Below are 56,888 nucleotides of genomic sequence, written 5' to 3'. Positions count from 1 at the left end.
GTGCCGCCGAAGCGCCGGAAGTCCAGCAACCCCTCGGGCGTGCGGTTGAACGTCACGCCCATGCGATCGAGCAGATAGATGACGCCCGGCGCCGCATGGCACATGCCCTTGACGGAGATCTGCTCGGCCAGGAAGTCGCCGCCGCGCAGCGTGTCCTTCACATGGATTTCCGGCGAGTCGCCCTCACCCTTCGTGTTCACCGCGCCGTTGATGCCGCCCTGGGCGCAGACCGAGTGGGAACGCTTCACCGGCACGAGCGACAGGATGTCGACCTGGTGACCGGCCTCGGCCAGCTTGATGGTGGTCATCAGCCCGGCGAGTCCGCCGCCCACCACCGTGAACCGCGCTGCTGCTGCCATGCTGCGTCTCCTTGGTGACCGGAGGGCCAGACGCCTCTGGGGGCAGGGCCAGCGCCGCGACTGTGCGAGCGCGACGCTCGGACCTCCGGTGCGAATACTTCCGGCTAGTTAACTGGTGAATTCAGCGAGCCGCAAAGATTACCGGAGCGGAGGGATAAGACCGCTCCATCTCCGGCATCAGCCTTGCTCGTGGGCTCCCTCGCCCTCTGGGAGAGGGCAGAGGGAGAGGGGACATCTACTAGAGCTTCACTTCGCCGACGGTCTTCTTCACCGACTCGAAGGACTTGTTGAGCTCGGCCTTCTCGGCGTCGTTGAGCTGCACGTCGATGATCTTCTCCACGCCGCCCGCGCCGATCTGCGTGGGGACGCCGAAGAAGTAGCCGTTGATGCCGTACTGCCCCTCGAGCAGGGCGGCGGCCGGCAGCACGCGCTTGCGGTCCAGCAGGTAGCTCTCCGCCATGGCGATGGAGCTGGAGGCGGGAGCGAAGTAGGCGCTGCCCGTCTTGTAGAGGTTCACCAGCTCGGCGCCGCCCTTGCGGGTGCGGTCGATGATGGCGTTCAGCTTGTCCGCGGGGATCAGCTGGGTGAGGGGCACGCCGCCCACGGTGCTGTGGCGAACCAGCGGCACCATGTCGTCGCCGTGGCCGCCGAGCACCAGGGCCTCCACGTCACGGATGGAGCAGTTGAGCGCCTCGGCGATGAAACACTTGAAGCGGCTGGTGTCGAGCACGCCCGCCATGCCGACGACCATGTTCTTGGGAAGTCCGGCGATCTTGTGGAGCGCGAACACCATCGCGTCCAGCGGGTTGGCCACGTTGATGACGAAGGCGTTGGGGCAGTGCTGCTTGATGTTGCCCGCCACGTCCTTCATGATCTTCAGGTTGACCTCGAGCAGGTCCTCGCGGCTCATGCCCGGCTTGCGGGGCACGCCAGCCGTGATGATCACCACGTCCGAGCCCGCCACGTCCTTCCAGTCGGTGGAGCCGGTCACGCGGCAGTCATAACCGTCCACGGCGGACAGCTGGTTGATGTCCAGCGCCTTGCCCTTGACCAGACCCTCGGCCACGGGGATGTCGTAGAGGACGACGTCGCCGAGCTGCTTCTGCACCGCGAGCAGGGCCAGGTTGCCACCGATCTGACCGCCGCCGATGAGACCAATCTTCTTCTTGGTGTGAGCCATGTGGGTTGTCTCCTCGTGACGACTACATGTTCTTGATGATGGCCTGGCCGAACTCGGAGCACTTCACCTCGGTGACGTTGCCCTGGCTCTCCTGGCGCATCAGGCGGGCGAAGTCGTAGGTGACCGTCTTGTTCGCGATGGCCTTGTCCATGCCCTGGATGATCAGGTCGGCGGCCTCGTTCCAGCCCATGTGGCGCAGCATCATCTCGCCGGAGAGGATGACCGAGCCCGGGTTCACCTTGTCCAGGTCCGCGTACTTGGGCGCGGTGCCGTGGGTGGCCTCGAAGACGGCGTGGCCGGTGACGTAGTTGATGTTGCCGCCCGGCGCGATGCCGATGCCGCCCACCTGCGCGGCCAGCGCGTCCGACAGGTAGTCACCGTTGAGGTTCAGCGTGGCGATCACGTCGAACTCGTCCGGACGCGTCAGCACCTGCTGCAGGGTGATGTCCGCGATGGAGTCCTTGATGATGATCTTCCCGGCGGAGACCGCGGCCTTCTGCTCGGCGTTGGCGGCGTCCTCGCTCTTGGCGGCCTTGGTGGCCTCCCACTGATCCCAGGTGTAGACCTTGTCACCGAACTCGCGCACCGCCAGGTCGTAGCCCCACTTGCGGAAGGCGCCCTCGGTGAACTTCATGATGTTGCCCTTGTGCACGATCGTCACGCTCTTGCGCTTGTGCGTGATGGCGTACTCGATCGCGGCGCGCACCAGGCGCTCCGTGCCTTCCTGCGACACGGGCTTCACGCCGATACCCACTCCCTGCGGGAAGCGGATCTTGCCGGCGTCCTTCGGGAACTCCTTCTTCAGGAACTCGAGGAACTTCGCGGCCTGGGGGCTGCCGGCCTCGAACTCGATACCGGCGTAGATGTCCTCGGTGTTCTCCCGGAAGATGGTCATGTCGACCTTCTCGGGGGTCTTCACCGGGCTGGGCACGCCCTTGAAGTAACGGACGGGGCGCAGGCAGACGTACAGGTCGAGCATCTGGCGCAGCGCGACGTTCAGCGAGCGGATGCCACCGCCCACCGGCGTCGTCAGCGGGCCCTTGATGCCCACCAGGTACTCGCGGAACGCGGTGACCGTCTCGTCGGGCAGCCAGTTGTTGACCGTCTTGAAGGCCTTCTCGCCGGCCAGAACCTCGAACCAGGAGATCTTCTTCTTGCCCTTGTAGGCCTTCTCCACCGCCGCATCGAAGACGGCCTGCGAGGCGCGCCAGATGTCGCGGCCAGTGCCGTCACCCTCGATGTAGGGGACGATGGGGTGATCCGGCACCGTCAGCTTGCCGTTCTGCAGGGTGATCTTCTCGCCGCTCGGAGGGGCCATGAACGAAGCTCCTGACACTTGGGAAGGGTGTGACCTTGTGGGCGGCGGATGCTTTGCAACACTGGCCCCCCGCGTCAAGGATGTTCGGTTGCCCTCCGTACGGCCTGACTTATCGGATCCAATCCCCGACAGCGCTGCGTCTGGATTGTCCTGGATTGGTGGCTCCGTTTCCGGCCCTACCTCCGAGGACACTCCACCCCGTCAGCGACGCTCCACGTCCCACCAGCCGAAGTGCATCGTCCGCTGCTCCAGCAGCTGCACCCAGCCGGGCCCGTGCGCGTAGGTCCGCGGCAGGAGGTTCGCGGCCTCGAGCGCCCTCACCGTCTCCGCGAAGGACCAGAAGTACAACGTGACTTCCTGATCCTCCGTCTGGACCTGGCGCCGTGACTCCTCGTGCCCCTCCAGTCCCAGGCGGCGCTCGAGCACCGTGAAGAGCAGGCGCCCTCCTGGCTTCAGTGCCTCGGAGATGTGGCCCAGTGTTCTCTCCAGGTCGTCGCAGAAGTCGAGGCACCCCACCGCCAGCGCCACGTCGAAGCGGCCGAGATCTCCGGGCACCGGATTCCGGTAGCTGTGCACCCGGTACTCGCCCGACGGCCGGCCCTCGCGCGCCCGCTCGATCATCTCGGGTGAGAGATCCAACCCCACGACCTCTACGGTCGGCTCCAGTTGCCGTGTCAGTTGTCCCGGACCGCATCCCACATCGAGCACCCGCCGGCCCGGCGCCACCGTCTCCCCGAGGAATCGCTCCACCCTCCCCTCGTACCGCTGCAACGCGGGGAAGAACGTCTCGTAGACACCGGCGATCTCCCCGTAGACCCGCCGGACTCCCTGCTCCTGTTCGTCGGTGGTTGGCATCTCGCGCGAGCGTAGACCCTCACCCCGGCCCTCTCCCAGAGGGAGAGGGAGTCGCCTGGATTTCGTGGACCACGGTGTCGTGACGGATACTCCCGGCCGTTCATGCGCTTCCTCTCCCTCGCCGGTCCGCTCGTCCTCCTCGCCCTCGGCATGGCGTGGCTCGTTCCCGCCATCCTCCTCACCGGTGGTGGTCCCCAGGGCGTCCCCTGGTGGCGGCATGCCGTGCTCCTCTCGCTCGTCCTGGCCGTGGGCCTCGCCTGGCGCCTGGGCTCCCGGGAGATCGCGCTCGGGACGCTCGCCGTGCTCTGCACCGCCGTGTTCGTCTGGACGCGCACCGTGCGGCCCTCGCTCACCCGCGAGTGGGCTCCGGATCTCGTCCGCACCGCCCGCGCCGAGGTGCGGGGCTCCCGCGTCACCCTCCACGACATCCGCGACTTCCGCTACCGCAGCACCACCGACTGGGACCCCTCCTGGTACTCCGCCACCTACGACACCCGGGACCTCGTCCGCGCCTGGTTCATCGTCGAGCCCTTCTCCGGCTTCGAGGGCGCCGCCCACACCATGGTCAGCTTCGAGTTCTCCGGCGATCGCTTCGTCTCCTTCTCCGTGGAGATCCGCCGCGAGCGCGGGGAGACGTACTCGGTCCTCGGCGGCCTGTTCCGCCAGTACGAGCTCGTCTACGTCGTCGGCGACGAGCGCGACCTCATCCAGCTGCGCAGCAACCACCGCCGCGATGACGTCTACCTCTACCCCGTCCGCGCCTCCCAGGAGCGCACCGTCGCCTTCTTCCTCGACATGGTGCAGCGCATGCGCGACCTCGAGGCGCGGCCCGAGTTCTACAACTCGTTCACCAACAACTGCACCACCAACCTCGTGCGGCACCTCGAGAAGGTCAGCGAGACCAACGTCCCCTACGATCACCGCACCCTGCTGCCCGCCTACTCCGACTCGCTCGCCCTCGCCCTGGGGTTGATCGACTCCGACGTGGGCCTCGCCGAAACGCGCGAGCGCCATCTCATCAACACGCTCGCCCTCGCGGCCCAGGATCGTGACGACTTCTCGCTCCGCATCCGCGGGCGGGCTCCGGCCGCGACTCCCGCCGCCGCGGCCTCGGGCCCCTGATTCGACTCACATCGGGCTCACCGCGCGCATGTCAGCACCGCACCCGGAGTGGTCATGTTACGCTCGGCGGCCGGGCGACATGAAACCCATCCACCTGACGGGAGAGCGAGCATGAAGCGCTTCATCTTCGCCAATATGCAGGGCCTCGCGGAGGAGCGGCTCTCGGCGCGGCTGGTCATGGTGGCCCAACTCCTCATCGAAATGGATGTGGACGTCGCCCTGCTCTGCGAGGTCATGCGCTCCAGCCAGAGGCTGGGGGAAGTGGACATTCCCGAGAAACAGCGCACCAGCCGGCGCAAGCCCGAGAACCAGCTGCTCTTCGACAAGCAGGTGGCTCAGTCGTTCTCCCAGAACGAAGCGCTCGGCCAGCTCCAGTTCACATACACGCCCTCCTACCGCGAGGAGCGCTATGAAAAGCACGAGGAGGGCAAGCAGAAGGGCTATGGCACCCTGAGCAAGGGTTTCATCGAGACCGAGCTGCTCGACGAGGCCTTCAAGGCCCTGTCGACACGGGCGCCGCTCCGCTGGATCACCCGGGAGGGCATGCACGTGTACATGCTGCATGCCATCTCGAACCACTCCGCCGCCAAGAAGCAGCTCCTCTCGGAGCTCATCCCCGCGCTGCTCAAGCTGCACCCCGACACGCCGTGGATGATCGTGGGCGACCTCAACTGCCCACCCCACAAGCTGCTCAAGTGCGACGAGTCGCTCATCACTGGCAAGGGAGGACAGGTGCTGTCTCTCGAGGGGGTGGGCATGGCGGGTGCGTTCGCCTGCATCCCCGACGGGCCCACGCGCTGGTCGAGCGGGAACCTGCTCGACTACGTGATTTCGAATGTCCCCTGCCGCGTGTTCCGTCTTCCGGAGGAGAAGGCACAGGTCCGCACCGAGCAGCAATCCATCTCCGTGCTCGATGAGTCGGGCTTCGACCATCGCCCCATCCTGGTGGAGTACCCCGAGCTGGACCGCAAGCGCGATTCCAAGCCGTCATCCTCGATCCAGGGTCTTGGCAAGCCCCTGTTCGCGCTACCCACCTACCCCGCGCGCTTCCGGCGGATTCCCATCACCGGCGATGGGAACTGTCTGTTCCGTTCCATCGCCCACCTGACGGGCCGCAACTACGTGGAGCTGCGGGCGCTCGCCGTCCAGCACCTGCTGAACAACTGGGAGCAGTATCAGGGCTTCGTCGAGCACCCGGAGTACGTGGCCGACATGGCGGGCAATGGCGTGTGGGCGGGACACCTGGCGCTGGTGGCCCTCGCCAACCAGCTCGATATCCAGATCATCGTCTACCGCTTCGACGGCACCATCGTGCGCATCAACGAGGGAGGCACCGGCGGTCCTCATCACGTCTATTACACGGGTGCTCACTACGATGCGCTCGTCGAGGCGGGACGGGGGCGCCCCCCTCCCCCCCGCTTCGGCAGGAGCCAGCGCCCCGTCTCCTTGGAGCTCTTCCTCGTCGGGACCGTCACCAAGCGCATCCGGACGCTCATGCGACGCAAGCCCCATGAGAAGGAGCTGTCCATCGTGATGCGGTACGTCATGGACAAGCTGAACATGCTACCGGGAGCCGACAGGGCCCTGGAACGCAAGACGCCTGGCGACGAGCTGAAGGCCACTCGCATGCTGAACTACCTGGTGGACCACGCCTTCAAGAAACACCCGGTGTGGTTCGACTGAGGGGAGAACCCGCGTCAGTGCGCTTCGGCTCCGAGCGTCAGCAGCTCCGACACCGTCACGAAGCGGTAGCCCTGGGCCTTCAGCTTCTCGACGACGATGTCCACCGCCTGAATCGTTCCCGGCTTCTCCCTCCCCCCATCGTGGAACAGGATGATGGAGCCCGGCCGCACCGACTCCATGACCCGGGACGTCAGCAGCCCCACGTCCTGCGTCTCGTCGTCCCTCGACACCGCGTCGAAGGTGATGTGCTTGCGCCCGCTCCGGGACAGCAGCCACGGCAGCACCACCAGCTTCTTGCCGTGCGGCGCCCGGAAGAGGATCTCCCCCTGGACGCCCAGCCCCCGCAGCAGCGCGTCCGTCTTGTCGATCTCCTCCTGCACGTAGGACGGTGACTTGAGCACCAGCCGGTGGTGCGAATACGAGTGGTTGCCCACCTGGTGCCCCTCGGCGAGCACCCGCGCCGCCAGCTCCGGGTTGCGCTCGATGCTCCTCCCCACCATGAAGAAGCTGGCCTTCACCCCGTGCCGCTTCAGGATGTCGAGAATCCGATCCGTCTGGCCCGGCTTCGGCCCGTCATCGAACGTCAGCGCCACCACCTTCTCGGTCGTCTCCACCCGGGGGTAGAGCTCGCCGAACAGCTGGAAGGTCCACGACCTCGAGAGCTGCCACAGGCCCACCACGAGCCCCAGCACCACCAGCGGCGTCCCCACGGCCCATCGAATCCATCGCTTCCGGTTCATGCGCGTCCACCCTGCACGGGCCGGGCCCGGGCTTCCCCACCGGGCTGACGGCCGAGGTGTGGCTCTCCAGGCACACCCCACGCGGGTGGGAGGACGCGGCGAGAGCCATCCCGCCCGCATGTCCGCTCGCCGTGTGGCCCTGCGAGCCACTCCATGCCCTGCCCATCCACGAGCGCACGGGCCTACCTGGCAGGTCTGGGCGACACTGTCGGAATGTTGAATACTCGGGGAGTCATGCATCAAGCTGTTTCCCCGAATACCTCCAGTTCGATGGGTTCCCAGCTCCTCGCCGACTACCTGCGCGAGGACGCCGCGGCGCGCGAGGCCGATGTCGCGCGCTTCATCAGCGCCGCCGCGGTGTGCTTCGTGATCGCCACCCTCCTGCTCGGACCCGCCCTCGGCTGGCCCCGAGCCCTCGCCGTGGCCTGCATGGCGGCGGCCTACGGTGTCTATTACGGCGTCCTCTCCCAGGTGCTCCAGCGCGGGTGGTTCCATCCCGCCATCTGCTGGCTCAACGTCAGCCTGGAGATCTCCGTGGGCGTCTTCGAGTTCCTGCTCGACCTGCACTTCGAGAACGCCGAGCAGGCCCTCACCAACCCCACCTCGCTCCTGTGGGGCGCCTTCATCGTCCTCGCGTCCATGCGCTCCAACCGGAAGCTGGCCATCTTCGCCGGAGCCCTCGCCGCCACCGCGTCGCTGCTCCTGTACTGGCTGCTGGCCTGGCCGCGGTTGCAGGCCCCCGTGCCCCTGATGCTGTCCCCGCCGCTCATCACCCTGCGCGCCCTGTACCTGTTGCTCACCGGCTGCGTCGCGGCGCTCGTGGCCAGTCACCTGCTGCGCAAGGCCGAGGAGGCACTCCGGGCCGTGCGCGCGCGGGAGCTGCTCGGGAGGTACTTCCTCCACGAGCGGCTCGGCGTGGGCGGCATGGCCGAGGTCTTCCGCGCCACCTACAGCCCCGAGGGCGGCTTCCAGAAGCGGGTGGCGCTCAAACGCATCCTCCCGAGCCATGCCGGGGATCCCCACTTCGTCACCCTCTTCCGGCGCGAGGCCGAGCTGGGCTCGCTGCTGCACCACCCCAACATCGTCCAGGTGCTCGACGTGGGCCGCTTCGGCGACACCTGCTTCATGGCCATGGAGTTCATCGAGGGCGTGTCGTTGCGCGAGCTGCTCCGGTCCCGCGGCCCGCTCCCCCTGGCCGTGGTGACGTACCTGGGCGCCGAGCTCGCCGCCGGGCTCGACTACGTCCACCACCGCATCGCGAGCGATGGCACGCCGCTCAACCTCGTGCACCGGGACATCAACCCGCCCAACATCCTCCTGTCGCGCATCGGCGAGGTGAAGCTGGGGGACTTCGGCATCGCCCGCGCCGCCCACCACGTCTCGCTCACGCTGGCGGGCCGGGTCGTCGGCAAGCCCGGGTACATGGCCCCGGAGCAGGCCCGCGCCGAGCCCTTCGACGCCCGCGCGGATCTGTTCGCGCTCGGCCTCACCCTGTACGAGGCCCTCACCGGCCTCCGAGTCATCCCCTGCGAGGCCCGCCAGGATCCCCGCTGGGGCTTCACCTCGCGCACCTTCCCCCCACCGTCCACCTTCCGCCCGGAGGTGCCTCCGCTCCTGGATGCCATCATCCTGGAGCTGCTCCAGTGGGAACCGCACGCGCGGACCCCGGGGGCCCTGCGGCTACGGGAACAGTTGTGCTCGCTGCTCGACGAGGCCGCGCCCTACCCCCGCGGCCAGGCCCTGCTCGCCCGCGCCGTCCACGAGGCGCTCGCCAACAGGCCCACGGAACCCGCCGTCACGCAGACGCCCCGGGAATCCGGGCCACAGGGGGTCCAGCTGCGCCCCTCCGGGCCGGTGCGGCCCTCGAGGAGCCTCCCCCAGACACGGCTGGACTTCCGGCCCTCCCGCCCGATCCCCGCCGTCGCGGAGCGCACGCGCAGCTGAGGGACCGGGCCGTCCGCGCTCACTCGAACTCGAGCGCGCGCTGGAAGTCCGCCGGGTTGGTGGCCGCGCTCTGCGCCGTCTCCAGGGTGATCTCCCCCTGCTTGTAGAGGTAGCTCAGGTGCTGATCGAAGGACTGCATGCCGAACATGTCCCGGCCCTTCTCGATCACGTCCTTGAGCTCGTTGGCCCGGTCCTCGCGGATGTACTGCTCCACGGACTTGGTCTGGACCATGATCTCCAGCGCCACGGTGCGCCCCTTGCCGTCCGCCTTCGGCAGCAGCCGCTGCGAGATGGTGGCCTTGAGGCTGTCCGCCAGGCGCATGCGCACCATCGACTGCTCCTCGGCCGGGAACACCGAGATGAGCCGGTTGATGGTCCTCGAGGCGTCCGTGGTGTGCACCGTCGACAGCACCAGGTGCCCCGTCTCCGAGGCCTTGAGCGCGATGTCGATCGTCTCCGTGTCGCGCATCTCGCCCACGAGGATGACGTCCGGATCCTGGCGCAGCGCCGCGCGCAGGGCGATGGCGAAGTTCTCCGTGTCCGGGCCGATCTCCCGCTGCGAGATGGAGGACTTGATGTTCTTGTAGATGAACTCGACCGGGTCCTCGATGGTGAGGATGTGCAGGTTCTCGGTGCGGTTGATCTGATCGATCATCGCCGCGAGCGTGGAGCTCTTGCCCGAGCCCGTGGCCCCCGTCACCAGCACGAGGCCGCGATCGTTGGCGGCGATCGTCTTGAGCACCTGCGGCAGTCCCAGCCCGTCGATGGTGGGGATCTCATCCGGGATGATGCGCAGGATGCACGCCAGCGTGCCCCGCTGCCGGTAGATGTTCACCCGGAAACGCGCCACCCCGGGCAGCCCGTAGGAGGTGTCGTACTCCTGCAGGCTGTCCACCTGGGTCTTCGTCAGCGGATCACTGATGATGTGGAGCGCGACCTGTTTGGTGTGGTCCGGATGGAGCTTCTCCATCTTCAGCGGTCGCAGCACTCCATTGACCCGGTAGATGGGAGGATCGCCCGGCCGGAAGTGAATGTCCGAGGCGCCATTCTGCACGCCGACCGTGAGCAGCTTGTTGAGCGTTGCCTGATCCACAGGGAAATGACCTCTCTCGTCGGCCGGGGATTCTAGGCAAGCACTCCGGCTCCGCCAAGAAGATGACGGGGATTCCCCCACACTTCCGCCCTCTTTCCTTCCGCCCTGATTTTCACCGTGCCGTCACACCTGGCGCATCTGGCACGCGTTAGGAAATCCGAGTAGGAACATTGCCCCGTTCCCGGGCTCCGTTCAGGCGAGGTTCCCCCTGTTCCAGGTCAAGATCGATCAGTCGAACGCGCTCGTGGAGATCACTCTGGAAGGGTCCATCCGCGCGGAGGAGATGCAGCAGTTCGTCGAGCAGGCCGTGAGCGCCGTGAAATCGCTCGCCGGGGACGGACGGACCGTCAAGGCCCTGGGCGACCTGCGCCAGCTGCGAACCACCTCTCCCGAAGCCGCGGAGGTGCTGCGCCAGGGCCAGGCGGACGCGATGAAGGCCGGCATGCGGCGGATCGCCGAGGTCGTCGGCAGCGAGATCACCGCGCTCCAGCTCAACCGCATCGCGCGCGGCAGCGGCATGGACCGCATCCTCCGCCGCTTCCATGACGAGGCCGAGGCCCGCTCCTGGCTCCTCGCGCCCGACGACGCGCTCGACGCCGCGTGACTCAGGCCCCCCGGGCCCGCTCGCGCAGCACCGTCCGCTCGATTTTGCCCATGGCGTTGCGCGGCAACGCCTCGACTCCCAGGAAACGCGCCGGCACCTTGAAGCCCGCCAGCGACTCGCGGCACCACGCTCCCAGTTCCTCCGGGAGGGGGGCTCCGTTGCGTGTCGCCACGAACGCCACCGGCACCTCGCCCCAGCGCTCGTCCGGGACCCCCACCACCGCCGCCTCCTGTACCACCGGGTGCGCCGCCAGCACCGCCTCCAGCTCCGCCGGGTAGATGTTCTCCCCTCCCCGGACGATCAGATCCGTCCGCCGCGACAGCACCGTCAGCCGGCCCCGCTCGTCCAGCATCCCCACGTCCTTCGTCCGCAGCCAGCCGTCCCGGAGCGCCTCGCTCGTGGCCTCGGGCCGGTTCAGGTAGCCCGCCATCACCGTGGGGCCTCGGACCTCGATGTCCCCTTCCCGCCGTGGCCCCAGGGGCTCGCCTCCGGGCCCCATGATGCGCACCTCCAGGCCCGGCAGGGGCCGGCCCGCCGTGCGTCCGTCGGCCTCGTCCGGATGCTCCGTCGTCACCTGCGCACAGGCCTCCGTCAGCCCGTAGGTCTGGAGCGCCAGGATTCCCGCAGCCCTCGCGCGGGCCAGCAGCGGCGCGGGTACAGGGCCTCCGCCGATCAGGGCACACCGGAACGTGGTGGGGACCCGGCGATCCTTTCGTGCCTCCAGCACTCGCTCCAGCGTGGTCGCCACGAAGCTCGCGTGCGTGACGCCTTCCTCGTCGATGGCCCGGTTGGTGTCCTCCACCTCGAAGCGCTCCCTCAGCACCAGGCAGCCTCCGTCGTACGCCGTGCGCGTGAGCATCCCCAGGCCCCCCACGTGGAAGAGAGGCAGTGTCCCCAGCCAGTGTGGCGCCGGGTGGGCGCCCAGGTTCGCCTCGGACGCCCGCGCCGAGGCCCGGAAGTTCCCCTCCGTCAGCACCGCCCCCTTCGGCCGGCCCGTCGTCCCCGAGGTGAAGAGGATGACCCGCGGGGTTTGTGTCTCCAGGGGCGCACAGTCGGGGACGGGGATTCGCACCGTGTCCGTGAAGGACTCGAGGGGCTCCGCTCCCGGGAGGCGATCCGCGAGTCCCGTGAGCGCCAGGGTGAGCTTCGGTGCCACGTCCTCGGACAGGGGCTGGAGCTCCGCCCGCGTGAGCCTCGCGTTGAGGGGCGCCAGGACCGCTCCCATGCGTCCGAGTGCGAAGAAGAGTTGGGCCACCGCCGCGTGGTTCGTCGCGAGCAGTGCCACCCGGTCTCCTGCCCGCACGCCTCTCGACTGGAGCGCGGCCACCCAGCGGCCGATCTCGGCGTCGAGCTCCCGGTAGGTCCACCGGTGGTTCGCGAAGGTGAGCGCCAGGGCCTCCGGCCTCGTCCCGGCGCCGGTTCGGATGGGACACGTCCACTGCATCAGTTCACTCCCAGGCCCGGCCTCCGCGGGAGCTGGATTCGGCCCCGCACTGGACGGAATGGATGATTCCCGGGCTCGTCCTTGAAGAGGTGCCCCACCCCGAGCCCCGATGCGTAGCTCCCCGACGGCAATGCCGCCGCCAGATGCGCCGCTCCCGCTCTCGCGATGACACCGTCGAGTGAGCTCGTGACGTAGGAGGCCATGCCTCGGCTCGCCGCCTCGCGCGCCAGTTTCAGGGTCGGTAGCAGCCCTCCCAGCACCATCGGCTTGAGCACCAGGATCTTCACCGTCCCGGGGTGGTTCAGGATGTGCTGTGTGGCCTCGGGCAGGGACAGTGATTCGTCCGCTGCCAGTGGGCAGGGCGTGTGCGCGGCGAGGCGAGACAGGGCCTCGGTGTTCTCGGGCGCCACGGGTTGCTCGCACAGTTCGAGATCGTAGTGGCTCAGAGCCTCGAGCGCCTCTCTCGCCTCTGGCTCCGTCCAGGCCCCGTTCGCGTCCACTCGCAGGCGGATGGTGGTGCCGACCGCGCTCCGCACTGCGGACAGTCTTGCGATGTCCTCTCTCAGCGGGCGTCCCGCGACCTTGAGCTTCAGTGTCTCGTAGCCCTCCGAAACCGCTCTTTTTGCTTCTTCCGCTAGCGCCTCCGGTGATGTGGATCCGAGGAGCGCGTTGACTTGGAGAGATGCTCTCGCGTCAGTCGAGAGCAGTTGGCTCAGGGGCACGTTCCGGCGCTGGGCCTCGAGATCCAGGAGCGCTTGTTCCACGGCGTGTCTCGCCGCGGGTGTCCGAGTGGGAAATGGAAATCCCTCACCCCAGCCCTCTCCCAGAGGGAGAGGGAGCAGACACGGATCCAGCCTGGGGTCCGTGGCACCCTCACCCCGTCCCTCTCCCGGGGGGAGAGGGGTGGTTTCTCGCAGAGGGGTGCTTGGGGTGGGTTTATGCAACGTCTCCAGGAGAGAGTTCAGCGCTCGCTCGCAGTCGTCCGGCGACTCCGTGCCGAACTCCTCCAGCGGCATCGCCTCCCCCTGCCCGACCCGCCCTTCCTCGTCCTCCAATCGCACCACGAATCCCTCTCGCGCCGCGTAGGTGCCCCTCGCCGTCTTCAGCGGGTTCACCATCTCCAGGCGCAGCGCGTGGAGGGCCGTCTTCGTGATGCGCATCGCCCTACCTCAGGTACAGCCCCACCGAGAACAGCAACCCGAACACCAGTTGAAGCTTCGCCGTCCCGCCCAGCGCCGGGTTCAATGCCGCTCCCTGCGCCCCCAGCACCAGCTTCAGCGGCGGCACCGCCACCGGCACGCTCAGCAGCGCCAACAGCACCCACGGACTCGCCAGCCCCAGGCCCCACATCGCCAGCGGGGTCGCGAACGCCGCCGCCAGCAGCACCACGTACTCCGCCTTCCCCGCCGTCGTGCCGAAACGCACCACCAGCGTCCTCTTCCCCGCCTTCACGTCCGTCGTCGCGTCCCGCAGGTTGTTCACCACCAGCAGCGCCGTGCCGATCGCCCCCACCGGAATCGCCGCCCACCACGCCGCCGGGCCCACCGTCAGCGCCTGCACGTAGTACGTCCCCGGCACCGCCACCATCCCGAAGAAGATGAAGACGAACACGTCTCCCAGCCCGTGGTACGCCAGCGGAAACGGGCCTCCCGTGTACGCGTACCCCGCCGTCACCGACGCCAGCCCGATCGCCACGATCGGCCAACCGCCCACCATCACCAGGTACACCCCCACCGCCACCGCCAGCCCGAAGCACGTCAGCGCGCTCGCCAGCACCACCCCGGGAGCAATCAGCCCGCTCTGCGTCACCCGCCGCGGCCCCAGCCGCTCCTCCGTGTCCGCCCCCTTCTTGAAGTCGTAGTAGTCGTTCGTCAGGTTCGTGCCGATCTGGATCAGCATCGCCCCCACCAACGCCGCCAACGCCGGCAGCCACCGGCCCACTCCCAGCCCGTACGCCAGCGCCGTCCCCACCATCACCGGCACCAACGCCGCCGTCAGCGTCTTCGGCCTCGCGGCCATCAACCACGTCTTCAGGGTGGGGCGCGGCGCCTCCACCGCGGGTGCTATCGCGTTCATGGAATGAATGGCTTTCGGCAGCTAGCCGTTGCCACCGGCCGCGCTCTTGTCGGGCACGGTGTCGGGCACGGCGTTCTCGAACTCGGGTGACTCGTACCAGGGCGTCTGCAGGAAGGAGAGCACCTCGCGCGCGTACTCCTCCGGCACTTCCAGATGCGGCGCGTGGGTGCAGTCCTCGAACGTGCGCCTCCACACCACCGGCAGATCCACCGCCATCCTCCGGGCGATCTGCGTGAACTTCTCGTCCTGCGCCCCCGTCAACAGCAGCGTGGGCAGCCGCTGGCGATGCAGCTCCGGCCAGTAGTCCGGCTGCACCGCCAGGCCCAGGCACTCCAGCGCCCCCACCAGCCCCTCCACCGTGCACTGGTTGCGCCGCGCCCGAAGCTCCGCCTGCTGCTCCGCCGGCAGCTTGCGCACCCCCGCGAACAGCGGCAGCGACTCCCAGTACTCCATGAAGGACGGCACGCCCTTCTGCCGCAGCATCGCCGCCAGCTGCGCGTCACTCACGCGCCGCTCCGTCCGCTGCACGCGCCGGTGCAACCCCGGCGAGCCGCTCTCCATGATGAGCCGCCCGAAGCGATCGGGATGGCTCAGCACCGCCGCCAGCGCGAAGCGCGCACCCTGCGAGTAGCCCAGCAGGTTCGCCTTCGGCTCCCCCACCTCGTCCAGCACCCGGATCACCGCCTCGATCGTCTCCAGGAAGCCGTCGCGTCCCGTCCTCGTGGGCAGCGGCGTCTCCCCGTGTCCCGGCAGATCCACCGCGATGGCGCGCACCTTGCTGCTCATCAACGGGCGCAGGTGATCGAACGCCGACCGGTTCCCCGTGAAGCCATGCAGGAGGAGGAGCGGGTACGGACCCTCTCCCCACGTCTCGTACGCCATCTTCAGAGCCATGGGCCTTCTCCCAGTGCGGCCGCCATCCTCGCGAACAGCTGCCGGTGCAGATCCACGTTCCTCGCCCGCTCCGCCACCTTCACTTCAATGAGGTGGACCCCGCCCTTGAGCCCTTCGGCCACGGCCGACCGCAACGACGCGGGCGAATCCGGACGCCGGAAGCGGGCCTGGTAGAGCGCCGCCGCGTGTGACAGGTCCACCCCGTGCGGTGTGCCCCACAGCGGCTCGTAGTGCGACTTCGCTCCCTCGGCCTGGGCGATGGGCAGGAAGGAGAAGATGCCTCCCCCGTCGTTGTTCACCACCACCACCGTCAGGGGCACCCCGCCGCGGCGCGCCGTCAGCAGCCCGCCCACGTCGTGCAGGAAGGCCAGATCTCCCGTCAGCAGCACCGTGGGCCGCCCCGACGCCGCCGCCACCCCGAGCGCACTCGAGATGATGCCGTCGATGCCATTGGCGCCCCGGTTGGCCAGCACCCGCAGCCCCCGGCCCATGGACGGCGCGAAGGCGTCCACGTCACGAATGGGCATGCTGCTGGACACGAAGAGGTTCGCCCCGTCCGGCATTGCCGCCACCACGTCGTGCGCGATGCGCATCTCCGTCAGCGACGGATCCTCCGAGAACGCCGACTCCAGCGCCGCCCGCGTCCACTGCTCGGCCCACAGGAAGCTCCGCGCCCAGGGGCCCAGGCCTCGCGAGAGCCCCTGTCCCAGCGCCTCGCACGCCGCCACCGCCGAGCCCTCCACCACCCGCGACGCGCGATGCACCGGATCGAAGAGCCCCCCCTCGTCGCTGAAGACCACGATCTCCGCGCCCGAGTTGTCGATCCACGCCTGCGGCCCCTTGGGCGTCAGGCCCCCTCCGAAGCGCAGCACCAGCTCCGGCCGGTGCGCCCGGGCGAAGGGCTCGTGCCGCAGCATCGCGTCGTAGAGCGACACCGTGGCCGGGCCGCCGCCATAACGCGCCTGGGAGGCGGCCTCGGCCAGCACCGGGTAGCCGGTGGCCTCGGCCAGCGAGGCGATCGCCTCCGCGAAACCGTCGTTCTCGTCCCGGGGTCCGCAGACGATGACACCCCGCTCGGTGGCGGCGATGCGTGCGCGAATCTCCTCCAGGACCTTCGCATCCGGCTGGCGCGCCGGCGGGACGATGCGCGTCAGCGGCGCTCCCGGCCTGCCCTCCCGCGCCAACGAGGAGAGGTGCCTGGCATCGAAGGTGCCCGGCGTGGGCGCGAGCGGCTCGCGGAACGGCACGTTGAGATGCACCGCGCCCCGGGGCGCCCGCGAGGCCACTGCCACGGCCCGGGCCGCGGTGGCACGCAGGTGCACCAGCGCCGCATCGTCCGCCTCCGGCATGCCCACGTCCGCGAAGAATCGCGCGAAGTCCCCGAAGAACCGCGCCTGCGGCACCGTCTGCGGCGCGCCCCACCCCTGAAACTCGAGGGGCCGGTCCGCCGTCAGCACCACCAGCGGCACCTGCGACATGAACGCTTCGATCACCGCCGGGTAGAAGTGCGCGCCCGCCGTTCCGCTCGTGGCCACCAGCACCACCGGCATCCTCGACTGCTTGGCCAGGCCCAGCGCGAAGAAACCAGCGCTGCGCTCGTCGATGACGGACCAGGTACGCATCCCGTCCATCCGGGCACATGCCAGCGCCAGGGGCGAGGAGCGCGAACCCGGGCACACCACCGCGTGCCTCACGCCTCCCCGAACCAACTCCTCCACCAATGCCCGCGCCCACAGTTGATTCAGGGTGGCGTCAGACATGTCCTCCTCCGAGCGCACGCAACATGGCCAGGCTCTTCATCTCCGTTTCGCGCCATTCCGCCTCGGCGCTTGAGCCCGCCACGATACCAGCACCCACGAAGAGTCGAGCCTGGGATCCCTTGATGCGTGCCGAACGCAGCGCCACCATCTGGTGCGCCCGCCCGGGTCCTACCCATCCGACCGGTCCCGCGTACCAGCCCCGATCCAATGCCTCGTGCTCCACCAGGAACTCCAGTGCGCGTTCCCGGGGGGTTCCTCCCACCGCCGGTGTGGGGTGCAGCGCCGCCACCAGCTCGGCCACCCCCACTCCCTCGCGCAGCTCGGCGCGGATGCCCGTTCGTAGGTGCACCACGTTCTTCAACGTGAGCAGCGCCGGCTCCGCGTCCGCGTCCAGTTGCTCGGTCAGCGGCTTGAGCGCCCGGAGGATGTAGCGCACCACCGCCTCGTGCTCGCGGCAATCCTTGTCGCTTCCGCCCAGCGTCCCGGCCAACGCGGGCGCCGCCGAGCCGGCCAGGGCCTCCGTCTCCAGATGACGCCCCTCCACCCGGCACAGCGTCTCCGGCGTGGCTCCCACGAAGGCCGCTCCGTCCGGCGCCCGGAAGAGGAAGGTGGCACAGCGCGGGTTCTGCTCGCGCAGCCGGGCCAGCACCTCCACGCGATCAAAGGAGGACTCGCCCTCCACCTCCACCGCCCGGGCCAGCACCACCTTCTGGAGCCCCCCGGCGTTGATCGTCTCCACCGCGCGCTCCACCCGCCCCTCGAAGTCCGGCCGCGACGAGACCAGCCGCAGCGCCTGCACGCCGTTGCGGGACTGCCGGGTCCCCGCGGGGAAATTCGCGCCCACCCGCGCCAGCAGCGAGCGCACCACGTCCTCGGCTCCGGGGCCCTCGGGCGCGAAGGCCGCCACCATCAGGCCCGGGCCCTCGCGCCACACCATCACCTCCGGCAGCGTCCACCGCCCGAAGCCGAACGCCCCCCACCCCGTGTCCCCGCCCGCCGTCGAGAAGCGCATGCCGCCGAGCCAGGGCCCCGGCAGCGCCGAGGGCGCCTCGCCCAACCACCGCACCGAGTCCAGCGCCGACAACTCCTTCAGTACCGCCTGGGCCCGCGCCCCACTGTCGGCCTCCACCGCGGCCGCCTCGCCCCACCCGGCCATCGCCTCGCCCGCCAGCGGGCGCTCCCAATAGACGGACGGCTCTCCCAGCACTTCCGCCCCCGCGAGCGGATCCACCGCGGCCAGGGACAATGTCCCCGCCACCCAGTGGCCTCCGTCAGCGCGTCCGAGCGTCGTCATCTGCGGTCCTCTTCGAGATCGCGCCACCAGCCGAGGCAGCAACCTCTTGTTGTTCTGTACGGCGGTTTGGCTATACAAGCATCACGGGGTTCAAAACAACGTGAACTCCACAGACATCGGGAGTCGGCCGTGAGCGGCAAGCCAGGTGAGGACGGCGGAGGACCGCCAAGAGAAGGTACGCCTCGGGTGGCCCGGGCCTGGAAGCCCCAGGGCACGCGCGTGCGTGTGGGACAGGTGGAGGTGGGTGGCCCTGGTTTCGTGGTGATGGCGGGCCCGTGCGCCGTGGAGGGCATGGAGCAGACGGAGCTCACCGCCTCCTCCGTGGCCGCCGCCGGTGCCCACGTCCTCCGGGGTGGGGTATTCAAGCCTCGCACCAGCCCCTACTCCTTCCAGGGCATGGGAGAGCCCGGCCTGCGCGTGCTGGCCGAGGCGGCGCGCAAGGTGGGGCTGCCCATCGTCAGCGAGGTGATGGAGTCCACGCAGATTCCGCTGATGGAGGACTATGTGGACGTCCTCCAGGTGGGCGCGCGCAACATGCAGAACTTCCCGCTGCTGCGAGCGCTGGGGAAGACGCGCAAGCCGGTGCTGCTCAAGCGTGGCCTCGCGGCCACGTTCCAGGAGTGGCTGCTGGCGGCCGAGTACGTGCTCGACGGTGGCAACGATCAGGTCATCCTCTGCGAGCGCGGCATCCGCACCTTCGAGACGGCCACGCGCAACACGTTGGATCTGGCGGCGGTGGCGTTGGCGAAGCAGCGGACGCACCTGCCGGTCATCGTGGATCCATCGCACGCCACGGGCGAGCCGGAGCTCATCCAGCCCATGGCGCTGGCGGCGGCGGCGGCCGGGGCGGACGGGCTGATCATCGAGGTGCATCCCCGGCCCGAGCAGGCCCTGTGTGACGGGCAGCAGGCGCTCACACCGGAGCGATTCCAACAACTGATGCGGCGGCTGCCGGGTGTGCTGGCCGCCGTGGATCGTCACCTGTGGATGCCGGAGCTCCCGGCCCAGGTCGCGGGGGCTCGATGAGCGCCGAAGTCCAGCGGATGTTCTTCTCCATCGCCACGCGGTACGACGTGACGAACGAGGTCCTCTCCTTTGGCATCCACCGGCTGTGGCGGCGCACGGCCGTGCGGCTCAGTGGCGCGCGGGAGGGCAGTGCCGTCCTCGACTGCGCCACCGGCACCGGAGATCTGGCGCTGTCCTTCAAGCGCCAGGTGGGCGCCTCGGGCCGGGTGGTGGGCACCGACTTCTGCAAGGAGATGCTGGACCACGCTCCGGCCAAGGCCGCCCGCGAGGGGCTCCCGGTGGAGTTCCAGGTGGCCGATGCCATGGCGCTGCCCTTCGCGGACGCCAGCTTCGACGTGGCCTCCATCGCCTTCGGCATCCGCAACGTGGATGACCCGGTGAAGTGCCTGAAGGAGATGGCCCGGGTGGTGCGCCCCGGCGGCCGCGTGGTGGTGCTCGAGTTCGGCCAGCCCACGGGCCTCTTCGGTGGCCTGTTCCGCCTCTACAGCAAGGTGATCATGCCCACCATCGGTGGCCTGCTCACCGGCAACCGGGCGGCCTACGAGTACCTTCCTCGAACCTCCGCCGCTTTCCCGGCTGGTGAGAAGTTCCTCTCACTGATGGAGCAATCCGACTCCTACAAAGAAAGGGTGGCCCATTCGATGATGTTCGGGACATCTTACGTCTATGTCGGGACCGTCCGCTGAGCAGCACCAACTCGTCCAGCGCATCCTCGGAGCCGTGGATCCACGGCTCTCGCCAGCGCTGAGGGAAGAGCTCGCCCGGCCTGGTCCCCGGCTCCTGCCCACGCCAGGGCAGACGGTGGCCATCGCCGGGCATCGCTCCGCGGGCAAGACGCGCCTGCTCCCGCTGGTGAGCGCCCTGCTGGACAAGCAGGGAGTGGATCTGGATGTCGAGCTCGAGCGCCGCTCGGGCCGGAGCCTCCGCGATTGGGTGGCGCAGGACACCAACGGCTTCCGCGAGGCGGAGCGCGGCCTGTTCCTGCAGCTGCCTCGCGGCTCCGTCGTCGCCTTGGGCGGTGGCTTCCTCTCGCATCACCCGGAAGCGCTCCAGTCCTGCTACACCCTGCTCGTGCCCATCTCCTTCGAGACGTACCGCGAACGGCTCCTCGCCGACAAAACGCGCCCCCGGCTGCGTCCCGGTATGTCACTGGAGGAGGAGCTGCACTCCATCTACCACCAACGCCAGGTGCTCCACGCCGCCGTCCCCACGGTGGGCCTCGCCGATTTCCTGCGCGCCTTCGCTTCCTCCGGGAGCCCGTCATGACGGCCCGTCGCGTCGTCACCCTCCCCCCGAGCCTCCGCGGCCCCGACGCCCTGAGCTTCGCCACCGAGGCCCGGAGCCGGGGCGCCGATGTGCTGGAGGTGCGCACGGATCTCCATCCCGCCGACGCGGTGGATGCCGCGGCACTCGCGGGCGTGATGGAGCTGCTCGTGTCCGAGCGCGGCACGGCGCTGCCTCCCGCGTGGGTGGCCGCCGCCCGCTGGGTGGATCGGGATGTCGTTCATGCCGGGGATCTGGCCGCTCCGGCCGGGAAGCTGCTGGCCTCGCACCACGCCGAGCGGCCCCTGTCCACCGAGGAGGCCCTTCGTCTGTGGGACGTGGCGCTTCCGGGTGGCTCCCTGGTGAAGCACATCGAGCCGCTCGGGGTGGAGTCTCGTGAGCGGATCTCCGTGCTGCTGGAGACCCAGGCCCGGCTGAAGGCTCGTTTCGGTGATGGGCGGGTCACCGTTCTCGCGATGGGGCCCACGGCGCTTCCCGTGCGCGCCGTGCTCGCCCGGCGCAATGTGCTCGATTACGTCGCCGTGGGCGGTGATTGGAAGGCCGCTCCGGGACAGAGGTTGCTCGCGGATGCAACCCGGGAAGCGCGGCACCCTCACCCCGTCCCTCTCCCGGAGGGCGAGGGGAAATTGAGCAGGTTGGCGATCCTGGGGACCTCGATCGTCCACTCGCGCTCGCCTCGCATCCACCGTCAGCCCTTCGATCGCATCGACATCCCCGAGGACGCTCCCGTCGAGGCCCTCGTCGACGCCCTCCTCCCCCACTACCGCGGCTTCGCCGTCACCAGCCCCTTCAAGATCCGCCTCGCCCGGCACACCGGCTCGCCGCTCGACGCCATCAACACCCTCGTCCGCCGCCGCGACCGCTGGGAATCCTTCAACACCGACACCGCCGGCGCCCGCTCCGTCCTCGAGCGGCTCGGAGCCCGGGACGTGTTCGTCCTCGGTGACGGAGGGGCCAGCGCCGCCATCCGCGTCGTGGGCACCGAAATGGGCTGTCAGCTCCGCTTCCTGCGCCGCGCGGAAATCGCTGGCCCCCTCTCCGGCCCTGGCATCTGGACCTGGCCGGATCGCATCACCCCACCCGACACCCTGCGCTTCGAGGGCGCGCGCGTCGCCGTCATCGCCTATGGGGCGCCGGCACGTCGCATCGCCACGGAAATCACCCGCCGCGGAGGGACTCCGCTGCTCCTCGGCGCGGCCTGGTTCATCGCCCAGGCCCGACAGCAGCGAGCCCTCTGGGAGACCGCTTCATGAACACGATTGGTACCCTCTTCCGCCTCACCACCTTCGGCGAGAGCCACGGCCCCGCGCTCGGCTCCATCATCGATGGTTGTCCGGCGGGCATTCCCCTCGAGCCCGCGCTCATCCAGGCAGCGCTCGACCGCCGCCGTCCCGGCCAGTCCGCGCTCGTCACCGCGCGCGCCGAGCCGGATCAGGTGGAGATCCTCTCCGGTGTCTTCGAGGGCAAGACGCTCGGCACGCCCATCGCGGCCATCGTGCGCAACACGAACCAGCGCTCCGGGGACTACGACAAGCTCAAGAGCGAGGACCGCCCCGGCCACGCCGATGCCGTCTGGCGCGAGCGCTTCAAGCACCGCGACCACCGCGGCGGTGGGCGCACCAGCGGCCGGGAGACGCTCTGCCGTGTCATCGGTGGCGTCGTGGCCGAGGCCTACCTCGCCCAGGCCTTCCCCGAGCTGCGCACCGTCGCCTGGGTATCGCAGGTGGGTAACCTGACGTCCGCCATTCCCGCGCCCGGCCTCACCCGCGCCATGGTGGATGAACACCCGACCCGCTGCCCGGATCCGGTGGCTCGCGAGGAGATGTCCAAGCGCATCCTCGCCGCCAAGGAGGCCGGAGACAGCCTCGGTGGGTGCATCGACATCCGCGTCGAAGGCGTCCCCGTGGGTCTCGGCGAGCCCATCTTCGGCAAGATGAAGTCCCTGCTCGCGCACGCGCTGGGCAGCGTGGGCGCCGTCACCGGCGTCGTCTGGGGCCCGCCGGATCTGCTCTCGCGCATCGAACAGCCCGGCAAGGTCTTCCACTCGCAGAAGGACACCTACGGCGGCATCCAGGGTGGCCTGGCCAATGGCGAGCCCGTGGCCGTGCGCGTCTACTTCAAACCTCCCGCCACGCTCGCGGAGCACGCGAAGTCCGGGCGTCATGATCCCTGCATCATGCCGCGCGCCGTCCCCGTGCTGGAGTCCATGGTCTCGCTCGTGCTGGCGGACCTCATCCTTCAACTCAACGCCCGGCCCCACTCCGAATGATCCAGCTTTCTCCTGGAGCCTACCGCCACGCCACCGACCGGTGGGGCTCCTTCAAGCGTCTGTGCGCCACCCTTCCCGAGGGCAGCTTCGCCGTCGTGGATCGCCGGGTGGCCCGTCTGCACCCCACCCTCATTCCCGCCCTCAAGGCACGCAAGCCCCACACCATCGTGCAGCTCGCCGGCGGTGAGAGCGCGAAGACCTTCGAGGCCCTGGAGCAGTTGATGGCCGCGGGCCTGTCGATGCCGCGCTCGGGCACGCTGATCGCCATCGGTGGAGGCACCATCGGTGACGTGTCCACGGTGGCCGCGCACCTGCTGAAGCGGGGCGTGCGGCTGGTGCAGGTGCCCACCACGCTGCTGGCGGCGGTGGACAGCAGCCTCGGCGGCAAGGGCGCGGTGGACATGACCGTGCGCGGCCGTGTGGTGAAGAACCCGGTGGGCGTCTTCCACTACGCCGACGAGGCGTGGCTGTGCCCCGAGCTCTACGAGAGCCTCTCGGACACGCAGATCCGCGAGGGCTCGCTCGAGGCCTGGAAGATGGTGGCGAGCCTCGACGAGGAGCTCTTCCGCGCGTACACGCGCCGGGCCCCCTCGCTGGAGCGGATGGTGAAGGACGCGCGGCGCCTCAAGGAGTCCGTCTGCGCGCAGGATCCGTACGAGCACGAGGGCCTGCGCCGGGTGCTCAACTTCGGCCACACCTTCGGCCACGTGCTGGAGAGCGTCTCGCACTTCGAGCTGTCGCACGGGGACGCGGTGGGCCTGGGCATGCTGTGCGCGCTGGACGTGGGGCGCGCCATGGGCATCACCCCCGAGGACGTGGCCTGGAGGGTGGAGGACGCGCTGCACCAGGGGCCGGGAGTGCTCGGCCGGGAGCGGACGGCGGACCTGCTCGAGGGCGCGGCGATCAAGGACGTGATGGCCCTGCTGGCCGCGGACAAGAAGACCGGAAGCGCGGGGGAGTTGCGGATGGTGCTGCTCACCGACGTGGGCCGCGCCGAGGTGCGTGACGTCTCCGCGGACGTGTGGCGCGCACTGTGGCCGGCCTGGAGCCGAGGAGTTCGCCCATGAGTCAGATTCACGTCGATTCGAGCCAGCTCACCCCGTCGGTCCTCACGCCGCCCATCTCCAAGTCGGACGCGCAGCGGGCGCTGGTGCTGGCGCACCTCACGGGCACGTGGCCCCTGCCCGTGCTCCAGGAGGAGCCCGAGCACTTCCTGGCCGCGGACGTGCGCGTGCTGACCCGGGGCATCAACACCCTGCGCCAGCCGCCCGGCACCGTGCGCGACGTGGATTGCGCGGACGGTGGAGCCCCCTTCCGCATCTTCGTCACGCAGGCCGCGGTGACGCCGGGCACGCACGTGCGCATCACGGGCACGCCCCGGCTCGGCGAGCGGCCCCATGGCCCCCTCTTCGAGTCCCTGCGCGAGGCGCTCGGCCCCTCGGGGCTGGTGCTGAAGGAGGGCAACCCCTGGCCGGTGGAGATCAAGGCGCCCGACCGCACGGGAGAGCCCGTCTTCCGTGTGCCGGGAGCGCAGAGCAGCCAGTACGCCTCCAGCCTGCTGCTGGGCTGCGCGGCCCTGTACCTGCGCGAGCGCCGCCCGTGGCGGGTGGAGATCATCGGCCCGCTGACGAGCGCGGGCTACCTGGAGCTCACCGTCTCCTGGCTGCGCCGCTTCGGCTTCACGGTGCGGGAGCAGGAGGGCCGCTTCGAGGTGACGGACTACCGGGCCCCCGAGCGCACCCCGGCGATGCCGGGTGACTGGTCCTCCCTGGGTTACCTGCTGCTCATCTCCTGGCGCACGGGAGGGAGCGTGGAGCGGGCGGACCTCGACAGCGCGCACCCGGACCAGGCGCTGGTGCGGCTGGTGGAGCGCGCGGGGCTGAAGGCGGTTCCCGGAACGGGCCCCAACACCCTGCGGATGACGGGGACGGCCCGGGACGGTCTGGTGGCGTCGGGGACGGAGTGCCCGGACCTGCTGCCCACCCTGGCCGCGCTGGCGTTGGTGCTGCCTCGCCCCTCCACCCTCACGGATGTGGGAGTGCTGCGCCTCAAGGAAAGCGACCGGCTGGAGGGAATACGCACCCTGGTGTCCGCTTTTGGAGGCTCCACCCACCTGGAGGGCGAGACCCTGACAATCCACCCTCCTACCTCCCATCCGCAACGCTTCTCCATGGACAGCCGGGGGGATCACCGCCTGGCCATGGTCGCGGCTACGCTCTCTGTTCTATCCGGTGTGCCCCTCTCCCTCACCGGACCCGAATGCGTGGAGAAGAGTTTTCCGGGCTTCTGGCGGCAGCTGGAGCGCACAGGGGTTCGTCTCACGTCTTGAAACGGGCGCGGCCCGGGGAGAACGCGGCCTCCCCGGGTGCGGTTCTTTTTTGTTGAAAGCGCTCCGCCGCATGTGAAAAGTCCCGCTCATGTCAAAGGACACGCTGACCATCACGGACAACCGGACCGGGAAGACGTACGAGGTCCCGATCGAGAACGGCTGCATTCGGACCAACGCCCTGCGGCAGATCAAGGTCTCGGAGGAAGACTTCGGCCTGATGGGTTACGACCCGGCGTTCCTGAACACGGCCAACTGCAAGAGCGCCGTCACCTTCATCGACGGTGACAAGGGCATCCTCGAGTACCGGGGCTACCCCATCGAGCAGCTCGCGGAGAAGTCGTCGTTCATCGAGGTGGCCTACCTCCTGCTCAACGGCGAGCTCCCGACGCCCAAGCAGCTCGAGGAGTTCAACTACCTCGTCACGCACCACACGTACGTGCACGAGAACATCAAGTCCTTCATGGACGGGTTCCGCTACGACGCGCACCCCATGTCCATGCTGTCCTCCACGGTGGCGGCGCTCTCGGGCTTCTACCCGGACGCGAAGAACACCAAGGACGAGCGCAGCCGCCGCATCCAGATGACGCGGCTCATCGCGAAGATGCCCACCATCGCGGCGTTCTCCTACCGCCACAGCATGGGCCTGCCGTACGTCTACCCGGACAACGATCTGTCCTATGTGGGCAACTTCCTGGCGATGATCCGGAAGATCGGCACCACGACGTACAAGGTTCACCCGACGCTGGAGAAGGCGCTGGACGTGCTCTTCATCCTGCACGCCGACCACGAGCAGAACTGTTCGACGACGTCGGTGCGCACGGTGGGCTCCTCCGAGGTGGATCCGTACTCGGCGGTGTCGGCTGGTATCTCGGCGCTCTACGGCCCGCTGCACGGCGGCGCGAACGAGGCCGTGCTGCGCATGCTGCGCGAGATCGGCCACGTGTCGAAGGTGCCGGACTTCATCAAGGCGGTGAAGGGCGGCGAGGGTGAGAAGAAGCTGATGGGCTTCGGTCACCGCGTGTACAAGTCGTACGATCCGCGCGCGAAGGTCATCAAGCGGGTGGCGGACGAGGTCTTCGAGATCACCGGCAAGAACCCGCTGCTGGAGATCGCGTTGGAGCTGGAGAAGATCGCGCTGCAGGACGAGTACTTCGTGAAGCGCAAGCTGTACCCGAACGTGGACTTCTACTCGGGCCTCATCTACGAGGCGATGGGCTTCCCGGTGGAGATGTTCCCGGTGCTGTTCGCCATTCCGCGCACGGTGGGTTGGGTGACCCAGTGGGAGGAGATGGTGAAGGATCCGGAGCAGAAGATCGCGCGTCCGCGTCAGGTCTACACGGGCTCCAAGCGCCGCGACTACGTGGCGATGAAGGACCGCAAGTAGTCACAGTGCCAGTCTGACCAGACAACCCCTCTCCCCTCGGGAGAGGGCCGGGGTGAGGGTGCCAGGGACCACGGGTTCCGATCACCCTCTCCCTCTGGGAGAGGGCCGGGGTGAGGGTCAATGGACCCGCGCCTTGGCCCTCTTGGCGTTTCAGGCCCCCTACCCCGCCCGGGCGGAAACGGAGGGCTCGCCGGAGTACAGGGACTCGATGAGGTCCTTGTACCGGGCCTCGATGACCTGACGGCGCATCTTCATGCTGGGGGTCAATTCGCCGTTGGAGACGGAGAAGTCCTCGGCGAGGACGGCGAAGCGCTTGATGGTCTCGAAGCGGGCCAGGCGGGGGTTCACCTCGCGCTCGATGGCCTCGTGCAGGTGCTGGCGCAGGCGGGGATCTGCGGCGAGGGCGGAGAGATCCTCGGGCCAGCCGTTCTGTCGAGCGAGGGCCCGGGCGCGCTCGGGGTCCAGGGTGAGCAGGGCCACGAGGTAATTGCGGCGCTCGCCGAGGACGAGCGCATGGCCCACGGGAGCCACGGCCTTGAGGAGCAGCTCGATGGGCGCTGGAGCGGTCTTCTTGCCGCCGGAGGTGACGAGGATCTCCCTCTTCCGGCCGGTGATGTGGAGGAACCCCTCGGAGTCGAGGTGGCCCACGTCGCCCGAGTGCAGCCAACCGTCCTTGAGCAGCTCGGCGGTGGCGCCGGGGTCCTTGTAGTAGCCCTGACACACACCGCCGCCGCGCACGAGGATCTCCCCGTCATCGGCGATCAGGACCTCCACGCCCAGCAGGGGCCGCCCGAGCGTGCCCAGGCGCGTGGCGTCGGGGGTATTGAGGGTGGTGGGCCCGCTGACCTCGGACTGGCCGTAAACCTCGCGGATGATGATGTCGAGCGAGGCGAAGAACTCGAGCACGTCGCGGCCGATGGGGGCGGCGCCACTGCAGAAGAAGTGGGTGCGGTCGAAGCCCAGCTTCGAGAGCAGGGCCGGGAAGACGGTGCGCTGGGCGAGCTGGTACTGGCTCTCCAGGAACAGCGGCACGCGCTCGTGGCGCAGGACGAGCGCGTTGCGCTGGACGGCCACCCCGCGGGCCCAGCCCACGACTCCCTGCCGGGCGGTGGGCAGCTCGCGGAGGGCCTCCTCCAGCCGGCCCTTGAGCTTCTCCCAGACGCGGGGCACGCCGAAGAAGACGGTGGGCCGGGCGTCGCGCAGATCCTCCGGCACCTTCTCCAGGGAGCGCGCGAAGTACACCTCCGCGCCGACGAGGAGGGGGGCATGGATGCTGAGCATCTGCTCGGCGATGTGGGCCAGGGGCAGGTACGACAGGAGCACCTCGTCGTCCCCGGCCATGCGGGTGGCGCGCATGAGCTGCGTGGCCGTCCAGACGAGGTTCTGGTGGCTGATCATGACGCCCTTGGGGTTGCCCGTGGTCCCCGAGGTGTAGATGAGGGTGGCGAGCCCCCCGGGCTGGAGGGCGTTGACGGCGTCCCAATAGGGCCCCTCGTCGATGCCGGTGCCGCGCGCCAGCACCTCGGCGTAGCTCAGCACCCCCTTGGGGAGCGGGGCCTCGGGGGGATCCAGGACGATGATGTGGCGCAGCCGGGGCACCCGCTCACGCACGGCGAGGGCGATGGCCAGGTGTTGCTCGTTCTCCACCACCAGGTGGCCCGCCTCGCAGTGGTCCACGAGGTACTGGATCTGCTCGGGGCTGCTGGTGGTGTAGACGCCCACGGGGACGCCCCCCAGGGCCATGGCGGCCATATCCGCCACCAACCACTCCTCGCGGTTGAAGGACAGGAGGGGCAAGGTGTTTCCCCGCTGGAAGCCCAGCGAGCGCAACCCCAGGGCGAAGCGCTTCACCCGGGTGGCATATTCGTGCCACGAGGTGGGCACATACGTGCGTCCCTTGCGCGTCCACAGTGCCGGACGGTGCTGCCGCCGGCTGGCCTGATCCTGGAGCGCATGCACCATCGTCCTGGGAGTGTCCATTGGGATTCCGAGGCTACTGAAACCGGGTGACGGCTCTCCACGGGCGTTGACAGGTCACCAGAGCCCTATGTATTCCGCGCCACGCACATGACGATCGATCTGACTTGCCAGAAGTGCGAGGGCACCTTCGAGCTGGATGTTCAGGATCTCATTGATGGCACGGAGAAGCTCGCCTGCCCTCATTGCAGTCAGAAGGCCCCCACCAACATCCAGGAGGACTTCGTCTCGGCGCTCACCGAGATGCGGACCCAGGTGGCCGCGCTGGGCAAGCGCTTCGCCGTCTCGCTCGCGCTGGAAACCGAGGATCTGGAGGACGAACTCGACGAGGACGAGGAGTCTGACGAGGACGAGGAGTCCGACGACGAGGAGCTCGACTTCGACGAGGACGAGGACGTCGAGGACGAAGAGGACTACGACGAGGACGAGGACGAGCGCTGACGCTCGCCCGTCTACCCCGCCCTATCGTTTTTCGCGGGGAGCGGTTGGTGTGAGGCTGGGGAGCAGGCGGGCACGAATCGGAGCCCTCCCGCCCCTGACGCACATGCACACGTTTGCAGGGTGAAAACGTCCATCCCTGCAGCTTTCGTCCTGGCTCCGCTGTCCGCTGCGCTGCTCGCCCTGGGTGTGCTGTTCCTCCCCGGCTTTGGCGCTCCACCCGCGCACGCGACCGCAGCGCCGAAGGACAGCGAGGCCTGCGTTCCCAAGCAGGGAGGAAACCCCGCCGCCTGTAAGGAGTTGGTGCGCCTCCAGGTGCGGGACGTGATTCCACTCGTCGAGGCACAGACGCACGCGGTGGTGCTCACCACGGAGGACGGGGCGCTGGTGTTGCCCATCTTCGTGGACGAGTCGGCCGCGGTGGCCATCGCCTTCCGGCTGGCCCACCTGAGGCCGCCACAGCCGCTCTCGCAGGATCTGCTCGGCTCGGTGGTGACGGAGCTGGGCGCCAAGGTGACCGAGGTGCGCATCGACGATCTGCGCGATGACATCTACACGGGCCGCGTCTTCCTCGAGCAGGGCAAGCGCAAGGTGACGCTGGACGCGAGGCCCTCGGACTCCATCGCCATGGCGCTGGATGGAGAGGCCCGCATCATGGTGACGCGCAAGGTGCTGGACGAGGCCGGCATCAGCCGCGAGGAGATCGACGCACTGCGCGAAGGCGGCCCGGGCGTGGGCGGGAGCGGAGACCCCAACATGATGGACGAGCCGCTCGACATGGAGCCCATGGATCCGCACCAGGGCCTGCCGCCGCCGGGCTTGGCTCCGAAGCTGGCGCCCAAGACGGACGAGATCAGCCTCTAGCGAGCACGTCAGTGGAACCCCGCAAAGGCGAAAGCCCGGCCCCCCCTCCAGGGACGCCGGGCTTTCTCGCGACGTAGGCACGAAGCCGTGAAACCAATGACTGCTCCCGCCGACGCCGTCGCTGTCGCCCGCGTTGGCGCCAAGTATTCTCAAGGACGCAAAGCTGTCAAGGCGGCGCCGGGCGCCTAGGATGTGCGCCCATGCGCAAGGCGAAGATCATCTGCACGCTGGGACCGTCCTCCGACTCGGCCGAGGTCATCGAGGAGCTCATCCGCTCCGGGATGAACGTGGCGCGGCTCAACTTCTCGCACGGCTCGCACGACCAGCACCGCCGCCGGGTGAATCTGATCCGCCGGGCCTCCAAGAAGCTGGGGCTGCCGGTGGCGATCCTCCAGGACATCCAGGGCCCGAAGATCCGCCTGGGCAAGTTCGAGGGCGGGTGCCTGGAGGTGAAGACGGGCCAGACGGTGGTGGTGACGACGCGGGAGCTGCTGGGGCACGAGAACATCATCCCCACGCCCATCCGCTCGCTGCCCAGGGACGTGGAGCCGGGGCACCCCATCCTGCTGGATGACGGGCGGGTGCGGCTGAGGGTGAAGAAGGTGCAGGGCAAGGACGTCACCTGCACGGTGGAACTGGGCGGGATGCTGAAGGACCACAAGGGCCTGAACCTGCCGGGGGCGCACGTGTCGGTGCCCACGATCACCGAGAAGGACGCGGAGGATCTGGCGTTCGGGCAGGAGGTGGGCGTGGACTACGTGGCGCTCTCCTTCGTGCGTACGGCGAACGACATCAAGGAAGCGCGCAAGCTGGTGGCGAAGCTCAACACGCCGCTGATCGCGAAGATCGAGAAGCCGCAGGCGGTGGCGAACCTGGAGGCGATCGCGCGCGAGGCGGACGGCATCATGGTGGCGCGAGGCGATCTGGGCGTGGAGATGCCGCTGGAGAAGCTGCCGGCGATCCAGAAGCGGATGGTGGCCACGGTGAACCGGATGGGAGGCCTGGTCATCGTCGCCACGGAGATGCTGGAGAGCATGGTGAACAACGCGAGGCCCACGCGCGCCGAGGTGTCGGACGTGGCCAACGCGATCCTGGACGGAGCGGACGCGGTGATGCTCTCGGGGGAGACGGCGGCGGGCAAGTACCCGGTGCAGGCGGTGGCCACCATGGCGCGGATCGTCGAGGAGACGGAGTCCGGGGTGGTGAGGAACATGGAGCATCCGCCCTTCCCGGACGCGAAGGACGACATCTCCACGGGTGTGGCGGCGGCGGCGGTGGCGGCGGCCGAGCAGATGAAGATCGGCACCATCGTGGCGTACACGGAGCGGGGCCTGACGGCGCGGCTCATCTCGGAGTTCCGGCCGACGGCGCAGATCATCGCGCTGACGCCGAACCCGGAGACGGTGAACCGGATGGCGCTCTACTGGGGAGTGAAGGCGCTGCAGGTGGGCCGGTTGCAGTCGACGGACGCGATGCTGCGTCAGGTGCGGCGGCTCTGCCGCGACGAGGGTCTCTGCAAGGTGGGCACGCCGGTGGTGATCGTGGCGGGCGTGCCACTCAACGAGCCGGGGCGCACCAACATGATGTCGGTGCACCGGATCTGATCCATCTCAAACTGACACATTTCCCCTCTCCCCCCGGGAGAGGGACGGGGTGAGGGTATCGGGGGCCCCAGGTTGAACCCGTGAGCCCCACTGTGACCACTAGCTCGCGGAAGCGAGCCAGGGCGTGGTCTGCGAGAAGTCGTAGATGCGCTCGATGGCGATCTGCTTGTAGCGCTCGACCTTCACAGCGCGCCGGGCGCACTCCCAGACGAGCTCCGAGGGAGGACGATCCGGCTCCTTCTTCTTGCGGCGCTTGACCTCGGCCTTGATGGCCTTCAGGGCGACGCGAGGGTGGAAGCAGAAGGCCGAGGAGAACAGCAGGTGCCCGGCGAAGGGGATGAGCCGGGCCTCCAGCACATCGCCCGTCTCGAGCCCCGCCACGGTGCGGCGCTCGGTGACGTCGAAGTCCTTGCCGGAGAACAGCTCACGCAGACGCACGAGGCCCTTGCCCAGCTTGCGCACCTCGAAGAGGCCGTGGACGGTCTCCGTGAAGCAGCGGAAGGCGTTGGCCTCCTCGGGCGAGGCGCCCTGCAGCCGCAGCTGGTACAGCTCCGCGGCGGGCGTCAGCTTGGAGATCGGCGAGACCCGGTCGAACAGATAGAAGTCCAGGAAGGACGCCATCCGCAGCTCGAAGATCTTGTCGTCCTCGAAGACCTCGCCGGTGAGGCGGAGGTACTCCGCCTTGGCCTCCAGCAGGTCGGGCTTGCGTGACTCCTGGCTCCCAAAGGCGATGAGCTGGTCGAGATAGGGCTGATACGACAGCGGCGAAAGGGGGGAGTCCATGGGGCAGCGAGATCCTACTCTCCGGCCATGAGCTTCGCGAAACGTGAGAACAGGTACCGGGCGTCATGGGGCCCGGGCGAAGCTTCCGGGTGGTACTGCACGCTGAAGGCGCGGGCGTCGGGGATGCTCAGGCCCTCCACGGTGCCGTCGTTGAGGTTGATGTGGCTCACCACCGCCTTGCCCTTCACGCTCGCATCATCCACCGCGAAGCCGTGGTTCTGCGAGGTGATCTCCACCTTGCCGGTGGTCAGGTCCTTGACTGGCTGGTTGGCGCCCCGGTGGCCGAACTTCATCTTGTACGTCCGCCCGCCCAGGGCGAGCGCCAGGATCTGGTGACCCAGGCAGATGCCGAAGACGGGCACCTTGCCGAGCAGTCCGGCCACGACCTTGTCGGCGCCCTTCACGGCGGCGGGGTCTCCGGGGCCGTTGGCGAGGAAGATGCCGTGGGGCTTCTCGGCGAGCACGGCCTCGGCGGTGGTGCCGGCGGGAACCACCTTCACGCGGCAGCCCACATCCACCAGGAAGTGGAGCATGGAGCGCTTGAGGCCGTAGTCATAGGCCACCACGTCGAAGCGCAGCTCCGGAGCGGCGCGCGGGGCCTCGCCGAGCAGGTTCGGGCTGGGGGTGGTGAAGAGGTAGGACTCCTGGGTGGACACGCCGGTGGCGAGATCCAACCCCTCCATGCCGCGAGCCTTGCGGGCCCGCTCCACGAGCGCGGCCGGCGAGTGGTCCTCGGTGGAGATGACGCCCATCTGCGCGCCGTGCGTGCGCACGTGCCGCACCAGGCGCCGGGTGTCGATGCCCTCGATACCGACGATGCCGTGGCGCTTCAGGTAGACGTCGAGCGTCTCCGCGGAGCGCCAGTTGGAGGCCTGCTCGGAGGAGTTGCGCACGATCATGCCCACGGCGTGCGGCTTCACGGACTCCTGGTCCCCGGGGTTGGCGCCCACGTTGCCCATCTCGGGGTACGCCATGGTGACGATCTGCCCGACGTACGAGGGATCCGTGAGGATCTCCTGGTAGCCGGTCATCGACGTGTTGAACACCACCTCGCCCACCGTCTCGCCGGAGGCGCCGAGCGCGCGACCCTCGAAGGTGGTGCCATCCGCCAATGCCAGCACTGCCCGCTTCATCACCTGGACTCCTTGATGTGACCGTCCTCGAAGACGAGCCGCCCGGAGACCCACGTCTGGGCGACCCGGCCCGTCAAACGCCGGCCGTGAAAGGGGGTGTTCCGGCTGCGGGAGAAGAACCGCGCCGAATCCACCGTCCACTCCGCTTCCGGCTCTACCACCGTGATGTCCGCCGGGGCACCGGCGGCCAGATGGCCGCCCGGCAGCCCGAACGCCCTCGCCGGACCGTCCGTCAGCAGGGCCACCGCCCGCTGGAGGCTCATCACGCCCTCGCGCACCAGGGAGAGCGTCAGGCCGAGGGCCGTCTCCAGCCCCACCACGCCATTCCACGCCTTGTCGAACTCCACCTGCTTCTCCAACACGCCGTGGGGCGCGTGGTCCGTGGCGATGGCGTCGATGGTGCCGTCCACGAGCCCCTCGCGCACGGCCTCGATGTCGCGGCGGGTGCGCAGGGGCGGATTCATGCGGGCGTGGGTGTCGTAGGAGCCCACGGCCTCGTCATCCAGGATGAAGTGGTGCGGGGTGGCCTCGGCGGTGACATTGAGGCCACGGCGCTTGGCCTCGCGGATGAGGCGCACGCTGCCCTCGCAGGAGACATGGGCGACGTGCAGCCGCCCCTTCGTCTCCTCCAGGAGCACCATGTCGCGCGCCACCATGGCCACCTCGGCCGAGGGCGGGATGCCAGCGAGGCCCAGGCGCGTGGAGGTGCGGCCCTCGTTCATCACGCCCTTGCCCGAGAGCGTCAGATCCTCCTCGTGCACCATGACGGGGAGGTTGAAGAGCTGGGCGTACTGGAGGGCGCGGCGCATGAGGCCGGCGTTCATCACCGGGCGGCCGTCGTCGGTGATGCAGACGCAGCCGGCGCCGACGAGCGCCCCCATCTCCGCCATCTCCTCGCCCTGGAGGCCCTTGGTGATGGCGCCCGCCAGGTACACGTGGCACAGCCGCGCCTCGCGGGCCTTGGACTTCACGTACTCGCTGACGAGCACGCTGTCGTTGACGGGCTTGGTGTTGGGCATGGCCACCACCGCGGTGAAGCCGCCCGCCACCGCCGCCATGCAGCCGGTGAGGACCGTCTCCTTCCCCTCCTCGCCCGGCTCGCGCAGGTGCACGTGCAGGTCGATGAAGCCCGGCAGCACCAGCTTGCCCGTGGCGTCCACCACCCGCGCGTCCTGCACCTTCAGGGGCGCCTCGGACACCTCGGCGATGGTGCCGTCCCGCACCAGCACGTCACGCACACCGTCCACGCCGTTGCGCGGATCCACCACCCGCCCGCGGCTCAGCAGGATCGTCGAGCTCACCGGCACACCTCCTCGAGGATGGCGCGGCGCACGGCCACACCATGCGCCACCTGCTCCAGGATGACGCTACGGGAACCATCGGCCACGGCGGGGGCGATCTCCACGCCCCGGTTCATGGGGCCGGGGTGCATCACGAGCGCCTCCGGCTTGAGCCGCTCGGCGCGGGCGGCGTTGAGCCCGTACAGGCGGGAGAACTCACGCGTCGAGGGGAAGAAGTTCTCCCCCTGCCGCTCCGACTGCACGCGCAGACACATGACGGCATCGGCGCGGGGCAGCACGGCGTCCAGGTTCGTGGTGAGCTCGGCGCCGAAGGACTCCAGGCCGGGCGGCAGCAGCGTGGGCGGGCCGCACAGCACCACCTTCGCGCCCAGCGTGGTGAGGCAGTGCAGGTTGGAGCGGGCCACGCGGCTGTGGAGGATGTCGCCGACGATGAGCACCGTGCGTCCATCCAGGCTGCCCCAGCGGCGGCGCAGGGTGAAGGCATCCAGCAGGGCCTGCGAGGGATGCTCGTGTGTACCGTCCCCCGCGTTGACGACGGCGCAGCGCACGTGGCGCGCCACCAGGTGCGGGGCCCCCGAGGAGCGGTGCCGGATGATGAGCGCCACCGGGCCCGTGGCCTCGATGTTGCGGACCGTGTCCAGCAGCGTCTCACCCTTGGAGATGGAGGAGCCCGCCGTCGTCCAGTTGAGCACCTCGGCGCCGAGCGCGTGCGCCGCCATCTCGAAGGAGGTGCGGGTGCGCGTGGAGTCCTCGAAGAAGAGGTTGGCGATCACCCTGCCCCGCAGCACATGCGAGGCATCCGGCCCACCGTGCAGGTGTGCCTCGGCCCGTCCGAGCAGCGCCTCGATGTCCGCGCGCCGCAGGCCCTCGATTCCCAACAGGTGTCTCATGGGGTCCCCTGGGCACTACTTGCCGGGAATGCCTTCCTTCACGACATGGAAGCGGATGACGCGGACGTTGTTGGTGGGCTTGAGCTGCACCCGCCGCTCGTAGTCCACCTCGATGCGGACGTTCGGCGAGACCGTGCTGCGCTCGATGGTGATGTTCTCGTCCGTCAGGCCGAGCCCGGGCACGAGGACGTCCTGGTCGAACTTGTCCGTATCCCAGTGGGTGCCCACCTGGCTGGTGCGCTCGATGATCACCCTGCGCAACGTCTCGTCGTCCGCGGTCGGGGACCGGTTGAAGGCCACCGCGACGGCTTCCTTCACGTCGAAGTTGTCCGCGTACACGGGGATGAGCATCACGCCCAGATAGAGGCCCCCCACGACGAGGATGAGGAGCACCAGGCCGCCAAAGCTGATCTTCCCAGAGGGATGACGCATGAGGCCCCCGCGTAGCAGCGGCACGCGCGGGGCGTCAAGCATCGCGGCGGGTTTCAGCGGACCGGCTCGAACAGCCGGTCGGTGCGCAGTCCAGTCCCCTCGAAGAAGTTGCTGAACCAGCCACCGAACCCCAGCGCCATCCAGACGACCATGGCCTTGCCCTTGATGTGACCGTACGGGACGAACTCCACGCCCCCGCCGGCACCCAGGCCATAGCGGCTGTCCAGGCTGTTCTCCCGGTTGTCACCCATGACGAAGACGTGGCCCGGGGGAACGACGTAGGGCCCCTCGTACTCCATGCGGGCCTTGCTCCCCGGCTGCAACACGGAGTGGACCTTGCCGTCCAGGCTCTCGTGGTACAGCCGCAGGTGCTCCGGGTACCAGGGCGTGTTGTCCTGCCGGTTGTAGACGACCTGGTCCTCGTTCACCAAGGTGCGCGACTGGGGCGCGCCGTTGATGAAGACCTCGCCGTTGATGAGCTCCACCTTGTCCCCGGGGATGCCCACCACGCGCTTGATGAAGTCCAGCTCCAGCTGCACCGGGTTGTTGAAGACGATGACGTCTCCCCGCTCCGGCGCGCGGACGATCTGGAAGGGCACGTAGTTGGTGAAGGGCAGCCGCACCCCGTAGATGAACTTGTTGATGAAGACCTGATCGCCGATCTCCAGCGTGGGCAGCATGGAGCCGGAGGGGATGCGGTACGGCTCGATGATGAAGACGCGGATGATGACCGCGATGGCCAGCGCCTTGGCGAAGCCCGAGACGAAGTCCCCGAGGTCCTGCTTGCGCCACACCGCCAGCAACTGGGTGGCCAGCGTGTCGAGCGCCTTCGTCTCCTTCTCCAGCCCCTCGGCGTCCCCGGCCAGCGAGGCGGCCTCCACCTGCATGGCCTGCTCGGCCAGCCGCGTGGACGCCTCGGCGGGGATCTTCCCCGGCACCTTCTTGTGGATGCGCTCGATCTCCCCGATGAGCTCACGCGCCTCGTGCCGCAGGTGGCGCAGCCGGCTCTGCTTGGGCAGCGCGAAGCGCAGCACCATCAGCCCGAGGAAGTAGAGCAGCATCAACCCCGCAAGGCCCTGCATGAGCGGCTGGGCCCAGCCGGCCGAGGGGGGCACGAACTCGATGAGGATGATGTAGGGGATGAGCGCCAGGCCGAGGATGACCAGGGGCGCCCACAGGCTGGTGAGCAGCTCGCGCCACAGCAGCGCGCGGCTGGCCTTGATCTGCTCGGGCGTCCTGCGGGCGGCCATGGAGGCCTCGAGTCCCGCGGGAGCTTCGGTCGCGCTGCTGGTGGACATGGACTATTCCTCCGTCTTCAGCACCGCGAGGAAGGCCTCCTGCGGGATCTCCACCGAGCCCACCTGCTTCATGCGCTTCTTGCCCTCCTTCTGCTTCTCGAGGAGCTTGCGCTTGCGGCTGATGTCGCCGCCGTAGCACTTGGCGAGCACGTTCTTGCGGATGGCGGAGATCGTCTCACGCGAGATGATCTTCGCGCCAATGGCGCCCTGGATGGCCACCTCGTACATCTGCTTCGGGATGACCTCCTTGAGCTTCTGGCACACCTCGCGGCCGCGCTGGTAGGCGCGCTCCTTGTGGACGATGACGCTGAGCGCGTCCACTGGATCCCCGTTGATGAGGATGTCCAGGCGCACCAGGTCCGCCTCCACGTAGCCGGCCAGCTCGTAGTCCAGGCTGGCGTAGCCGCGGGTGACGCTCTTGAGCTTGTCGAAGAAGTCGAAGACGACCTCGGCCAGGGGCATCTCGTACGTCACCTGCACGCGCGTGCCGCTGGAGCCCAGGTACTTCATGTCCTTCTGCACGCCGCGCCGGTCCTGGCACAGCTTGAGCACCGCGCCCAGGTAGTCGTTGGGCACGTGGATGTGGCAGGTGAGGACGGGCTCCTCGAACTTGGCGATCTTCTGCACCGGCGGCAGCTTGGCCGGGTTGTCCACGTGCAGCACCGCGCCCTGCGAGTCGGTGATCCGGTACACCACCGACGGCGCCGTGGTGATGAGCGACAGGTTGTACTCGCGCTCCAGGCGCTCCTGGACGATCTCCATGTGCAACAGGCCCAGGTAGCCGCAGCGGAAACCGAAACCAAGCGCGGTGGAGGACTCGGGCTCGTAGGTGAAGGCCGCGTCGTTGAGCTTGAGCTTGGCGAGCGCGTCGCGCAGGCCCTCGTACTGCTCGGAGTCCACCGGGAAGATGCCGGAGAACACCATGGGCTTCACTTCCTTGAAGCCCGGGAAGGGCGCGTCCGTGGGACGCAGCTCCTCCGTCACGGTGTCACCCACCTTGGCGTCCTGGAGCTCCTTCACGTTGGCCACCAGCACGCCCACCTCTCCGGCGATGAGCTGCGGCACCGGACGGGAGAACGGGCTGAAGACACCCAGCTCCTGCACCTCGAAGGCCTTGTTGTTGCTCCACAGCTTGATCTTCTGCTTGAGCTTGAGCGTGCCCTCGAGCACGCGCACCAGCGTCACGACGCCACGGTAGTTGTCGTACCAGCTGTCGAAGATGAGGGCCCGGAGCGGAGCGGCGGGATCTCCCGAGGGGGGCGGCACGCTCTTCACCACCGCCTCCAGGATCTCCTTGATGCCGATGCCCTCCTTGGCGGAGGCCGGCACGGCGCTGGAGCCGTCGATGCCGATCACGTCCTCGATCTCCGTGCGCGTGCGATCCACGTCGGCGCTCGGCAGATCGATCTTGTTGATGACCGGGATGATCTCCAGGTTGTGATCCAGCGCCATGTAGACGTTGGCGAGCGTCTGGGCCTCGACGCCCTGGGTGGCGTCCACCACCAGGAGGGCGCCCTCGCACGCGGCGAGCGAGCGGCTCACCTCGTAGGCGAAGTCCACGTGTCCCGGGGTGTCGATGAGGTTGAGGACGTACTTCTGGCCGTCGTTGGCGGTGTAGTTCATCCGCACGGACTGGGCCTTGATGGTGATCCCGCGCTCGCGCTCCAGCTCCATGTTGTCGAGGAACTGGTCCTGCGCCTCGCGCTTGGTCACCGTTCCGGTGGCACCGAGCAGACGATCGGCCAGGGTGGACTTCCCGTGGTCGATGTGGGCGATGATCGAGAAATTGCGGATGTGAGCGTTGTCGGCCGGCATGGTAGGGGGGCCTCGGGCTACGTCGAAGCCGGCTTGAGTAACACCGAACCCCACCAAAATCCATGCGCGTGCGCGCCCGGCGTGCAACCCAAACGACGCCGGGCCGCCTCCCCTCCCCGCCGGGAGGACGGGAGGGCTAGCGGGAGGTGTGCTCGCGGAAGAACGACACCGTGCGGCGAAGCCCCTCGGGGAGCTCCACCGAGGGCTGCCAGCCGAGCACCCGGCGTGCCAGGGTGTTGTCCACGCAGGAGCGCAGTTGCTCGCCCGGCTTGCCGGGAGCATGGAGGGCGGGCTTGTCCACCCCCGCCGGCTGGGCCAGCAGGGTGTAGAGCCGGTTGATGTCCGTCTCCACGCCGGTGCCGATGTTGATGGCGCCCGAGTAGTCCTTCTCCACCGCCAGCACGTTGGCCCGCGCCACGTCCTCCACGTAGACGAAGTCGCGCGTCTGCTTGCCCTCGCCGTAGATGGTGCACTCGCGGCCGCCGAGCAGGCGCTGGCAGAAGATGGCCACCACGCCGGCCTCGCCGTGCGGGTTCTGCCGGGGGCCGTACACATTGGCGTACCGCAGGGCCACGTAGTTCATCCCGTACTGGGCCTTGTAGTAGCCGAGATACAGCTCACCCGAGGCCTTGGAGACACCATAGGGCGACACCGGCCGCGTGGCGTGGGTCTCGGGCGCGGGGAAGACGTCCTGCTCGCCGTAGATGGCCCCGCCGGTCGAGCTGAACACCACCTTCTGGACACCCGCGACGCGCGAGGCCTCCAGGAGGTTGAGGAAACCGAGGATGTTGGCCTCCGCGTCGAAGCGCGGGTCCTCCACACTGCGGCGCACATCCATCTGAGCGGCCAGGTGGCACATCACCTGGGGGCGCTCGGCGCGGATGAGCTGCGCGGCCTCCGGAGCCCGGATGTCCATGACCTCCAGACGCACCCGGGGGTCCAGGTTCTCCTTCCGTCCACTCGACAGATTGTCGAGGGCGATGACCTCATGCCCCGCGCGCACGAAGGCGTCGCACACATGCGAGCCAATGAATCCCGCCCCACCAGTCACCAGGACTTTCAACGTGCCGCTCCCGCCACCCCCAGGTGGCCACCAAAGAGAGAAAGTTTGGCGCGAAAGTTAGGGGGTAGAGCCCTTCCCGGCAACCGATCGGAACCAGGCAATCGTCTCCCGCAAACCCTCCTCCAGAGGTACTCGCGGCTCCCACCCGAGCAGTTGCCGGGCCCGGCTGATGTCCGGGCGGCGCTGCTTGGGGTCGTCCTTGGGCAGCGGCTTGTGGACGATGCGCCCTCCCCCACCCGCCGCGGCGCGCACCGCCTCGGCGAACTCGAGCATGGTCATCTCGCGGGGATTGCCGATGTTGACGGGCTCGATGACGTCCGAGAGGGACAGCCGGATCAGGCCGTCCACCAGGTCTCGCACGTAGCAGAAGGAGCGCGTCTGGGTGCCCTCGCCGAAGACGGTGAAGTCCTCGCCGCGCAGCGCCTGGCCCACGAAGGCGGGCACCACACGCCCGTCGTTGAGGCGCATCCTCGGCCCGTAGGTGTTGAAGATGCGGACGATGCGCGTCTGCACGCCATACGAGCGGGCGTACACCATGGTGAGCGCCTCGGCGTAGCGCTTGGCCTCGTCGTAGCAGGCGCGCGGGCCAATGGGATTCACGTTGCCCCAGTAGTCCTCGCGCTGCGGGTGCACGTGCGGATCTCCGTACACCTCCGAGGTGGAGGCCTGGAGGAACACGGCGCCCTTGGCCTGGGCCAGCTTGAGCCCGTTCTCCGTCCCCAGCGAGCCCACCCGCATCGTCTCCAGCGGCAGCTTCGCGTAGTCGATGGGCGAGGCCGGTGAGGCCATGTTGAAGACGTAGTGAACCGGCCCGTCCACCGAGAATCCCTCGGTGATGTCCTGCTTCACCACCTCGAAGCCCGCGCGGCCCCGCAGGTGCGCCACGTTGGCCTCGGCACCGGTGATGTAGTTGTCCACGGACACCACACCGGACGCGCCATCGTCCAGCAACCGCTCACACAGGTGCGAGCCCACGAAGCCCGATCCCCCGAGCACCACCACCCTCTGGCCCTTCATGCTCTTGCTCATGATCCCGCTCTGGTGTGGAGCTCAGCTCAGCTCGTCGAAGGACGCCTGCCCCGGCAACTGCGCCTTGTATTTCTCCAGCACGAGATCGATCCCCTGCCGGATGTACTCGGCCACGGGAACCTTGGTCTTCTGGTTCAGCGCCTTGAGCAGATCGTTCTGCTCCGGCGTGATGTAGATGGTGGTGCTGATCTTCTTTCGGGCCATGGCGATATGTGAAAATATATGGACTTACATGTCCCTTGAAGCGCTGTTTTCGAGCCGTGTCGTACAGCCCTCGAAGCTCGGATGGGTGGCGGGGCTCGCGCTGGTGGGTCTTTGTGGGTGCGCATCCGACCAATCCGTGAAGAAGCCGGAGGAGGCGCAGGCGAAGGAGGAGGTGGCGCCCCAGCCCATCCGCCCGGAACCGGCCGCCAACGAGAAGGTGACGGAGAAGGACACCAACGGCGATCAGAAGCCGGACGTGTGGATCTTCACGGTGGACGGGCGGATGGTCCGTAAGGAACTGGACATCAACTGGGATGACCGGGTGGACCTCACCACGTACTACGACGCCCGCGAGGAGCGGGAGCGCGAGGCGATGGACCTCGACTTCGACGGGAAGGTGGACTCCGTCTACTTCTACGAGAAGGGCATCAACGTCCGGCGGGAGCGCGACCTGAACGGGGACGGCAAGCCGGACGTGTGGATCTTCTACGAGAAGGGGCGGCTGGCCCGGAAGGAGCGGGACTCCAACGGGGACGGCCGCGTGGACTACTGGGAGTATTGGGAGAACAACCAGGTCGATCGCATCGGCGAGGACCTGGATGGCGACGGCAACGTGGACAAGTGGAGCCGCGGCACTCCCGCCGAGTAGCCCACCGGCGCAATCAAAGGCCGGAGGTGGCGCGGTAGACGACGCCCTCGCCCTCGAGCGTGTAGGCCCCCTCGGCCGCGCTCACGAACACCGAGGCCCCCCGGGGCAGCGCGAGCGTCTCGCCCCCGGAGGACAGCCGGGCGGAGCCCTCGGTGCACAGGAGGATCTCCGGCCCACGCCGCTCCGGCCGGGCGGACACCCCGGGGCGGAGCTGGAAGCGCGAGAGGCGGAACTCGTCCGTGGGCGTGGGGTAGACGGACTCCACCCCGTCCGTGGTGGCCGCCGGGACCAGGCCGATGGGGCCGCACCGGAAGTCCAGCACGCGGAGCAGCTCCGGGACGTCCACGTGCTTGGGCGTGCACCCGCCGCGCAACACGTTGTCCGAGTTGGCCATGATCTCCACGCCCACGCCACGCAGGTACGCGTGGAGGTTGCCCGCGGACAGGTAGATGGCCTCGCCCGGCCGCAACCGCACGAGGTTGAGCATCAACGCGCCGATGACGCCGGGATCGCCCGGGTAGAGCTCGCCGAGCCGCAGGGCCCACTGCAGCTCCGCCGCGAAGTGGCCCCCCTTCCCTTCGCGCGCCGAGCAGGCGGCGACCACCGCGTCCACCAGGGGCCCCCGCGACTCGCGAGGCAGCGTCATCAGCGCCTCGAACATGCACGCCACGCCCTTCGCATCCGGCGACGCACGCAGCGGGGCGAGCAGCGGCTCGAGGGCGGCCACGCCGAGCGAATCGAAGAGGGCGAGCGTCTCGTCCGCGCTCCGGAAGCCACACAGCGCATCGAAGGGCGTCAGCGCGCAGATGAGCTCGGGCTTGTGGTTGGCGTCCTTGTAGTTGCGGTGCGAGGCGCTCACGGGCACGCCGAGCGCGTTCTCACGGGCGTACCCTTCGCGGGCCTGGGCGAGACTCGGGTGCGTTTGCAAGGACAGCGGGGTTTCCGCCGCGAGCACCTTGAACAGGAAGGGCAGCTCGGCGCCGAAGCGGCGCGTCACCTGCTCACCGAGCTCCCGCTCCGGCGAGGCCCGGATGACCTCCAGCAGCGAGCCCCCGCCCGCCGGCCGCTTCACGCGCGACGGGGCACCGGGGTGGGCTCCCATCCACAGCTCCGCCTGGCAGGCGGCGGAGGGCGAGGGTTGCCCGAGCAACTCGGCGATAGCGGTCCGCGAGCCCCAGGCGTACGGCTGGATGACGTTGTCGAGGAGGTCCATTCAGCGGCGCCCATAGCACTCCGGGCGCCGGCCCGCCATGCACCGGCGGTCTAGTTCGCGGCCACGAAGGCCTGGATCTGCGTCTCGCGCTTGAAGTCCGACAGGTAGCGGGAGGCGGCATCCTTCGAGGGGAAGCTGCCCATGCGGACGCGGTACCAGGTGCCCTTGTTGGGGACCTCGGCGGTGACGATGTACGGGGCGTAGCCACGGTCCCGGAGCTTCGTCGCGAAGCGCTCGGCCTCCGGACGATTCTGGAAGGCGGAGATCTGCAGGGTGAAGGCACCGCCAGGGGCGGCCTCGGTGGGCCGCTGGGTGGCGCGGGCGATGGCGTCCTTCAGACCGCCGCCCTGGGCCGGAGCCGTGGTGCGGGTAGGCACGGGAGCGGCCTCCACCTTGCCCGGCACGGGAGCGGGCTTGCTCTCGGCCACCTGGGCCGCTGCGGGCTTGGACTCCGGCTTCGGCTCGGCGGGCTTGGACTCCGGCTTCGGCTTCGGCTCGGTGGCCTGGGCCGTGGCGGGAGGCGCGTAGTCGTCATCCGTGGGCGACGAGGCGGGCTCCTCCGCGGGGACCTCGGCGATCTGGGGCTCGGCGGCCTGGGGCTCCGGCTTCGGCTCGGCGGGCTTGGGCTTGGGGGCCGGCGGAGGGATGGCGACCGTGACGGTGCCGGGCTTGGAGGCATCGGAGCCACTCTTCCGGGTGAGCTCGTCCTGGAAGGTGAGCGGCTGCTCGGCCTCGCGGGCCTGCTGGAGGGCCTGGGCGTTGGCGTCGAGCGCGGAGAGGAGATCCGGCGCGGCGGCGGTCTGGGCATTGCCGGCGAGCTTCTTACCGACCACGACGCCGAGGACGAACACGGCGCCCATCACGATGATGCCCGCGATCAACAGGCTGACGATCTGCCGGTTGTCGAGCGTAACATCGAACTTCTCTTTCATCCGGTGGGCATCGCGCATGACGTGACATTCCTCGCGTGTACGGCGCCCCGGCGCGGCCACACGAGTGTCGCGGCCTGTAGCGTCGAGGTGTGCCGGAAGGTACGCCCCGCCTACAGGCCGGTCAAATTCAGTGCGCGCACAGCGTCACGCCCTGCCTGTTGCGGCGAGGCTCAAACAATCCACCCACCGCCCAGTACGTGCTCTCCGTCATAAACGACGGCTGCCTGCCCGGGTGTCACGGCGCGGGCCGGCGAGTCGAGGTGGATGGACACGAGCCCATGCTGAGAGACGCGCACGTGGCCGGGAGCACCGGGGTGACGGTGGCGGATGCGGACCATCACGGACTTCTCGGGAGGCGGCGGCCCATCCACCCAGTGGGGCTGGAGGAGACCGAAGGAGTCACGAGCGGTCTCGTCGGCGGGGCCCACGACGACGCGGCGGGACTCGGGCTCGATGCGCTGGACGTAGCGGGCCTCGCCGCCTCCGAGGTTGAGGCCGCGGCGCTGACCGACGGTGAAGCGGTGCACACCGGCGTGGGTGCCGAGCACATGGCCCTCGGTGTCGACGATTTCCCCGGAGGGCTGGGGGCCGGCGACCTTCTCGACGAAGCCGGCGTAGTCGCCATCGGGCACGAAGCAGATCTCCATGCTCTCGGGCTTGTGGCTGGTGGGGAGGGCATGGCGCTCGGCGACGGCGCGGACCTCGGACTTGGTCATGCCGCCGACGGGGAAGAGGACGTCGGTGAGCTCCTGCTGACCGAGGGTGAAGAGGAAGTAGCTCTGATCCTTGGCGGCGTCGACGGCGCGGCGGAGGACGAACCTGCCGTCCTGCTGCTCGACGCGGGCGTAGTGGCCGGTGGCGAGCCGGGCGCCGAGGGCGCGGGCGCGCTTGAGGAGGAAGTTGAACTTCACATCGCGGTTGCAGGCGACGCAGGGGATGGGCGTCTTGCCGCCGAGGTAGGACTGGACGAAGGGGCTGACGACGCGGTCCTTGAAGAGGTCCTCGGCGTTGGCGACGTAGAAGGGGATGCCGAGCGTCTGGGCGACGGCGCGGGCATCGTCGATGTCATCGGGGCTGCAGCAACTGCCGCACTGGGCCTTGCCCTCATAGGACCAGACCCGGAGGGTGATACCGATGACCTCATGGCCCTGCTCCTTGAGCAGGGCGGCGGCGGCGGAGGAGTCCACCCCACCACTCATGGCAACGACGACTCGCATGACGTCCCTATCTACACGCCGGCCAGCCCGGGTGCGACCCAACTGAAGCAAGAGAACAACCGACGAGAACAACCGACGAGAACAACCGACGAGAACAACCGACGAGAACAACCGACGTCAGAGAACAACAACCCGGACAAATCCCCTCGCCCCCCGGGAGAGGGACGGGGTGAGGGTGCCGAGCCCCCCAGGTTGCCCACTGTGTCTGCCCCCTCTCCCTCTGGGAGAGGGCTGGGGTGAGGGTCTACTCCCCTGCCCCACGAACGACCTCAGGACCCACGGGCCTGCCGCCAGGCCAACAACATCTCCTTCAACCTCTCCGAGTCATTGAGGGAAGGCTCATCGAGAACCCGCTCGAGCAGAAACCGGGTGGCCTCGCCAACGATGGGAGAAGGCCCGACGCCCAGGGTGGCCATGATGGCGCCCCCATTGAGTGCGAGGTCCTTTGCGGACAGCGGAGGCTTCGAGGCGGCAATCCCATGCAGCCGGCCAATCAGGGCATCCATTTCGGGAAGCCGGGCCGGATCCCGGGCCTGGATCCGGGCCCGGGCCACGGAGGTGAGCGCCTCGACATTGGCGAGCCCCACCTTCGCCAGGAGCCGGCGGAGCGCGGGATCCGGATCCCCGGCATGCCGCTCGAGCGCGGCGTGCGAGATCAACAGCTTCACCCGCTCGATGGTCTTGGTGGGGAACTTGAGCCGGACGCCGATCTCCTCGGCCTGCTGAGGGGTGACGAGGTCGGCCAGCAGAGCGGCGAGACGGATCTCCACATCGACGGGCTCGGCGGCGGCGGCGGTGCGAGCAAGTCGAGCGGCCTCGGCATCGGCGCGGGCAAGCTCGGGCAGGAACACGTCGAGCAACCCGGTGGTGGCGAGCAACTCGAGCCCGAAGGCCTCGCGCTTGGAGAGGAGCAGCTTGACGAACTCCTCGCGGACGCGCTCGTGGGCGACCTTGCGGAAGACGGGGAGCGTTTCGGGGATGGCGGCCTGGGTGCGGGGGTCGAGCGTGAAGTCGAGCACGGCGGCGAAGCGCACGGCGCGCATGGGACGCAACCCATCCTCGGAGAAACGCTCGACGGCCGAGCCCACGCAGCGCACGACACGGGCCTTCAGGTCCTGCTGTCCGCCGAAGGGATCGGCGAGCTCATGCGTGAGGGGATTCCACGCCATGGCGTTGATGGTGAAGTCGCGGCGGGAGAGGTCCTTGACGATGTCCTGCTCGAAGGTGACGGCGGAGGGGCGGCGGCCGTCGTGGTAGTCGCCCTCGCTGCGGAAGGTGGTGACCTCGACGTGGGTGCCGCCCTGGACGACGGTGACGGTGCCGTGCTGGATGCCGGTGGGGATGACCTTGCGGAAGGCGCGCTGGACCTCCTCGGGGAGCGCGCTGGTGGCGACGTCGAAGTCCTTGGGGTGGACGCCGCGGAGCGTGTCACGGACACAGCCGCCGACGAGGAACACGGCATGGCCCAGCTCATGGAGGCGGGCGATGACGTCCAGGACGGGGCGCGGGACGTCGGCTTCGAGGAGAGGGGCAGGCGTCGTCATCGAGGCACACGGTTTATCACGCGTGCCCGCCCGCGTCCGAGGCAGTGTGGGTTCCGCATCCGAGCAGCTGGAAGCGCGTGCTCGGGGGCGCTGACGCATCACTGTGAAGCGCCGCTCAAGAGCCTATTCGTCCCCTGGCACGTAGTCTTCCGAGGGACCCGGGACGTACTTCTATTCGTGAACGGGGCACAACGGATCCGGACCCCCGGAGAAAGCCCCATCACGAAAGGTTCACCCTCGGCCGCGTGCAGCTCTGGGGCGGCAACGTCGAGGAGATTCGTCCGGGCGACGTGGTGTCGATTCCGCCCGGCCAGAAGCACTGGCACGGCGCATCCCCGACCACCGCGATGACCCACCTGGCCATCCAGGAGGGGCTCGACGGCAAGGTCGTCGAGTGGATGGAGAAGGTCACCGACGCGCAATACGGCACGCAACCCGGAAAGGAGAACGCACCATGAGCACCACCAGACCTCCCACCGCCGCACAGAAGTCCATCGGCGACTTCGCGCCGAATCACATCGCGTGTCTGGCCAGCTCCCTGGCCACGTCCACGAAGAGGCGCAGCGCCGGCGAGCGCTGCGCACGGCTGGGGTAGTAGAGGAAGAAGCCGGGCACCGTGGGCGCGTAGGCCTCGAGCACCCGCTTCAACCGCCCGGTACGTAGCTGCTCCGCCACCATGGGCTCCAAGGCGTACGCCAACCCCAGGCCCTGCTCCGCGAGGGCCACGCTCATCTGGTTGTCGTTGGTGATGACGCCTCCACGCACTGGCACGCGCCAGTTCCTGCTGCCCCGCTCCAGCTCCCAGGCATAGAGCACCCCGGTGCTCCCCATGCGGAAGGTGATGCACTCGTGGCGCAGGAGGTCCTCGGGCCGCTGGGGCGTCCCGTGGCGCTCGAGGTAATCCGGCGTGCCCACCACCACGAAGCGGAAGGCGTCGGTGAGCCGCACCTGCACCATGTCGCGCTCGATGGCCTCGCTCAGCCGCACTCCCGCGTCGTAGCCCTCCGCCACGATGTCCACGAAGCGCTCCTCAATGACGGCCTCCACCTCCACCCGTGGGTGACGCTCGCGGAAGGTGGGCACCACCGGCGTGATGACGTAGGGCACCGCCGCCCTCGGCACCGACAGCCGCACCCGGCCCACCGCCTCTCCCGGCCGGGCGGACACCTCGGTGAGGGTAGCGAGCGCCTGTCCCAGGGCGGGACCCGCGCCCTCCACGAGCCGCCTGCCAGCCTCCGTCAGCGACACGCTGCGCGTCGTGCGGGTGAGCAGCACCACGCGCAGTTGCTTCTCGAGCTGGCGCACCGCCTGACTCACCGCGGGAGTGGAGACGCCGAGCTCGCGCGCCGCCCCGCTGAAGCTGCGCAGGCGGGCCACGACGAGGAATACCTGGAGCTGCGGGAGGAGAGCCGTATTCATCGCGGGAGTCCCTTCTGGTGCCGGGCCATCGGCGCGAATGCGCCGACGCTACCGAGGATCTCGGGCCTCACTGTTAAGCACCGCTTAAGAGCCTATTGGCTCCATGGCGCGTAGTCATCCGCGGACCCGGGGCGTACTTCTATTCGTGAACGGGGCGCAGCAGCCCCGACCCCACGGACCCCTGGAGAAACATGATCGGCGGAATCCGTCAGACCCAGGAGATGCTGAACTTCTGCGCCCGGCACCGCATCGGCGCCGACATCGAGGTCATCCCGGCCAGCAAGATCAACGACGCCTACGAGCGCGTGCTCTCCTCCGACGTCCGGTACCGGTTCGTGATCGATGCCGCGACCCTGAAGTAGCAACGACTTCGAGGCCGCTCCAGAGCTACTTCCAGGCCCGCTCGCTCACATCACGGAGCGCAGCAGCTTCCCGAGCCGTGCCACGCCGTCCTCGATGACGGCGGGCGCGCAATACGAGAAGCACAGGCGCATGCAGTTGTCCCCGGCACCGGGGCGCAGCGAGAACGCGCCTCCGGGCATGAACGCCACCCGCTGCTCGTCCGCGGCGCGCCGCAGCAGCTGCGTGGCGTTCAGGTGCCGCGGCAACTCCACCCAGGTGAAGAAACCGCCCTCGGGGTGGCTCCAGCTCGCGCCGGACGGGAAGTGCTCGGCGAGCGCCCGCTCCATCGCGTCCCGCCGCTGGCGGTACTCCTCCTTCAGCGCCGCGACATGCTTCCCCAGGAACCCCGTCCCCAGCGCCGCGCTCGCGACGTGCTGCGAGAAGCTCGCCACGTCGAGGTCCGACCCCTCCTTCACGTTGGCCAGCTCCGCCGCCAGTTCCTCCGGCACCACCACCCAGCCCAGCCGCAGCGACGGCGCGAGGATCTTGGAGAACGAGCCGATGTACAGCACCCACCGCTCCTCGAAGGACCGGATCGCCGGCGAGCCCTCTCCGAAGCACAGCTGCCCATAGGCGTCGTCCTCCAGGATGTAGAACCCGAACTCGCGCGACAGCTCCGCCAGCCGCCGCCGCTTCTCCAGCGGCAGGCTCACTCCCAGCGGGTTGTGCCCGTCCGCCATCACATACAACACCCGCGGCCGGGCCCCGTTGCGCAGCCGGGCCTCCACCGCGTCCACGTCGATGCCCGTCTCCACGTTCGTGGGCACCGTCAGCAGCTTGCAGTCGTGCGGCGCCAGCGCGCCGGCGAAGCCGGTGTACGAGATCTCCTCCGCCATCACCTCCTGGCCCGAATCCAACAGCAGCCGCAGCAGCAGGCTCATCCCCTGCTGCGCACCGACGGTGAAGAAGATCTGCGACGCGGAGCACTTCACGCCCCGGGCACTCATCAGCTCGATGACATGGGGTTTGAGCGATTCCTCGGGCGCCCGGTACTGGAGCGCGGCCACCGAGCTCAACGAACCCGCCGCGCGAGCCAGCGCCTCTCCCGGAAACAGCTCGGCGGCCGGGAGACCGAGCGCCAGGGACAGCATTCCTGGCCGGGACAGCAGCTCGAACGAGTCCTGTTGGGGCGTCCGGGCGATCTGGCGCAACCAGCTCGCCATCGGAAGAGAGGGAGGAGTCGAGGAGTCAGGAGGCATGATGTGCTCGGATTCTACGTATCCATTCCCGGAAGAACCTCTGTTATCAACGCGCATCCCACGACTTCGACTTCCTGGAGCCGTGGCTCTGGGTGCCCTTCTCCTACGCGCCCACACCGGCCAAGGAGCAACATGAGTGACCAGAAGCCATCCCCCGAGGCCCATCCCCTGGCGGGCCTGCGCGAGCAGCTCGACGCCATCGACGTGACGCTGGTGGAGACACTGGCGCGCAGGCTCCAGCTGTGCGGGGAGATCGCCCTGCGCAAGCGGGAGCACAACATCCCGATGATGCAGCAGGGCCGGGTGGAGTTCGTGAAGCAGCGCTGCGCGGAGATGGGCGCGGCGCGCGGGCTGGATCCGGACTTCGTGCGGCGGCTGTACACGCTCATCATCGACGAGGCGTGCCGGCTGGAGGATCTCCTCATCAACGAGGGGCGCGAGCAGCCGAAGTGACGCCGGCTCAACCCGCGCTGGGGCCGGGCGAGCGGATCCCGTTCGCACCCCGGAAGCTGGGAGAGAGCGCGAAGGCGGCGGTGAGGAAGACGAGGAAGGCAGCCGCCATCCCGAGCGCGGCCACTCCGCCAGCCCGGTCCAGCACGGCGCCCACGGTGACGGCAGACACCGGCCCGACGAGCCGGGTCGCCAACGTGTAGAAACTGCCCACGCGGCCCAGCATCTCGTTGGGCGTCAGCCGCGCCCAGCGGGTGGACAGCAGCGACAGGGAGAGGGAGTTGGCGCCGCCACACAGCGCCGAGGCCACCAGCATGGGCACCCATTGCTCGCTCAGCGCGAGCAGCGCCAGCGCCAGCCCCGCCACCAGATTGGCCATCAGGATGACCGGCCAGACCCGCCCCCGCGAGAGCCTCGGCACCAGCAGCAGCCCGGGCAGCATCCCGGCGCCGAACACCGCCACCAGCAGACCGAAGGAGGATGGCGGCAGGCCGCGATCCACCTGGGTGAGGAACGTCGTCATCGGCACGAGCTGGTAGGTGACGGCCTCGACCCCGCAGCTCAGGAGCATGGTGGCCACCAGGACGGGCTGGCCCACCGCGTACTCCAGCCCCTCGCGCACCTCTCCGAACAGGGAGCCGCGCGATGCCGCGGGGGCATCCTGGAACGGGCCGCGCGTGAAGTGCAGCGCCGCGTACGCGACCAGGAAGGTGAGCGCGTCGAGCGCCAGCCCCACCTGTGGATTCCAGCGCGCCGCGATGAAGCCAGCCAGCGCCGGGCCGAACACATTGCCCACCCACCGTGCCGCCATCAGCGTGGAGGTGGCGGACGCCAGCGCCTCGTGCCCCACGACGGCTGGTAACGAAGCGAAGTACGCCGAGCTGAACAGCGCGTTGAGCGCACCGAACGGAATGGTGACCGCATAGACGACGGGGAGCACGGGCACGCCCATCGCGCCCGCGAGCGGCACCAGCCCGATCAGGACCGCGCGCGCCAGGTTGCACCACATCATGATGCGGCGGCGATCCCACCGGTCCGCGAGCGCCCCGGCGATGGGGCTGAACAGCGCAGCCGGCAGCATCTCCAGCGCGCCCACCAGCCCCATCTGCGTCCCGGAGCCCGTCAGTGCCAGCACCAGCAGCGGGAGCATCGCGAACGACACCCCGTCCCCGATGAAGGAAACGGTCTGGCCGACGAACAGCGCACGGAAGTTCGCGTTCGCCCACAACCGGGGCGCCGGCTGCCCGCCGCCCTGCTCCACCGCCGAAGCCGTCACCCTGTCGCCTTTTCGCGAAGGTCACCCCGCTCCGGGGCGGCCGCGCCTCGCGCCTGCTCGAACGTCTCCAGCAACGACCGGCCCTTCAGCAGGATCTCCGCGAACTCCTCCTCGGGATTGGACAACGCGATGATGGCGCCACCCACGCCCACGGTGGTGCGCTCCGGCATCATCACCGCCGTGCGGATCACGATGTTGAGATCCGCCGCGCCGGAGCACCCGATGAAACCGATGGTCCCCGAGTACACGCCCCGGGCCTCCAGCTCCAACGAGTCGATGATCTCCATGGTGCGCAGCTTGGGCGCGCCCGTCATGGAGCCGCCGGGGAAGGCGGCGCGGATGCAGTCCACCACGGAGAGGCCCGGCCGCAGACGCCCGCGCACCGTGCTGACGAGCTGGTGGACCGTGGCGTACGTCTCCACGTCCATCAGCTTCGGCGCGTGCACGCTGCCCACCTCGCACACCAGCCCGAGGTCGTTGCGGACCAGGTCCACGATCATCAGGTTCTCGGCGCGGTCCTTCTCGCACGAGGCCAGGTCGCGGCGCAGCGCTTCGTCCACCTCGGCGTTCTCGCCACGTCGGCGGGTGCCCTTGATGGGCTTGGACTCCACCCACCCTCCGCGCTCCACACGCAGGAAGCGCTCCGGCGACGAGCAGCACACCGCCAGCTCGCCGAACCGCAGGAACGCGCCGTAGGGCACCGGGTTCCGCCGCCGCTGCAGCCGGTAGTAGAGCAACGGATCCGGCGCCTGGGGCAGGTGCAGCTTGTTGGTGAGGCAGACCTCGTAGCTCTCACCGTCGCCGATCTTCTCCAGGCACCGCTGGATGTCCCCCAGGTACGTCTCCCGCTCGCGGCTGAGGGCGCGCGGCACCTGCTCTCCCACGGGCGCGGCCACGGGCGGCCGCGCGGGAGGAACGTCGGCGAGCCGCGCCTCCATCCGCGTGAACCACTGCTCGGCCTGTGCACCCTCACCGCGAGGCACGAGGCACACCAGCCAGGCCTCGTTCCGCTGGTGATCGAACGCGATGAGCCGGTCCGCCAGGATGAGACAGGCATCGGGCTCGGGCGAGCGGAACCGGCGCGGCGAGCCGCACTCGTCGCGCAACTCGTAGCCGAGATAACCGACGAAGCCGCAGTTGAAATCGAAGGGCAGCTCCGGCGAGTCCACCTGGCGCAGCGCCAGCTCGCGCGCGAGGAAGTCCAGCAGCTTGCCCTCCTGGCGCGACTGCTTGCCCTGCTGGCGGATCGTCAGCTCCCCGGGGCCGCGGAACTCCACGGTGAGCGCGTGCGGGCCGCTCGCGTCACCCATGAAGGAGAAGCGCGAGAGGCGCGGATCCACCAGGCTGCTGTCCAGCCAGAACGCGTCCCGCGCCTGTCCGTGGAGGTGGACGAAGACGGACTCCGGATCCGGCGCGGTGGCGAGCTTGCGCGCGTGGACCTCGAAGCGCACCGGTGCGGGCTCGACTGGCGCCGCGCGAGGCACCACGGACAACACGCGGGACGGCGGCTGGGAGCGCGGGGCCCGTGTCTCATGGAAGCGCCGGGTGAGCTCACGGAAGTTCGCGAGCAGCTCACGCCCAAAGCTCGTGCAGATGGACTCGGGGTGGTACTGCACGCCCCAGAACGGCCGCGAGCGGTGGCGCACCGCCATCACCAGCCCGTCCTCCTCCGTCCAGGCGATGCGCTCGAGCGACTCGGGCAGGGGCTCCGCGAGGATGAGCGAGTGGTAACGCACCACGTCGAAGGCGGCGGGGATGCCCGCGAACAACGGATCCCCGGAGTGGACCACGCGGCTGAGCCGGCCGTGCATGGGCACGGGCGCGTGCATCACCTGGCCGCCGGACACGTGTCCCAGGCCCTGGTGCCCCAGACACACGCCGAGGATGGGCAATTCGGACTGCTCCAGCGCGTCGCGACACACGCCGAAGTCGGAAGGGTTGGCCGGATGGCCGGGGCCAGGCGAAAGGACGATGTTGTCGAGCCCCAGCCCGGCAATGTCCCGCCACGCGATCTGGTCGTTGCGGACCACGATCGGCTCCTCGCCATTCACCTCGCTGATCAACTGGAAGAGGTTGAAGGTGAAGGAGTCGTAGTTGTCGATTATCAGCGTCCGCATCGCGAGCAGGCACGTCGTCTCTCCGGCGACTCTACCGGCGAGCACGGGCACACCGATACCCCTACCTCGACCGCGCCGGAGTCTCCTCGGAAGCCTGGCCAGCAGGAGGGCACGCCTCATCCTGCGAGTCGGGGCGCGATCTTCTCCTGGTGAACCCGCCGTTCCCGTTGGCAGGTAGACCCCAGCCCTGTAGGTAGAAGCCCCCTCTCGCGCGGAACGAATGCACGCACAGACTCCGACTTCGTGGTCCCGGCCCGCGCTGGCCAACGGTGTGGTGGCGCTGCTGTCCCTGGCGCTCGCTGGTGTGGCGTCCCTGATTGCACGGCCCCCCGAGCCCGCCCCAGCCAACGCGCCCGCCACCACGTTCTCCGAGGCACGCGCGCTGCCACTCGTCCGCGAGCTGACCGAGGGCATAGGCCCGCGCGTCACCGGTACGCGCTCCGCGGCACTCACCGTGGACGTGCTCCTCGGCGCGCTGCGCGCCATCCCCGGCGTCGAGGTGGAGGTGCAGGACACGAGCGGCGTCCACGTGGACCCGGCGGGCGCGCTCGTGTACCGCGCGCGCAACGTGCTGGCGCGTGTGCCGGGCCGCCGCACCGAGGCCGTGCTGGTGGCGGCGCACTACGACACCGCGCCCGGTATCGTGGGAGCGGGCGACAACGCCGCCCCGGTGGCCGCGGCGATGGAGGCCGCCCGCGCGCTCGCGTTGGGCCCCCCTCTGGAGCGCAGCGTCGTCTTCAACTTCTCGGACGGAGAGGAGGCGGGCGGCTCCGGCGCGGCCGCCTTCCTCCACCACCCGTGGACCCGGGACGTGGTGGCGTTCCTGAACCTCGACTCGGCGGGGCCCGGCGGCAGGACGCTGGTGTTCCAGTCCGCTGGCGGGCTGGTGGCCGCGTACGCCTCCGCGGCCCCGCTTCCGTTCGGCACCGTGCTCGCGCAGGACATCTTCCAGGCCGGACTCGTCCCCTCCGGCACCGACTTCGAGATCTATCGGCCGGCGTACCCGCGCGGGCTCGACCTGGCGCTCTACGAGGACGGCTACGCCTACCACACGCCGCTGGACCGGCTGGAGCGCCTGGAGCCGGGCAGCCTGCAGCACATGGGTGACAGCGTCCTCGCCACGGTGCGCGAGCTCGCCACGCACGGCCCACCTCCCGAGGGTGGGAACGTCTTCTACGATCTCGCCGGACGGACCATGCTCGTCTACTCGCGCGGCACGGCACTGGCGCTGGCGGTGGTGACGCTGGCGGCGGCGGTGATGGCGGTAGGGGCAGCGCTGCGGCGCCGCGCGTTCACCGCGCGCGAGCTGGGCGGGGCGGTGGCGGGCACCTTCGCCGGGCTGCTGCTGGGCGTGGTGCTCCCGATGGTGGCCGCACTCGTGCTGGCGTATGTGCTGCGGCGGCCTCACGGCTGGTACGCGGCACCGTGGACCGCAGTGGCCTGCTTCGGGGCCTTCGCGCTCGCGGGCTCCTGGCTGGGCCGGGCGCCGTTCAGCGGTGACCGCGCCGGTTGGGCCGGTGGCGTGGTGGGCTGGGCGGCACTCCTCGCCCTCGCCACGGTGTTCGGCGTGGGCTCCGGCTACCTCGCGCTCTGGGCGGTGGCCTGGGGAGCGGCCGCGCTGCTGCTGGGGACGTGGCTGCGCCGCTACCGCTCGGCGATCCAGGCCATCGCCTTCGCCCCGCCCGCGCTGCTGCTGGCGGAGGCGGCATCGGACGTGCTGCGCGTCTTCATTCCCGTCGCGGGCCGCATCCCACTCGTCATTCCGTTCGATCCAATCCTCGCCGCGCTGGTGGCCCTGCCATTCGCCACCGGCGCCATGCTGGGGCTGTCGCTCGTGCCGGCCGCGCCATCCGGGCGCGCGGGCCTGCTGTGCCTGGCCATCGGTGCCGTCCTGCTCGCGCCCATGGCGCGCTTCCCGTACACGCGCGAGCACCCGAAGCGCATCACCGTCGAATACCTCGAGGCAGAGGGCCAGCAGCCGGAGCTCCTCATCCGCTCGCGCGACTCGGTGCCTCCGCCGGAATCGCTGGGTCCGGCCATGGCGGGGGTGCCCGGCGTCCGGCTGGAGCGCGAGGGGCGCCTGCTGCGCGCTCGGATCGCCACGCCCGCGTTGCCCATGCCCGCGGTGGAGGTGACGCCCTCGGGCGTGGCCGGCCCGGAGCGCACCGTTTCCCTGCGGGTGGGCCCGGGGGACTACTCCCTCCTGGACTTGAAGGTGCCGCGCGGCGCACTCGCCGGCTGGTCCCTGGAGGCGCCGCTGCCGCAGGCCGCCAGCGGCGATTCCACCTGGATCCGCGTGGTGAACCCGCCGCGCGACGGGTGGAGCATCCAGCTTCAGCTGCGCGGCGAGACGCCGGTACCGGCGGAGCTGGTGGTGCGCTACGCCCACCTCCCCACCCACGTGGCCGGTGTGAGCGCCGCGCTCCCGGATTGGATGGTGGCGAGGACCGACGTGGCCCGCTCGGCCCCGCTGAAGCTGTGAGCCCGGGCCAGGAGCCCACGCGGGTGCGCGGCGCCCGAACCGCCAATGGGTATGGGCTCCATTACACCTCGAGTGAGAAGGAAAACCGGCAGCGGGCGGCTGGGCTCAGGGGGTCTGGAAATCGTGGCGAAGGAGACCACATCACCGGATGTAGACTCCACCCGGCTCGAGGTGGGCTACCTGCTGCGCCGCGCGCTAGCCACCATCGTTTCACGGGAGCGCCGCTCCCCACCCAGGAGAAGCCGTCACCATGTCGAGTCGCGATGAGTTGATGGAGCGGCGCAAGCGGCTGTCACCCGAGCAGCGCGCCCGCCTGGAGCAGCGGTTGCGCGGAGAGGCCACTCCCCGCGCCGCCGAGCCCACCATCCCGCGTCGCGCGGACAACGGACCGGCGCCTCTCTCGTTCGCCCAGCAGCGGCTGTTCGTCATCCAGCAACTGGAGGGGCAGAGCCCCATCTACAACGTGGCGGCGCGGCTGAGCATCCACGGGCCACTGGAT

The 56,888-nt window shown here is 69.2% G+C and carries 51 protein-coding genes and 1 pseudogene (2 of these 52 running past the window's edge); 21 read left to right on the top strand and 31 right to left on the bottom strand.

Annotation, left to right across the window (positions count from 1 at the left end):
• From sdhA to BO221_RS45495, 4 genes are all read right to left on the bottom strand, one after another.
• Positions 1-359: the start of a succinate dehydrogenase flavoprotein subunit gene (sdhA, locus tag BO221_RS45510; protein WP_073567187.1), read on the bottom strand. The gene continues 1,522 nt to the left of window position 1, outside the view; the window shows 359 of its 1,881 coding nt (coding positions 1-359); the start codon lies at positions 357-359; its stop codon lies off the left edge, out of view.
• A gap of 238 nt (positions 360-597) precedes the next feature.
• Entirely contained in the window at positions 598-1,539 is a 942-nt protein-coding gene (mdh, locus tag BO221_RS45505; protein WP_073567186.1) for a malate dehydrogenase, read from the bottom strand.
• Positions 1,540-1,561: 22 nt separating this feature from the next.
• Entirely contained in the window at positions 1,562-2,857 is a 1,296-nt protein-coding gene (gene icd, locus BO221_RS45500; protein WP_073567185.1) for an NADP-dependent isocitrate dehydrogenase, read from the bottom strand.
• 201 nt (positions 2,858-3,058) lie between these two features.
• Positions 3,059-3,712, bottom strand: a complete 654-nt coding sequence (locus BO221_RS45495) for a trans-aconitate 2-methyltransferase (protein ID WP_073567184.1) — start codon at positions 3,710-3,712, stop codon at positions 3,059-3,061.
• Between the two features lie 102 nt (positions 3,713-3,814).
• Here BO221_RS45495 and BO221_RS45490 point away from each other — a divergent pair, with 102 nt between their 5' ends.
• On the top strand, positions 3,815-4,834 hold the full coding sequence (locus BO221_RS45490; RefSeq protein WP_073567183.1) for a DUF4105 domain-containing protein: 1,020 nt from the start codon (positions 3,815-3,817) through the stop codon (positions 4,832-4,834).
• A 111-nt stretch (positions 4,835-4,945) separates the two neighbouring features.
• A complete protein-coding gene (locus BO221_RS45485) occupies positions 4,946-6,517 on the top strand; it encodes an OTU domain-containing protein (RefSeq protein ID WP_073567182.1) in 1,572 nt (523 codons plus the stop codon).
• A 14-nt stretch (positions 6,518-6,531) separates the two neighbouring features.
• On the opposite strand, the gene BO221_RS45480 is transcribed toward BO221_RS45485, so the two are convergent.
• A complete protein-coding gene (locus tag BO221_RS45480; RefSeq protein ID WP_073567181.1) occupies positions 6,532-7,257 on the bottom strand; it encodes a polysaccharide deacetylase family protein in 726 nt (241 codons plus the stop codon).
• Between the two features lie 270 nt (positions 7,258-7,527).
• On the opposite strand from BO221_RS45480, the gene BO221_RS45475 reads away from it, so the two are divergent.
• Positions 7,528-9,201 carry a serine/threonine-protein kinase gene (locus tag BO221_RS45475; protein ID WP_073567180.1) on the top strand — a complete coding sequence of 558 codons (1,674 nt, stop codon included), beginning with the start codon at positions 7,528-7,530 and terminating at the stop codon, positions 9,199-9,201.
• Between the two features lie 19 nt (positions 9,202-9,220).
• On the opposite strand, the gene BO221_RS45470 is transcribed toward BO221_RS45475, so the two are convergent.
• The gene (locus BO221_RS45470) at positions 9,221-10,294 is read right to left on the bottom strand and encodes a type IV pilus twitching motility protein PilT (protein WP_143196061.1); all 1,074 of its coding nucleotides are present in this window, start codon (positions 10,292-10,294) and stop codon (positions 9,221-9,223) included.
• 244 nt (positions 10,295-10,538) lie between these two features.
• Between BO221_RS45470 and BO221_RS45465 the strand changes: the two genes are divergently transcribed.
• On the top strand, positions 10,539-10,898 hold the full coding sequence (locus BO221_RS45465) for an STAS/SEC14 domain-containing protein (RefSeq protein WP_233166553.1): 360 nt from the start codon (positions 10,539-10,541) through the stop codon (positions 10,896-10,898).
• A 1-nt stretch (position 10,899) separates the two neighbouring features.
• Here the strand turns inward: BO221_RS45465 and menE are convergent, their stop codons facing one another.
• The 6 genes from menE to BO221_RS45435 are packed head-to-tail and all read right to left on the bottom strand — an operon-like array spanning position 10,900 to position 18,366.
• Entirely contained in the window at positions 10,900-12,342 is a 1,443-nt protein-coding gene (gene menE / locus BO221_RS45460; protein ID WP_073567178.1) for an o-succinylbenzoate--CoA ligase, read from the bottom strand.
• A complete protein-coding gene (menC, locus tag BO221_RS45455) occupies positions 12,342-13,460 on the bottom strand; it encodes an o-succinylbenzoate synthase (protein ID WP_369866137.1) in 1,119 nt (372 codons plus the stop codon). The genes menE and menC overlap by 1 nt, the downstream gene beginning before the upstream one ends.
• A 46-nt stretch (positions 13,461-13,506) precedes the next feature.
• On the bottom strand, positions 13,507-14,418 hold the full coding sequence (locus BO221_RS45450) for a 1,4-dihydroxy-2-naphthoate polyprenyltransferase (protein WP_073567176.1): 912 nt from the start codon (positions 14,416-14,418) through the stop codon (positions 13,507-13,509).
• Between the two features lie 21 nt (positions 14,419-14,439).
• On the bottom strand, positions 14,440-15,312 hold the full coding sequence (gene menH / locus BO221_RS45445) for a 2-succinyl-6-hydroxy-2,4-cyclohexadiene-1-carboxylate synthase (RefSeq protein ID WP_073567175.1): 873 nt from the start codon (positions 15,310-15,312) through the stop codon (positions 14,440-14,442).
• Positions 15,303-17,072, bottom strand: a complete 1,770-nt coding sequence (gene menD, locus BO221_RS45440; RefSeq protein ID WP_073567245.1) for a 2-succinyl-5-enolpyruvyl-6-hydroxy-3-cyclohexene-1-carboxylic-acid synthase — start codon at positions 17,070-17,072, stop codon at positions 15,303-15,305. The genes menH and menD overlap by 10 nt, the downstream gene beginning before the upstream one ends.
• A complete protein-coding gene (locus BO221_RS45435) occupies positions 17,065-18,366 on the bottom strand; it encodes an isochorismate synthase MenF (protein WP_073567174.1) in 1,302 nt (433 codons plus the stop codon). The genes menD and BO221_RS45435 overlap by 8 nt, the downstream gene beginning before the upstream one ends.
• Before the next feature lie 129 nt (positions 18,367-18,495).
• On the opposite strand from BO221_RS45435, the gene aroF reads away from it, so the two are divergent.
• The 8 genes from aroF (at position 18,496) to BO221_RS45395 (ending at position 26,658) form a co-directional block, all read left to right on the top strand.
• Positions 18,496-19,392 carry a 3-deoxy-7-phosphoheptulonate synthase gene (gene aroF / locus BO221_RS45430; RefSeq protein ID WP_143196060.1) on the top strand — a complete coding sequence of 299 codons (897 nt, stop codon included), beginning with the start codon at positions 18,496-18,498 and terminating at the stop codon, positions 19,390-19,392.
• A complete protein-coding gene (ubiE, locus tag BO221_RS45425) occupies positions 19,389-20,078 on the top strand; it encodes a bifunctional demethylmenaquinone methyltransferase/2-methoxy-6-polyprenyl-1,4-benzoquinol methylase UbiE (protein ID WP_073567172.1) in 690 nt (229 codons plus the stop codon). The genes aroF and ubiE overlap by 4 nt, the downstream gene beginning before the upstream one ends.
• Positions 20,059-20,658 carry a shikimate kinase gene (locus tag BO221_RS45420; RefSeq protein ID WP_073567171.1) on the top strand — a complete coding sequence of 200 codons (600 nt, stop codon included), beginning with the start codon at positions 20,059-20,061 and terminating at the stop codon, positions 20,656-20,658. Before ubiE ends, BO221_RS45420 begins: the two co-directional genes overlap by 20 nt.
• Complete coding sequence (locus tag BO221_RS45415; RefSeq protein ID WP_073567170.1) at positions 20,655-21,929, top strand: shikimate dehydrogenase; 1,275 nt, start codon at positions 20,655-20,657, stop codon at positions 21,927-21,929. Before BO221_RS45420 ends, BO221_RS45415 begins: the two co-directional genes overlap by 4 nt.
• On the top strand, positions 21,926-22,945 hold the full coding sequence (aroC, locus tag BO221_RS45410; protein ID WP_073567169.1) for a chorismate synthase: 1,020 nt from the start codon (positions 21,926-21,928) through the stop codon (positions 22,943-22,945). Before BO221_RS45415 ends, aroC begins: the two co-directional genes overlap by 4 nt.
• Positions 22,942-24,012 (top strand): 3-dehydroquinate synthase family protein, encoded by a 1,071-nt coding sequence (locus BO221_RS45405; RefSeq protein WP_073567168.1) that lies wholly within the window; start codon positions 22,942-22,944, stop codon positions 24,010-24,012. Before aroC ends, BO221_RS45405 begins: the two co-directional genes overlap by 4 nt.
• Positions 24,009-25,274 (top strand): 3-phosphoshikimate 1-carboxyvinyltransferase, encoded by a 1,266-nt coding sequence (locus BO221_RS45400; RefSeq protein WP_073567167.1) that lies wholly within the window; start codon positions 24,009-24,011, stop codon positions 25,272-25,274. Before BO221_RS45405 ends, BO221_RS45400 begins: the two co-directional genes overlap by 4 nt.
• Before the next feature lie 88 nt (positions 25,275-25,362).
• The gene (locus BO221_RS45395; protein WP_073567166.1) at positions 25,363-26,658 is read left to right on the top strand and encodes a citrate synthase; all 1,296 of its coding nucleotides are present in this window, start codon (positions 25,363-25,365) and stop codon (positions 26,656-26,658) included.
• 159 nt (positions 26,659-26,817) lie between these two features.
• Here the strand turns inward: BO221_RS45395 and BO221_RS45390 are convergent, their stop codons facing one another.
• Complete coding sequence (locus BO221_RS45390) at positions 26,818-28,638, bottom strand: long-chain fatty acid--CoA ligase (RefSeq protein ID WP_233166552.1); 1,821 nt, start codon at positions 28,636-28,638, stop codon at positions 26,818-26,820.
• A gap of 87 nt (positions 28,639-28,725) precedes the next feature.
• On the opposite strand from BO221_RS45390, the gene BO221_RS55685 reads away from it, so the two are divergent.
• The 3 genes from BO221_RS55685 (at position 28,726) to pyk (ending at position 31,541) form a co-directional block, all read left to right on the top strand.
• Positions 28,726-29,076, top strand: a complete 351-nt coding sequence (locus BO221_RS55685) for a hypothetical protein (RefSeq protein ID WP_043408008.1) — start codon at positions 28,726-28,728, stop codon at positions 29,074-29,076.
• 120 nt (positions 29,077-29,196) lie between these two features.
• Positions 29,197-29,937 (top strand): bifunctional nuclease family protein, encoded by a 741-nt coding sequence (locus tag BO221_RS45380; RefSeq protein ID WP_073567165.1) that lies wholly within the window; start codon positions 29,197-29,199, stop codon positions 29,935-29,937.
• Between the two features lie 200 nt (positions 29,938-30,137).
• Entirely contained in the window at positions 30,138-31,541 is a 1,404-nt protein-coding gene (gene pyk / locus BO221_RS45375) for a pyruvate kinase (RefSeq protein ID WP_073567164.1), read from the top strand.
• A gap of 99 nt (positions 31,542-31,640) precedes the next feature.
• Here the strand turns inward: pyk and BO221_RS45370 are convergent, their stop codons facing one another.
• From BO221_RS45370 to BO221_RS45325, 10 genes are all read right to left on the bottom strand, one after another.
• Positions 31,641-32,324 carry a hypothetical protein gene (locus BO221_RS45370; protein WP_073567163.1) on the bottom strand — a complete coding sequence of 228 codons (684 nt, stop codon included), beginning with the start codon at positions 32,322-32,324 and terminating at the stop codon, positions 31,641-31,643.
• 14 nt (positions 32,325-32,338) lie between these two features.
• Positions 32,339-33,457, bottom strand: a complete 1,119-nt coding sequence (gene carA / locus BO221_RS45365; protein WP_073567162.1) for a glutamine-hydrolyzing carbamoyl-phosphate synthase small subunit — start codon at positions 33,455-33,457, stop codon at positions 32,339-32,341.
• Positions 33,457-34,758, bottom strand: a complete 1,302-nt coding sequence (locus BO221_RS45360) for a dihydroorotase (RefSeq protein ID WP_073567243.1) — start codon at positions 34,756-34,758, stop codon at positions 33,457-33,459. The genes carA and BO221_RS45360 overlap by 1 nt, the downstream gene beginning before the upstream one ends.
• Positions 34,755-35,648: an aspartate carbamoyltransferase catalytic subunit gene (locus BO221_RS45355; RefSeq protein WP_073567161.1), complete on the bottom strand. Its 894-nt coding sequence runs from the start codon at positions 35,646-35,648 to the stop codon at positions 34,755-34,757. The genes BO221_RS45360 and BO221_RS45355 overlap by 4 nt, the downstream gene beginning before the upstream one ends.
• A 15-nt stretch (positions 35,649-35,663) precedes the next feature.
• Complete coding sequence (locus tag BO221_RS45350) at positions 35,664-36,080, bottom strand: hypothetical protein (protein ID WP_143196059.1); 417 nt, start codon at positions 36,078-36,080, stop codon at positions 35,664-35,666.
• A gap of 53 nt (positions 36,081-36,133) precedes the next feature.
• Positions 36,134-37,378 (bottom strand): signal peptidase I, encoded by a 1,245-nt coding sequence (lepB, locus tag BO221_RS45345; protein ID WP_073567159.1) that lies wholly within the window; start codon positions 37,376-37,378, stop codon positions 36,134-36,136.
• Positions 37,379-37,381: 3 nt separating this feature from the next.
• Positions 37,382-39,193, bottom strand: a complete 1,812-nt coding sequence (lepA, locus tag BO221_RS45340) for a translation elongation factor 4 (RefSeq protein WP_073567158.1) — start codon at positions 39,191-39,193, stop codon at positions 37,382-37,384.
• A gap of 136 nt (positions 39,194-39,329) precedes the next feature.
• Entirely contained in the window at positions 39,330-40,256 is a 927-nt protein-coding gene (locus BO221_RS45335) for an NAD-dependent epimerase/dehydratase family protein (protein ID WP_073567157.1), read from the bottom strand.
• 57 nt (positions 40,257-40,313) lie between these two features.
• Positions 40,314-41,273: a UDP-glucuronic acid decarboxylase family protein gene (locus tag BO221_RS45330; protein ID WP_073567242.1), complete on the bottom strand. Its 960-nt coding sequence runs from the start codon at positions 41,271-41,273 to the stop codon at positions 40,314-40,316.
• Positions 41,274-41,306: 33 nt separating this feature from the next.
• On the bottom strand, positions 41,307-41,489 hold the full coding sequence (locus BO221_RS45325) for a ribbon-helix-helix domain-containing protein (RefSeq protein ID WP_043408044.1): 183 nt from the start codon (positions 41,487-41,489) through the stop codon (positions 41,307-41,309).
• A gap of 28 nt (positions 41,490-41,517) precedes the next feature.
• Here BO221_RS45325 and BO221_RS45320 point away from each other — a divergent pair, with 28 nt between their 5' ends.
• Positions 41,518-42,138, top strand: a complete 621-nt coding sequence (locus tag BO221_RS45320) for a hypothetical protein (RefSeq protein WP_073567156.1) — start codon at positions 41,518-41,520, stop codon at positions 42,136-42,138.
• A 13-nt stretch (positions 42,139-42,151) separates the two neighbouring features.
• On the opposite strand, the gene manA is transcribed toward BO221_RS45320, so the two are convergent.
• From manA to BO221_RS45300, 4 genes are all read right to left on the bottom strand, one after another.
• Entirely contained in the window at positions 42,152-43,351 is a 1,200-nt protein-coding gene (gene manA / locus BO221_RS45315) for a mannose-6-phosphate isomerase, class I (protein WP_073567155.1), read from the bottom strand.
• A gap of 50 nt (positions 43,352-43,401) precedes the next feature.
• Positions 43,402-44,301 (bottom strand): SPOR domain-containing protein, encoded by a 900-nt coding sequence (locus BO221_RS45310; RefSeq protein ID WP_073567154.1) that lies wholly within the window; start codon positions 44,299-44,301, stop codon positions 43,402-43,404.
• 152 nt (positions 44,302-44,453) lie between these two features.
• Complete coding sequence (mnmA, locus tag BO221_RS45305) at positions 44,454-45,500, bottom strand: tRNA 2-thiouridine(34) synthase MnmA (RefSeq protein WP_073567153.1); 1,047 nt, start codon at positions 45,498-45,500, stop codon at positions 44,454-44,456.
• A gap of 269 nt (positions 45,501-45,769) precedes the next feature.
• A complete protein-coding gene (locus tag BO221_RS45300) occupies positions 45,770-47,044 on the bottom strand; it encodes a CCA tRNA nucleotidyltransferase (RefSeq protein WP_073567152.1) in 1,275 nt (424 codons plus the stop codon).
• A 245-nt stretch (positions 47,045-47,289) separates the two neighbouring features.
• Between BO221_RS45300 and BO221_RS45295 the strand changes: the two genes are divergently transcribed.
• The gene (locus tag BO221_RS45295) at positions 47,290-47,502 is read left to right on the top strand and encodes a hypothetical protein (RefSeq protein ID WP_233166551.1); all 213 of its coding nucleotides are present in this window, start codon (positions 47,290-47,292) and stop codon (positions 47,500-47,502) included.
• Between the two features lie 55 nt (positions 47,503-47,557).
• Here BO221_RS45295 and BO221_RS45290 read toward each other — a convergent pair whose 3' ends face one another.
• The gene (locus tag BO221_RS45290; protein ID WP_073567151.1) at positions 47,558-48,463 is read right to left on the bottom strand and encodes a LysR family transcriptional regulator; all 906 of its coding nucleotides are present in this window, start codon (positions 48,461-48,463) and stop codon (positions 47,558-47,560) included.
• Between the two features lie 188 nt (positions 48,464-48,651).
• Between BO221_RS45290 and BO221_RS54465 the strand changes: the two are divergent.
• Positions 48,652-48,825 (top strand): annotated as a pseudogene (locus BO221_RS54465) (alcohol dehydrogenase); the annotation flags it as partial.
• 45 nt (positions 48,826-48,870) lie between these two features.
• Here BO221_RS54465 and BO221_RS45285 read toward each other — a convergent pair.
• Positions 48,871-50,064, bottom strand: coding sequence for a PLP-dependent aminotransferase family protein (locus BO221_RS45285; RefSeq protein WP_073567150.1), 1,194 nt, complete (start codon positions 50,062-50,064; stop codon positions 48,871-48,873).
• A gap of 132 nt (positions 50,065-50,196) precedes the next feature.
• Here BO221_RS45285 and BO221_RS45280 point away from each other — a divergent pair, with 132 nt between their 5' ends.
• Positions 50,197-50,517, top strand: coding sequence for a chorismate mutase (locus BO221_RS45280; protein WP_073567149.1), 321 nt, complete (start codon positions 50,197-50,199; stop codon positions 50,515-50,517).
• Between the two features lie 7 nt (positions 50,518-50,524).
• Here the strand turns inward: BO221_RS45280 and BO221_RS45275 are convergent, their stop codons facing one another.
• Together BO221_RS45275 and pabB are read right to left on the bottom strand one after the other, a co-directional pair.
• Positions 50,525-51,790, bottom strand: a complete 1,266-nt coding sequence (locus tag BO221_RS45275) for an MFS transporter (protein WP_073567148.1) — start codon at positions 51,788-51,790, stop codon at positions 50,525-50,527.
• Positions 51,787-53,907: an aminodeoxychorismate synthase component I gene (pabB, locus tag BO221_RS45270; protein ID WP_073567147.1), complete on the bottom strand. Its 2,121-nt coding sequence runs from the start codon at positions 53,905-53,907 to the stop codon at positions 51,787-51,789. Before pabB ends, BO221_RS45275 begins: the two co-directional genes overlap by 4 nt.
• Before the next feature lie 220 nt (positions 53,908-54,127).
• On the opposite strand from pabB, the gene BO221_RS45265 reads away from it, so the two are divergent.
• Together BO221_RS45265 and BO221_RS45260 are read left to right on the top strand one after the other, a co-directional pair.
• Positions 54,128-56,389 carry a M28 family peptidase gene (locus BO221_RS45265; RefSeq protein ID WP_073567146.1) on the top strand — a complete coding sequence of 754 codons (2,262 nt, stop codon included), beginning with the start codon at positions 54,128-54,130 and terminating at the stop codon, positions 56,387-56,389.
• Between the two features lie 250 nt (positions 56,390-56,639).
• Positions 56,640-56,888: the start of a non-ribosomal peptide synthetase gene (locus tag BO221_RS45260; protein ID WP_083682457.1), read on the top strand. 4,392 nt of this gene lie beyond the right edge of the window; only the first 249 of its 4,641 coding nucleotides appear in the window; the start codon lies at positions 56,640-56,642; its stop codon lies off the right edge, out of view.

The organism is Archangium sp. Cb G35 (genome assembly GCF_001896145.1).
GTDB classification, from domain to species: domain Bacteria; phylum Myxococcota; class Myxococcia; order Myxococcales; family Myxococcaceae; genus Archangium; species Archangium violaceum.
This window is presented reverse-complemented; position numbering and strand designations above follow the sequence as displayed.

Bases quoted from the DNA above. Each gene is read 5' to 3' on its own strand.
- mdh (WP_073567186.1), bottom strand. From the start codon at position 1,539: ATGGCTCACACCAAGAAGAAGATTGGTCTCATCGGCGGCGGTCAGATC.
- icd (WP_073567185.1), bottom strand. From the start codon at position 2,857: ATGGCCCCTCCGAGCGGCGAGAAGATCACCCTGCAGAACGGCAAGCTG.
- BO221_RS45495 (WP_073567184.1), bottom strand. From the start codon at position 3,712: ATGCCAACCACCGACGAACAGGAGCAGGGAGTCCGGCGGGTCTACGGG.
- BO221_RS45490 (WP_073567183.1), top strand. From the start codon at position 3,815: ATGCGCTTCCTCTCCCTCGCCGGTCCGCTCGTCCTCCTCGCCCTCGGC.
- BO221_RS45485 (WP_073567182.1), top strand. From the start codon at position 4,946: ATGAAGCGCTTCATCTTCGCCAATATGCAGGGCCTCGCGGAGGAGCGG.
- BO221_RS45480 (WP_073567181.1), bottom strand. From the start codon at position 7,257: ATGAACCGGAAGCGATGGATTCGATGGGCCGTGGGGACGCCGCTGGTG.
- BO221_RS45475 (WP_073567180.1), top strand. From the start codon at position 7,528: ATGGGTTCCCAGCTCCTCGCCGACTACCTGCGCGAGGACGCCGCGGCG.
- menE (WP_073567178.1), bottom strand. From the start codon at position 12,342: ATGCAGTGGACGTGTCCCATCCGAACCGGCGCCGGGACGAGGCCGGAG.
- menC (WP_369866137.1), bottom strand. From the start codon at position 13,460: ATGGTGAACCCGCTGAAGACGGCGAGGGGCACCTACGCGGCGCGAGAG.
- BO221_RS45450 (WP_073567176.1), bottom strand. From the start codon at position 14,418: ATGAACGCGATAGCACCCGCGGTGGAGGCGCCGCGCCCCACCCTGAAG.
- menH (WP_073567175.1), bottom strand. From the start codon at position 15,312: ATGGCTCTGAAGATGGCGTACGAGACGTGGGGAGAGGGTCCGTACCCG.
- menD (WP_073567245.1), bottom strand. From the start codon at position 17,072: ATGTCTGACGCCACCCTGAATCAACTGTGGGCGCGGGCATTGGTGGAG.
- BO221_RS45435 (WP_073567174.1), bottom strand. From the start codon at position 18,366: ATGACGACGCTCGGACGCGCTGACGGAGGCCACTGGGTGGCGGGGACA.
- ubiE (WP_073567172.1), top strand. From the start codon at position 19,389: ATGAGCGCCGAAGTCCAGCGGATGTTCTTCTCCATCGCCACGCGGTAC.
- BO221_RS45420 (WP_073567171.1), top strand. From the start codon at position 20,059: ATGTCGGGACCGTCCGCTGAGCAGCACCAACTCGTCCAGCGCATCCTC.
- BO221_RS45415 (WP_073567170.1), top strand. From the start codon at position 20,655: ATGACGGCCCGTCGCGTCGTCACCCTCCCCCCGAGCCTCCGCGGCCCC.
- aroC (WP_073567169.1), top strand. From the start codon at position 21,926: ATGAACACGATTGGTACCCTCTTCCGCCTCACCACCTTCGGCGAGAGC.
- BO221_RS45405 (WP_073567168.1), top strand. From the start codon at position 22,942: ATGATCCAGCTTTCTCCTGGAGCCTACCGCCACGCCACCGACCGGTGG.
- BO221_RS45400 (WP_073567167.1), top strand. From the start codon at position 24,009: ATGAGTCAGATTCACGTCGATTCGAGCCAGCTCACCCCGTCGGTCCTC.
- BO221_RS45395 (WP_073567166.1), top strand. From the start codon at position 25,363: ATGTCAAAGGACACGCTGACCATCACGGACAACCGGACCGGGAAGACG.
- BO221_RS45390 (WP_233166552.1), bottom strand. From the start codon at position 28,638: ATGGACACTCCCAGGACGATGGTGCATGCGCTCCAGGATCAGGCCAGC.
- BO221_RS55685 (WP_043408008.1), top strand. From the start codon at position 28,726: ATGACGATCGATCTGACTTGCCAGAAGTGCGAGGGCACCTTCGAGCTG.
- pyk (WP_073567164.1), top strand. From the start codon at position 30,138: ATGCGCAAGGCGAAGATCATCTGCACGCTGGGACCGTCCTCCGACTCG.
- BO221_RS45370 (WP_073567163.1), bottom strand. From the start codon at position 32,324: ATGGACTCCCCCCTTTCGCCGCTGTCGTATCAGCCCTATCTCGACCAG.
- carA (WP_073567162.1), bottom strand. From the start codon at position 33,457: ATGAAGCGGGCAGTGCTGGCATTGGCGGATGGCACCACCTTCGAGGGT.
- BO221_RS45355 (WP_073567161.1), bottom strand. From the start codon at position 35,648: ATGAGACACCTGTTGGGAATCGAGGGCCTGCGGCGCGCGGACATCGAG.
- BO221_RS45350 (WP_143196059.1), bottom strand. From the start codon at position 36,080: ATGCGTCATCCCTCTGGGAAGATCAGCTTTGGCGGCCTGGTGCTCCTC.
- lepB (WP_073567159.1), bottom strand. From the start codon at position 37,378: ATGTCCACCAGCAGCGCGACCGAAGCTCCCGCGGGACTCGAGGCCTCC.
- lepA (WP_073567158.1), bottom strand. From the start codon at position 39,193: ATGCCGGCCGACAACGCTCACATCCGCAATTTCTCGATCATCGCCCAC.
- BO221_RS45330 (WP_073567242.1), bottom strand. From the start codon at position 41,273: ATGAAGGGCCAGAGGGTGGTGGTGCTCGGGGGATCGGGCTTCGTGGGC.
- BO221_RS45325 (WP_043408044.1), bottom strand. From the start codon at position 41,489: ATGGCCCGAAAGAAGATCAGCACCACCATCTACATCACGCCGGAGCAG.
- BO221_RS45320 (WP_073567156.1), top strand. From the start codon at position 41,518: ATGTCCCTTGAAGCGCTGTTTTCGAGCCGTGTCGTACAGCCCTCGAAG.
- manA (WP_073567155.1), bottom strand. From the start codon at position 43,351: ATGGACCTCCTCGACAACGTCATCCAGCCGTACGCCTGGGGCTCGCGG.
- BO221_RS45310 (WP_073567154.1), bottom strand. From the start codon at position 44,301: ATGCGCGATGCCCACCGGATGAAAGAGAAGTTCGATGTTACGCTCGAC.
- mnmA (WP_073567153.1), bottom strand. From the start codon at position 45,500: ATGCGAGTCGTCGTTGCCATGAGTGGTGGGGTGGACTCCTCCGCCGCC.
- BO221_RS45300 (WP_073567152.1), bottom strand. From the start codon at position 47,044: ATGACGACGCCTGCCCCTCTCCTCGAAGCCGACGTCCCGCGCCCCGTC.
- BO221_RS45290 (WP_073567151.1), bottom strand. From the start codon at position 48,463: ATGAATACGGCTCTCCTCCCGCAGCTCCAGGTATTCCTCGTCGTGGCC.
- BO221_RS45285 (WP_073567150.1), bottom strand. From the start codon at position 50,064: ATGCCTCCTGACTCCTCGACTCCTCCCTCTCTTCCGATGGCGAGCTGG.
- BO221_RS45280 (WP_073567149.1), top strand. From the start codon at position 50,197: ATGAGTGACCAGAAGCCATCCCCCGAGGCCCATCCCCTGGCGGGCCTG.
- pabB (WP_073567147.1), bottom strand. From the start codon at position 53,907: ATGCGGACGCTGATAATCGACAACTACGACTCCTTCACCTTCAACCTC.
- BO221_RS45265 (WP_073567146.1), top strand. From the start codon at position 54,128: ATGCACGCACAGACTCCGACTTCGTGGTCCCGGCCCGCGCTGGCCAAC.